At 66.8% G+C, this 57,080-nt stretch carries 53 protein-coding genes, 1 other RNA gene and 1 pseudogene (2 of these 55 only partly in view); 30 read left to right on the top strand and 25 right to left on the bottom strand.

Annotated elements, in window-relative coordinates:
* Positions 1-967: the 5' portion of a glycerate kinase family protein gene (locus EF834_RS08125; RefSeq protein ID WP_127946667.1), read on the bottom strand. It extends 197 nt beyond the left edge of the window; only the first 967 of its 1,164 coding nucleotides appear in the window; the start codon lies at positions 965-967; its stop codon lies beyond the left edge, outside the window.
* A gap of 107 nt (positions 968-1,074) precedes the next feature.
* Here EF834_RS08125 and EF834_RS08120 point away from each other — a divergent pair, with 107 nt between their 5' ends.
* The 4 genes from EF834_RS08120 (at position 1,075) to EF834_RS08110 (ending at position 4,452) form a co-directional block, all read left to right on the top strand.
* Positions 1,075-1,779, top strand: coding sequence for a DUF3043 domain-containing protein (locus tag EF834_RS08120; RefSeq protein ID WP_127946666.1), 705 nt, complete (start codon positions 1,075-1,077; stop codon positions 1,777-1,779).
* A gap of 100 nt (positions 1,780-1,879) precedes the next feature.
* Entirely contained in the window at positions 1,880-2,446 is a 567-nt protein-coding gene (locus EF834_RS18485) for a bifunctional adenosylcobinamide kinase/adenosylcobinamide-phosphate guanylyltransferase (RefSeq protein ID WP_268960957.1), read from the top strand.
* Positions 2,447-2,569: 123 nt separating this feature from the next.
* Entirely contained in the window at positions 2,570-3,688 is a 1,119-nt protein-coding gene (gene cobT, locus EF834_RS18480; RefSeq protein ID WP_235871040.1) for a nicotinate-nucleotide--dimethylbenzimidazole phosphoribosyltransferase, read from the top strand.
* A gap of 2 nt (positions 3,689-3,690) precedes the next feature.
* Complete coding sequence (locus tag EF834_RS08110; protein ID WP_127946665.1) at positions 3,691-4,452, top strand: adenosylcobinamide-GDP ribazoletransferase; 762 nt, start codon at positions 3,691-3,693, stop codon at positions 4,450-4,452.
* 42 nt (positions 4,453-4,494) lie between these two features.
* On the opposite strand, the gene EF834_RS08105 is transcribed toward EF834_RS08110, so the two are convergent.
* On the bottom strand, positions 4,495-5,631 hold the full coding sequence (locus tag EF834_RS08105; RefSeq protein ID WP_127946664.1) for a branched-chain amino acid aminotransferase: 1,137 nt from the start codon (positions 5,629-5,631) through the stop codon (positions 4,495-4,497).
* A 50-nt stretch (positions 5,632-5,681) separates the two neighbouring features.
* Entirely contained in the window at positions 5,682-6,782 is a 1,101-nt protein-coding gene (gene gcvT / locus EF834_RS08100; protein WP_127946663.1) for a glycine cleavage system aminomethyltransferase GcvT, read from the bottom strand.
* Positions 6,783-6,889: 107 nt separating this feature from the next.
* Here gcvT and EF834_RS08095 point away from each other — a divergent pair, with 107 nt between their 5' ends.
* Positions 6,890-8,416 carry a leucyl aminopeptidase gene (locus EF834_RS08095; protein ID WP_127946662.1) on the top strand — a complete coding sequence of 509 codons (1,527 nt, stop codon included), beginning with the start codon at positions 6,890-6,892 and terminating at the stop codon, positions 8,414-8,416.
* A gap of 74 nt (positions 8,417-8,490) precedes the next feature.
* Here EF834_RS08095 and EF834_RS08090 read toward each other — a convergent pair whose 3' ends face one another.
* Positions 8,491-8,832, bottom strand: coding sequence for an oxidoreductase (locus EF834_RS08090; protein ID WP_127946661.1), 342 nt, complete (start codon positions 8,830-8,832; stop codon positions 8,491-8,493).
* Between the two features lie 313 nt (positions 8,833-9,145).
* Here EF834_RS08090 and sucB point away from each other — a divergent pair, with 313 nt between their 5' ends.
* The 5 genes from sucB to EF834_RS08065 all read left to right on the top strand — a co-directional run bounded on the left by sucB (position 9,146) and on the right by EF834_RS08065 (position 14,662).
* Positions 9,146-10,894, top strand: a complete 1,749-nt coding sequence (gene sucB, locus EF834_RS08085; protein WP_127946660.1) for a 2-oxoglutarate dehydrogenase, E2 component, dihydrolipoamide succinyltransferase — start codon at positions 9,146-9,148, stop codon at positions 10,892-10,894.
* Positions 10,895-11,020: 126 nt separating this feature from the next.
* Positions 11,021-11,911 (top strand): TIGR01777 family oxidoreductase, encoded by an 891-nt coding sequence (locus tag EF834_RS08080; RefSeq protein ID WP_127946659.1) that lies wholly within the window; start codon positions 11,021-11,023, stop codon positions 11,909-11,911.
* 35 nt (positions 11,912-11,946) lie between these two features.
* The gene (gene lipB, locus EF834_RS08075; protein ID WP_127946658.1) at positions 11,947-12,780 is read left to right on the top strand and encodes a lipoyl(octanoyl) transferase LipB; all 834 of its coding nucleotides are present in this window, start codon (positions 11,947-11,949) and stop codon (positions 12,778-12,780) included.
* Between the two features lie 53 nt (positions 12,781-12,833).
* Positions 12,834-13,847, top strand: a complete 1,014-nt coding sequence (gene lipA, locus EF834_RS08070) for a lipoyl synthase (protein ID WP_127946657.1) — start codon at positions 12,834-12,836, stop codon at positions 13,845-13,847.
* A 59-nt stretch (positions 13,848-13,906) separates the two neighbouring features.
* Entirely contained in the window at positions 13,907-14,662 is a 756-nt protein-coding gene (locus EF834_RS08065; RefSeq protein ID WP_127946656.1) for a DUF4191 domain-containing protein, read from the top strand.
* Positions 14,663-14,755: 93 nt separating this feature from the next.
* Here EF834_RS08065 and EF834_RS08060 read toward each other — a convergent pair whose 3' ends face one another.
* Positions 14,756-15,232, bottom strand: a complete 477-nt coding sequence (locus EF834_RS08060) for an RDD family protein (protein ID WP_127946751.1) — start codon at positions 15,230-15,232, stop codon at positions 14,756-14,758.
* A 244-nt stretch (positions 15,233-15,476) separates the two neighbouring features.
* Between EF834_RS08060 and glnA (EF834_RS08055) the strand changes: the two genes are divergently transcribed.
* On the top strand, positions 15,477-16,913 hold the full coding sequence (gene glnA, locus EF834_RS08055; protein ID WP_127946655.1) for a type I glutamate--ammonia ligase: 1,437 nt from the start codon (positions 15,477-15,479) through the stop codon (positions 16,911-16,913).
* Between the two features lie 109 nt (positions 16,914-17,022).
* On the opposite strand, the gene EF834_RS08050 is transcribed toward glnA (EF834_RS08055), so the two are convergent.
* Together EF834_RS08050 and EF834_RS08045 are read right to left on the bottom strand one after the other, a co-directional pair.
* Entirely contained in the window at positions 17,023-17,553 is a 531-nt protein-coding gene (locus EF834_RS08050) for a C40 family peptidase (protein ID WP_127946654.1), read from the bottom strand.
* A gap of 440 nt (positions 17,554-17,993) precedes the next feature.
* Positions 17,994-18,296, bottom strand: coding sequence for a putative quinol monooxygenase (locus EF834_RS08045; protein WP_127946653.1), 303 nt, complete (start codon positions 18,294-18,296; stop codon positions 17,994-17,996).
* A gap of 224 nt (positions 18,297-18,520) precedes the next feature.
* Between EF834_RS08045 and EF834_RS08040 the strand changes: the two genes are divergently transcribed.
* Positions 18,521-19,207 carry a GntR family transcriptional regulator gene (locus EF834_RS08040; RefSeq protein WP_127946652.1) on the top strand — a complete coding sequence of 229 codons (687 nt, stop codon included), beginning with the start codon at positions 18,521-18,523 and terminating at the stop codon, positions 19,205-19,207.
* Between the two features lie 7 nt (positions 19,208-19,214).
* On the opposite strand, the gene EF834_RS08035 is transcribed toward EF834_RS08040, so the two are convergent.
* The 3 genes from EF834_RS08035 to EF834_RS08025 all read right to left on the bottom strand — a co-directional run bounded on the left by EF834_RS08035 (position 19,215) and on the right by EF834_RS08025 (position 25,278).
* Positions 19,215-22,232: a bifunctional [glutamine synthetase] adenylyltransferase/[glutamine synthetase]-adenylyl-L-tyrosine phosphorylase gene (locus tag EF834_RS08035; RefSeq protein WP_127946651.1), complete on the bottom strand. Its 3,018-nt coding sequence runs from the start codon at positions 22,230-22,232 to the stop codon at positions 19,215-19,217.
* A 93-nt stretch (positions 22,233-22,325) separates the two neighbouring features.
* Entirely contained in the window at positions 22,326-23,666 is a 1,341-nt protein-coding gene (gene glnA, locus EF834_RS08030; protein ID WP_127946650.1) for a type I glutamate--ammonia ligase, read from the bottom strand.
* Positions 23,667-23,733: 67 nt separating this feature from the next.
* The gene (locus EF834_RS08025) at positions 23,734-25,278 is read right to left on the bottom strand and encodes an alpha/beta hydrolase (RefSeq protein ID WP_127946649.1); all 1,545 of its coding nucleotides are present in this window, start codon (positions 25,276-25,278) and stop codon (positions 23,734-23,736) included.
* Positions 25,279-25,463: 185 nt separating this feature from the next.
* On the opposite strand from EF834_RS08025, the gene panB reads away from it, so the two are divergent.
* From panB to EF834_RS08005, 4 genes are all read left to right on the top strand, one after another.
* On the top strand, positions 25,464-26,312 hold the full coding sequence (panB, locus tag EF834_RS08020) for a 3-methyl-2-oxobutanoate hydroxymethyltransferase (protein WP_127946648.1): 849 nt from the start codon (positions 25,464-25,466) through the stop codon (positions 26,310-26,312).
* 148 nt (positions 26,313-26,460) lie between these two features.
* Entirely contained in the window at positions 26,461-26,907 is a 447-nt protein-coding gene (locus tag EF834_RS08015; protein WP_127946647.1) for a hypothetical protein, read from the top strand.
* Positions 26,908-26,910: 3 nt separating this feature from the next.
* On the top strand, positions 26,911-27,867 hold the full coding sequence (gene pip, locus EF834_RS08010) for a prolyl aminopeptidase (RefSeq protein WP_127946646.1): 957 nt from the start codon (positions 26,911-26,913) through the stop codon (positions 27,865-27,867).
* Between the two features lie 84 nt (positions 27,868-27,951).
* Positions 27,952-28,845: a CHAD domain-containing protein gene (locus EF834_RS08005; protein WP_127946645.1), complete on the top strand. Its 894-nt coding sequence runs from the start codon at positions 27,952-27,954 to the stop codon at positions 28,843-28,845.
* 18 nt (positions 28,846-28,863) lie between these two features.
* Here EF834_RS08005 and EF834_RS08000 read toward each other — a convergent pair whose 3' ends face one another.
* Both EF834_RS08000 and rnpB read right to left on the bottom strand, forming a co-directional pair.
* Positions 28,864-29,046, bottom strand: coding sequence for a hypothetical protein (locus EF834_RS08000; RefSeq protein WP_127946644.1), 183 nt, complete (start codon positions 29,044-29,046; stop codon positions 28,864-28,866).
* 369 nt (positions 29,047-29,415) lie between these two features.
* Positions 29,416-29,839: RNase P RNA component class A (rnpB, locus tag EF834_RS07995), an RNA gene on the bottom strand.
* 123 nt (positions 29,840-29,962) lie between these two features.
* Here rnpB and EF834_RS07990 point away from each other — a divergent pair.
* Positions 29,963-30,490 (top strand): DUF1697 domain-containing protein, encoded by a 528-nt coding sequence (locus tag EF834_RS07990; protein WP_127946643.1) that lies wholly within the window; start codon positions 29,963-29,965, stop codon positions 30,488-30,490.
* A gap of 23 nt (positions 30,491-30,513) precedes the next feature.
* Positions 30,514-31,794, top strand: coding sequence for an SLC13 family permease (locus EF834_RS07985; RefSeq protein ID WP_127946642.1), 1,281 nt, complete (start codon positions 30,514-30,516; stop codon positions 31,792-31,794).
* 31 nt (positions 31,795-31,825) lie between these two features.
* Here the strand turns inward: EF834_RS07985 and EF834_RS07980 are convergent, their stop codons facing one another.
* Entirely contained in the window at positions 31,826-33,229 is a 1,404-nt protein-coding gene (locus EF834_RS07980; RefSeq protein ID WP_127946641.1) for a dicarboxylate/amino acid:cation symporter, read from the bottom strand.
* A 369-nt stretch (positions 33,230-33,598) separates the two neighbouring features.
* Here EF834_RS07980 and EF834_RS07975 point away from each other — a divergent pair, with 369 nt between their 5' ends.
* Entirely contained in the window at positions 33,599-34,054 is a 456-nt protein-coding gene (locus tag EF834_RS07975) for a DUF4383 domain-containing protein (protein WP_127946640.1), read from the top strand.
* Here the strand turns inward: EF834_RS07975 and EF834_RS07970 are convergent.
* The 4 genes from EF834_RS07970 to cobC all read right to left on the bottom strand — a co-directional run bounded on the left by EF834_RS07970 (position 34,032) and on the right by cobC (position 38,265).
* The gene (locus EF834_RS07970) at positions 34,032-35,150 is read right to left on the bottom strand and encodes a bifunctional RNase H/acid phosphatase (protein ID WP_127946639.1); all 1,119 of its coding nucleotides are present in this window, start codon (positions 35,148-35,150) and stop codon (positions 34,032-34,034) included. The two genes, EF834_RS07975 and EF834_RS07970, sit on opposite strands and share 23 nt — an antisense overlap.
* Positions 35,147-35,884, bottom strand: coding sequence for a zinc ribbon domain-containing protein (locus EF834_RS07965; protein ID WP_127946638.1), 738 nt, complete (start codon positions 35,882-35,884; stop codon positions 35,147-35,149). Before EF834_RS07965 ends, EF834_RS07970 begins: the two co-directional genes overlap by 4 nt.
* A gap of 153 nt (positions 35,885-36,037) precedes the next feature.
* Complete coding sequence (locus tag EF834_RS07960) at positions 36,038-37,210, bottom strand: Nif3-like dinuclear metal center hexameric protein (protein ID WP_127946637.1); 1,173 nt, start codon at positions 37,208-37,210, stop codon at positions 36,038-36,040.
* Positions 37,207-38,265 carry an Rv2231c family pyridoxal phosphate-dependent protein CobC gene (cobC, locus tag EF834_RS07955; protein WP_127946636.1) on the bottom strand — a complete coding sequence of 353 codons (1,059 nt, stop codon included), beginning with the start codon at positions 38,263-38,265 and terminating at the stop codon, positions 37,207-37,209. Before cobC ends, EF834_RS07960 begins: the two co-directional genes overlap by 4 nt.
* A gap of 86 nt (positions 38,266-38,351) precedes the next feature.
* Here cobC and EF834_RS07950 point away from each other — a divergent pair, with 86 nt between their 5' ends.
* The 3 genes from EF834_RS07950 to EF834_RS07940 are packed head-to-tail and all read left to right on the top strand — an operon-like array spanning position 38,352 to position 40,540.
* The gene (locus EF834_RS07950; protein WP_235871039.1) at positions 38,352-39,053 is read left to right on the top strand and encodes an HAD hydrolase-like protein; all 702 of its coding nucleotides are present in this window, start codon (positions 38,352-38,354) and stop codon (positions 39,051-39,053) included.
* Between the two features lies 1 nt (position 39,054).
* Positions 39,055-39,516, top strand: a complete 462-nt coding sequence (locus tag EF834_RS07945; protein ID WP_127946635.1) for a low molecular weight protein-tyrosine-phosphatase — start codon at positions 39,055-39,057, stop codon at positions 39,514-39,516.
* A 28-nt stretch (positions 39,517-39,544) separates the two neighbouring features.
* Positions 39,545-40,540: an SURF1 family cytochrome oxidase biogenesis protein gene (locus EF834_RS07940; RefSeq protein ID WP_127946634.1), complete on the top strand. Its 996-nt coding sequence runs from the start codon at positions 39,545-39,547 to the stop codon at positions 40,538-40,540.
* Here EF834_RS07940 and EF834_RS07935 read toward each other — a convergent pair.
* The 3 genes from EF834_RS07935 to EF834_RS07925 form a co-directional block, all read right to left on the bottom strand.
* Positions 40,522-42,978 carry a plasma-membrane proton-efflux P-type ATPase gene (locus tag EF834_RS07935; RefSeq protein ID WP_127946633.1) on the bottom strand — a complete coding sequence of 819 codons (2,457 nt, stop codon included), beginning with the start codon at positions 42,976-42,978 and terminating at the stop codon, positions 40,522-40,524. The genes EF834_RS07940 and EF834_RS07935 overlap by 19 nt on opposite strands.
* Positions 42,979-43,126: 148 nt before the next feature.
* On the bottom strand, positions 43,127-44,128 hold the full coding sequence (locus tag EF834_RS07930) for a cobalamin biosynthesis protein (RefSeq protein ID WP_127946632.1): 1,002 nt from the start codon (positions 44,126-44,128) through the stop codon (positions 43,127-43,129).
* A 77-nt stretch (positions 44,129-44,205) separates the two neighbouring features.
* Complete coding sequence (locus EF834_RS07925) at positions 44,206-44,775, bottom strand: protein-tyrosine phosphatase family protein (protein ID WP_235871038.1); 570 nt, start codon at positions 44,773-44,775, stop codon at positions 44,206-44,208.
* A gap of 207 nt (positions 44,776-44,982) precedes the next feature.
* On the opposite strand from EF834_RS07925, the gene gntH reads away from it, so the two are divergent.
* The gene (gene gntH, locus EF834_RS07920) at positions 44,983-46,290 is read left to right on the top strand and encodes a guanitoxin biosynthesis MBL fold metallo-hydrolase GntH (RefSeq protein WP_127946631.1); all 1,308 of its coding nucleotides are present in this window, start codon (positions 44,983-44,985) and stop codon (positions 46,288-46,290) included.
* Positions 46,280-47,314: a CobW family GTP-binding protein gene (locus EF834_RS07915; protein WP_127946630.1), complete on the top strand. Its 1,035-nt coding sequence runs from the start codon at positions 46,280-46,282 to the stop codon at positions 47,312-47,314. Before gntH ends, EF834_RS07915 begins: the two co-directional genes overlap by 11 nt.
* A 59-nt stretch (positions 47,315-47,373) precedes the next feature.
* Here EF834_RS07915 and EF834_RS07910 read toward each other — a convergent pair whose 3' ends face one another.
* Together EF834_RS07910 and EF834_RS07905 are read right to left on the bottom strand one after the other, a co-directional pair.
* Complete coding sequence (locus EF834_RS07910; protein WP_127946629.1) at positions 47,374-48,264, bottom strand: haloalkane dehalogenase; 891 nt, start codon at positions 48,262-48,264, stop codon at positions 47,374-47,376.
* Between the two features lie 190 nt (positions 48,265-48,454).
* Positions 48,455-49,186 (bottom strand): flavodoxin family protein, encoded by a 732-nt coding sequence (locus EF834_RS07905; protein WP_127946628.1) that lies wholly within the window; start codon positions 49,184-49,186, stop codon positions 48,455-48,457.
* Between the two features lie 335 nt (positions 49,187-49,521).
* On the opposite strand from EF834_RS07905, the pseudogene EF834_RS18475 reads away from it, so the two are divergent.
* The 3 genes and pseudogenes from EF834_RS18475 to EF834_RS07895 form a co-directional block, all read left to right on the top strand.
* Positions 49,522-49,620, top strand: a pseudogene (locus tag EF834_RS18475) (IS5/IS1182 family transposase); the annotation flags it as partial.
* A 53-nt stretch (positions 49,621-49,673) separates the two neighbouring features.
* Complete coding sequence (locus EF834_RS07900; protein WP_127946627.1) at positions 49,674-50,819, top strand: GTP-binding protein; 1,146 nt, start codon at positions 49,674-49,676, stop codon at positions 50,817-50,819.
* A gap of 614 nt (positions 50,820-51,433) precedes the next feature.
* On the top strand, positions 51,434-51,901 hold the full coding sequence (locus tag EF834_RS07895) for a DUF2510 domain-containing protein (protein ID WP_127946626.1): 468 nt from the start codon (positions 51,434-51,436) through the stop codon (positions 51,899-51,901).
* On the opposite strand, the gene EF834_RS07890 is transcribed toward EF834_RS07895, so the two are convergent.
* Positions 51,902-53,047 carry a phage major capsid protein gene (locus EF834_RS07890; RefSeq protein WP_164874086.1) on the bottom strand — a complete coding sequence of 382 codons (1,146 nt, stop codon included), beginning with the start codon at positions 53,045-53,047 and terminating at the stop codon, positions 51,902-51,904. It abuts the gene before it with no gap.
* A gap of 442 nt (positions 53,048-53,489) precedes the next feature.
* Between EF834_RS07890 and EF834_RS07885 the strand changes: the two genes are divergently transcribed.
* A complete protein-coding gene (locus EF834_RS07885) occupies positions 53,490-53,702 on the top strand; it encodes a hypothetical protein (protein WP_164874085.1) in 213 nt (70 codons plus the stop codon).
* Positions 53,703-54,281: 579 nt separating this feature from the next.
* On the opposite strand, the gene EF834_RS07880 is transcribed toward EF834_RS07885, so the two are convergent.
* Both EF834_RS07880 and EF834_RS07875 read right to left on the bottom strand, forming a co-directional pair.
* On the bottom strand, positions 54,282-55,313 hold the full coding sequence (locus tag EF834_RS07880) for an AAA family ATPase (RefSeq protein ID WP_164874084.1): 1,032 nt from the start codon (positions 55,311-55,313) through the stop codon (positions 54,282-54,284).
* A gap of 491 nt (positions 55,314-55,804) precedes the next feature.
* Positions 55,805-56,023, bottom strand: coding sequence for a helix-turn-helix transcriptional regulator (locus EF834_RS07875; RefSeq protein WP_127946622.1), 219 nt, complete (start codon positions 56,021-56,023; stop codon positions 55,805-55,807).
* 111 nt (positions 56,024-56,134) lie between these two features.
* On the opposite strand from EF834_RS07875, the gene EF834_RS07870 reads away from it, so the two are divergent.
* Entirely contained in the window at positions 56,135-56,638 is a 504-nt protein-coding gene (locus EF834_RS07870) for a helix-turn-helix domain-containing protein (protein ID WP_206615204.1), read from the top strand.
* Positions 56,625-57,080, top strand: the start of a protein-coding gene (locus tag EF834_RS07865; RefSeq protein WP_127946621.1) for a site-specific integrase. The gene runs 672 nt beyond the window's last position; 456 of the gene's 1,128 nt are visible here — the first part of the coding sequence; it begins with the start codon at positions 56,625-56,627; the stop codon falls past the right edge of the window. Before EF834_RS07870 ends, EF834_RS07865 begins: the two co-directional genes overlap by 14 nt.

Genomic DNA, 57,080 nt, shown 5'->3' with positions numbered 1-57,080 from the left:
CGACGGCGATCTGACCGGCTATCACGACGGCCGGCACTCCGGCCGACGCCGCCGTCCGGGCGAGTGAGGTGACGAGCTTGCCGCGCAAGGACTGATGGTCGAACTTCCCCTCGCCGGTGAGCACGACGTCCGCGGCCGCCACCTGGTGGGCCTGGTCGGTGCACCGGGCGACGACCGCTGCTCCCGACTCCCTGACAGCGCCGAGTGCGAACAGTGCGGCACCGATCCCGCCGGCCGCGCCCGCACCGGGCAGATCGTCGACGTCACGGCCGCACGCTTCGCGGAGTTCGTCCGCCCATTCGGCGTTGCGTTGTTCGAGGATCCCGATCGTGGCATCGTCGGCGCCCTTCTGCGGTCCGAAGACCCGCGCGGCGCCGTGCTCGCCGAGCAGTGGGTGCTCGACGTCGGTGGCTGCGACGACGTCGATCCCGTCGAGCCGCTGCCGGGCGTGATCGAGACCGCCGAGCGCCGTCACCATGCCGCGTCCGCCGTCGGTGCAGCAGCTGCCGCCGAGTCCGACGACGATCCGCCGAGCCCCCGCATCGATTGCGGCGGCCACCAGTTGCCCCACGCCTCTGCTATGGGCGTGCAGTGCGGTCTCCGGGGTCGGCGGCCCGTCGAGCAGCGCAAGCCCGACGGCCTGTGCCGACTCGATGTACGCGACGCCGTCGGTGAGAACCCATCGGGCGTCGGTGGAACGATCCAGCGGTCCATCGACGTGCGCCGTGCGGACTCCGGTCGTCCGGGCACCAGCCGAATCGAGGCCAACCGAATCGAGACCAACCGAATCGAGACCACTGACGGTGCCGGCGATCACATCGACGAAGCCCGGACCCCCGTCGGACTGCGGCGCGAGGACGACGTCATCACCCGGGCGCGACGCCGACCAGCCGGCGGCCATCGCGGCGGCGGCCTGTACCGCAGTGAGGGTCTCGCCAAACGAGTCGGGGGCGATCAGCACGCGCATCAGCGCAGTGTATGGCGACCGCCCGACCTCGGCGTTTCATCGGTCGTCCTGAGGCGTCGGCCACAGTCACTTTCGCCAGGAGGACGGTCATCCAATAACCTGGTGACGTGAAGCTGCTACGCCGAGGCGACTCCGACAATTCCGATAAGCGTGACGCGGAGGTCGTCGAGTCGACCGCTGTGACGTCCGAGACGTCCGAGACGTCGGAGCCGTCCGAGACATCCGGGGCGGACGAGACCGCTGGAGCGTCGACGCCGGGCAAGGGCCGTCCCACCCCCAAGCGCCGCGAGGCCACGGCCAAGCGCCGCGGCCCGGTTGCGCCGGCACCGCTCACGGCCAAGGAGGCCCGCGCCCGCCGCAAGGCCACTCGCGGCAACAAGGAGGAGCGCAAAGCCGCCGCCGCCCGGCGTCGCGCGGAGTCGGCCGACCGTCGCGCCCGGATGCTCGCCGGCGAGGACAAGTACCTGCTCCCTCGGGACAAGGGCCCGGTCCGCGCGTTCGCACGCGATCTCGTCGACAGCCGCCGCAACCTGGTCGGGCTGTTCATGCCGCTCGCCCTGATCCTGATCATGGCACTGTTCCTGAATCCCGTGATCCAGAACTACGTCACCCTCGGCATGCTCGTCATGATGCTGTTCATGGCGGGCGAGGGCTACTTCCTCGGCCGAATGATCAACAACCGAGTCCGCGAACGCTTCCCGGACAGCACCGACGGTGGTTTCCGCCTCGGCTGGTACGCGTTCGTCCGGGCGTCGCAGATCCGAAAGATGCGCGCACCCAAGCCGCGCGTCGGCCCCGGCGACGCCGTCTGAAGCATCTGCGCTTCGGACCGGTCCTCGCACCCCGGATTCTCGCAGGACGGGTTCGCGCACTGCCGGGACCGGCCCGACACGGTTGGTAGCGTCTACCCTCGTGCCCTCCCCCGATTCGCTTTCCTCGCGCCGCACACTCGTGCTCGGCGGCGCCCGATCCGGGAAGTCGGCTCGGGCCGAGGGAATGCTCGCCGATCTCGACGAAGACGCCGCGGTCCGGTACGTGGCGACGGCTCGCCACGATCCGGGTGACGACGACTGGTCCGCTCGGATCGATCTGCACCGCCGCAGGCGACCGGCGTCGTGGGCGACGGTCGAGCTCGGCGCCGACGGGAGCCTCGTCGACATGCTCGCCGCACCCGGTCCCCACCCGCCGACGCTCGTCGACGACCTCGGCACGTGGCTGACCTGCGAACTCGACGACGCCTCGGCCTGGGAGGCCCCGCGCGGCGCGATCGCTGCACGCATCGATGCACTCGTCGCCGCGGTGTCCGGCTTCGACGGTCGGTTGCTGCTGGTCAGCCCCGAGGTCGGCATGGGCGTGATCCCCCAAACCCGATCGGGTCGACTGTTCCGCGACGAGATCGGCGCGCTCAATTCCCGCCTTGCCTCCGTGTGCGACGACGTGCTCCTCGTCGTCGCCGGTATCGCCTTGACGCTCAAGTGATCGAAGCCGACAGTTATCGAAGCCGACAGTTATCGAAGCCGACAGTTATCGAAGCTGACAGGATCGAAGCCGACAGTGGTCGAAGTTGATAATGAAAGGCCGCCGAGAATGAAAGGCCCAAGCGTGACAAGCGAATCCGTGATTCCGCCGGCTCCCGACTTCGAACCGCCCGCTCCGCCGGACCCCGAGATCCGAGCCCAGGCACAGACCCGACAGCTACAGCTGACCAAGCCGTCCGGTTCACTGGGCCGCCTCGAGGAGTTGTCCGTGTGGGTGGCCTCCTGCCAGGGCGTGTGCCCACCCCGGGTGTTCCAGCGACCCCGAGTGATCGTGTTCGCCGGCGACCACGGCATCGCGCAGGGCGGGGTATCGGCGTACCCACCCGAGGTGACCGCCCAGATGGTCGCGAACATTCGCGCCGGCGGGGCGGCGATCAACGTGCTCGCCGACAACGCCGGTGCCGGTGTGCGCGTGCTCGACATGGCGGTCGATGCGGACACCGATCCGTCGGTCTCGGCGTACAAGGTGCGCAGGTCGTCGGGGTCGATCGACCGCGAGGACGCGATGACCGACGAGGAAACCCTGCGCGCGATCGCGGCCGGCCGCGCGATTGCCGACGAGGAGGTCGACTCCGGTGCCGACCTGCTCATCGCCGGGGACATGGGCATCGGCAACACGACGCCTGCCGCGATCCTGATCGCCGCGATCACCGACACCGAACCGGTCGCGGCCGTCGGACGCGGCACAGGCATCGACGACGCCGGATGGATGCTGAAAACGGCCGCTATCCGCGACGGGCTGCGGCGTGCGCGCTCTTACACCCGCGACGCTGTCGGGTTGCTCCGGACCGTCTCGGGAGCCGACCTGGCCGCGATGGCCGGGTTCCTCGCGCAGGCTGCCGTCCGCCGCACTCCGGTGATCCTCGACGGTCTCGTCGTCACCGCCGCTGCGCTCATCGCCGAGGAAGTCGCCCCCGGTGCCCGCGAATGGTGGGTCGCCGGGCACCGCTCCACCGAACCGGCTCATACGATCGCCCTGCGGCACCTCGGTCTCGATCCGATCCTCGAATTGAACATGCGACTCGGCGAGGGCACAGGCGCGGTCACGGCCCTGCCGGTGCTCCAGGGCGCCGTGGCAACACTGGCGCACATGGCTACGTTCGCCCAGGCCGGCGTGAGTGAGAACACCGGCGTGGACGCCGGAGACAACACCGGCGTGGACGCCGGGACGGGATCGGACTGATCGTGCGGAGCACAGTCACCGGGTTGGCACTGGCCCTGTCCTGGTTGACGGTGCTGCCGGTTCGTGGCCCGCGCGACATCGGTCGCCCCGAGGGCCGGCGCGCAATCGCGGCGGCCCCTGTGGTGGGCGCGGTACTCGGGGCGATCGCGGTCGGCTTGCTCTGGCTGCTGCAGTGGGGCCGTCTCGAACCGGCACTCGCGGGTCTGCTGACCGTCGGGGCGCTGGCGCTCGTCACCCGCGGCATGCACATCGACGGTCTCGCCGACACCGCCGATGGCCTCGGTTGCTACGGGCCGCCGGAGCGGGCACGCCAGATCATGCACAGCGGCAGTGCCGGCCCATTCGGGGTGATCGCGCTGGTCGTGACGATCGGCGTCCAAGCTCTGGCCTTCGGAACACTGGCGGCCGACAGCTCCTGGTTCGCGGTGGCCGTCGCCCTCATCGCGGGGCGGGTCGCGGTCGTATTCGCTTGCCGCCGTGGGATTCCCGCGTCCAGTGAACACGGGTTCGGTGCGCTTGTGGCAGGTTCTCAGTCGTCGTGGGCTGCGGCGATGTGGGGCACGGCATTGGTCGTCGCCGCCGCGTGGGCGGTCCCGGACCGGTGGTGGCAGGGCCCCCTCGTGGTGGTCGTGGCCCTGGCCGGCGCCGTGCTACTGGTGCGGCACTGCGTCCGGCGCTTCGAAGGCATCAACGGCGACGTGCTCGGCGCCGCTGTCGAGTTCACGGTCGCGGCGACCGCTGTCGGGTTCCTGCTCGGAGGCTGACGGACGAACCGCCGGTTCCCCGACCATCGGCCGACTGGCCCGTCAGCCAACCCCTTGTCCGTCGTGCGCCGGCGAGCGGCGCAGCGTGGTCATCCAGCCGTGGGTGTCGGCGAAGGTGCCGCGCTGGATGCCGGTGAGAGTGTCGCGTAGTGCCATCGAGATCTTGCCGGGCTCGCCGTCGCCGATCGTGAACTCGCCCTCAGCTGATTTGACCCAGGCGACTGGGGTGATGACGGCTGCGGTGCCGCACGCGAACACCTCGGTGAGCTCCCCCGACAGAGCCTTCTCGGTCCACTCGTCGGTACTGATCCTGCGCTCCTCGACAGCGAAACCGGCATCGGTCGCGAGAGTCACCAGAGAGTCCCGGGTGATGCCCGGCAGCAGCGATCCGGACAGCGAAGGCGTCACCAGGCGAGCCTCGGGACCCGAGCCGAAGATGAAGAACAGGTTCATCGCACCCATCTCTTCGACATACTTGCGCTCGATCGCGTCGAGCCACACCACCTGGTCGCAGCCATGGTTCGCGGCCTCCGCCTGCGCGAGCAGGGACCCCGCATAGTTGCCGGCGAACTTAGCGGCTCCGGTGCCGCCCGGGGCGGCCCGCACGTACTCGCGCGACAGCCACACACTCACGGGCTTGACCCCGCGCGGGAAGTAGGCGCCAGCCGGAGACGCGATCAGCAGGTAGCGGTACTGCTTGGCCGGACGAATGCCCAGACCGACCTCGCTGGCGTACATGAAAGGACGCAAGTACAACGCGTCTTCGCTGCCGGCAGCGGGAACCCACGCCTCGTCCACCTCGAGCAGCGCTTCGATAGAACCCACGAACAGCTCGTCGGGCAGTTCCGGCATCGCCAGCCGGCGAGCCGAGTCGCGCATGCGCTCGGCGTTGGCGGTGACACGGAACGACCCGATACTGCCGTCCGGCTGACGGTACGCCTTGAGGCCCTCGAAGATCGCTTGCCCGTAGTGCAGCACCATCGCGGCAGGGTCCAGCTCGAGGGGGCCGTACGGCACAACCTCGGCGTCGTGCCAACCCCGACCCTCGGTGTACATGATCGAGACCATGTGATCGGTGAAGTACCGGCCGAACCCGGGCGACTCCAGAATCCCGCGCCGCGCCTCGTCGGTCGCGGGGGAAGGATGCTGGGTGAGCACGAATTCGAGGCCGTCTGTCATGAGCCGGAATCCTATCGAACGGAGATTCGCCGCTTGCCAGGTATGGAGCGTTACTTGGTGTGAACCGGCACGAACGGAGGGGTGACGACCTCGCACCGAAGGGTACGTCCACGCACGTCGACGGTGATCTCGTCGCCGGCCGACAGGTCTGCGGAGGTGTCGAGCAAGGCAAGCGCTATGCCGACCTTCAAAGTCGGCGAGAACGTGCCCGACGTCGTCTCCCCGATCGCGGCACCGTCACGCGAGACGGCCTGCCCCTCACGCAGCACCCCCCGGTCGAGGGCCTTGATCCCCCACAGACGTCGGGCCGGGCCGGCCTCCTTCTCGGCGACGAGCGCATCGCGGCCGAAGAACTGGGGTTTGGACCATCCGATCGCCCAGCCACACCGCGCCTGCAGCGGAGAGATTTCGAGCGACAGTTCGTGCCCGTGCAGCGGGTAACCCGCCTCGGTTCGCAGGGTGTCGCGGGCGCCCAGGCCCGCGACCTCACCGCCGTGGGCGCGGACGGCGTCGACCAACGCCCGGAAGAGCGCCTCACTGTCGGCCCAGCGCGGCAGCAGCTCGTAACCACGCTCACCGGTGTAGCCGCTGCGGCACACCCGGACCGGCACTCCGTTCCAGTCGGCGTCCACGAAGGCCATGTAGGCGATGTCGGTGGGCAGACCCAGCGCTGTGAGGACCTCGACGGACCGCGGACCCTGGACGGCGAACACGCCGAAGTCGCGGTGCTGATCGGTGATCTCGAGCCCCGACGGCGCGGCGGCCTGCAGACGTGCGACGACGTCGGCGGTGTTGGCCGCATTCGGCACGAGGAACACCTCGTCCTCGGCCACGTAGTAGGCGATCAGATCGTCGACGACGCCGCCCGCTTCGGTACAGCACAGCGTGTACTGGGCCCGGCCCGGGCCGATCTTGGCGAGATCGGCGGTGAGGGTCGCGTTGACGAAGTCTGCTGCGCCCGCACCCTTGACGAGTGCCTTGCCGAGGTGGCTGACGTCGAACACGCCCACCGACTCACGCACCGCGGTGTGCTCGGCGACGGTGCCGGCGTACGAAACCGGCATCTCCCACCCGCCGAACGGTGCAAATGTGGCGCCGAGGTCGACGTGGACGGAATGAATGGGGCCCCGAAGCAGCTGCGCGTCGCTCATGGGCGACAACGCTAGCCGACGCCGCCGGCGCCCCCGCACCGCATTCTGGGCACTAACATCGGATTTCGGTCATCACGTTTCCCTACTCCCACCGCCACATGCAGGAGATGCTCGTGCCCGCAACCGCTTTCCCCTCCCGCCTCTTGGGCCCCGAACTGGCACTCACCGGTTCGCTCGGCAAGCGGGTCGACGTTCTCGTGATCGGTCTGACTACCGGTTCCGACGGCCCCGAGGCGCTGGTCGGCGCCGGGGTGGACGAACAGGTTCTTGCGGATCTACTCGACGACCTGCAGTCGGTCGGCGCCACCGGCAAGGCCGAGGAACTCACCCGTATCCCGGCCCCCACCGAGTTGCCCGTATCGAGCGTGCTCGCTGTCGGACTCGGCGCCGCCGACCAGATCGACGCAGAGCAGATCCGCAAGTCCGCCGGTGTCGCAGCGCGTGCCCTTTCCGGTGTCGCCACAGCCGCGACCACGCTGTCCGATGCGGATCTCGGTGCCACGGCCGAGGGCTTCTACCTCGGCGCCTACGATTTCGGCGAGTTCAAGTCGAAGTCCGCGCCGGACGCCGACGGACAACCGCTCGCTCGTGTCGAACTGCTCGTCGAATCGCCCCGTGCAAAGGCATCCAAGGACGCGCTGGCAAGGTCGGCGGCGATCGCCGAGGCGGTCGCCACCGCCCGTGAACTCGTCAACACCCCGCCCAGCCACCTGTTCCCCGCCGAGTTCGCTGCCCGCGCGAAGGCCCTCGGCAACGCAGCCGGGTTGACAGTCAAGGTGCTCGACGAGAAGGAACTAACCAAGGCCGGGTACGGCGGCATCATCGGCGTCGGCCAGGGATCGTCGCGACCGCCGCGCCTGGTCCAGATGACGTACTCGGCCGGTAAGCGTCGCGGTGTCAAGAAGGTCGCCCTGGTCGGCAAGGGCATCACGTTCGACACCGGCGGCATCTCGATCAAGCCGGCCGCGGGCATGGAGAACATGACCTCCGACATGGGTGGTGCCGCCGCCGCCGTCGCGACGGTCGTGCTGGCCGCCAAGCTGGGCCTCCCGGTCGACGTCACCGCGTGGGTACCGATGGCGGAGAACATGCCCTCGGCGACGGCGCAACGCCCCGGTGACGTCCTCACCCAGTACGGCGGCACCACCGTCGAGGTCATCAACACCGATGCCGAGGGCCGCCTGATCCTCGCCGACGCGATGGTGCGGGCCTGCGAGGACGCGCCCGATTATCTGATCGACACGGCCACGCTCACGGGGGCGCAGGTGGTAGCGCTCGGTAATCGCACGCCTGGTGTCATGGGCACCGACGAGTTCCGGGACAGGGTTGCCGCGATCTCACAGGACGTCGGCGAGAACGCGTGGCCCATGCCCCTGCCTGCCGAGTTGCGCGCTGACCTGAAGTCTCGAGTCGCGGACCTGGCCAACGTCACGTCGCACCGCTCGGGCGGGATGCTCGCGGCAGCGATCTTCCTGAAGGAGTTCGTCGCAGACGGCGTGCAGTGGGCACACATCGACGTGGCTGGGCCCGCGTTCAATACCGGCGGGCCGTTCGGCTACACCGGCAAGGGCGGCACAGGTGTCCCGGTTCGGACCATGATCTCGGTTCTCGAGGACATCGCCGGCCACGGCTAGAGGCACTGTCGGCCACGGCTAGAGGCGGGAACGGCGGGCGGCGCGACGACTCGGGTCCGCTGCCCGCACCGTCGTCACTCGAACTCGCGGGCGCGGGCGCGCCTGCGCTCGATCCGCTGCCGAGCGTCGTAGTCGCGCATCCGCTGCGGGTAGCCGGTCTTGCGGACGTCGTAGACCGGGATATGCAGTTCCTGGCCTAGCCGTCTGGCACCGCGTTCCCCGCCGACCTTGCGACGCGTCCACTCCCCGTTTGCCGCAACGAGGACCACCGTCAGCTCGGTCACCGTGGTCTCTGGCTCGACATACGCCTCTACCCCGTAGCGCGAGCGAGCCCAGTCCGCGAGGTGACGCGCATCGGACATCTCGGACGAAACAGTTCGCGCTTTGGCGCGAGTGAACCGATCGAACAGCCCCACGTGACCTTCTCCTCCCTGCCACGCAGGCCAACTGCGGGGCGATCTGTCCGATTTTGCCAGTCTGCACCGTCGGCGGCGAGAAGTGCAGATGACACGCCCCGCGCAACACGCCGTTTGCGCATCAATGAAAGGATGGGCGGAGCGCTACGCGCGAGGGCTCCGGGGCGCAGCACACCACCGGTGTGAGGCACCTCGGAATCGTCGTATTGTCACCGCAACCGTGCATCTCGGGGCATCTCGAGCACAATGGTCTTCGACCACAAGTCGACAAAAACTCAACAACCTGAACACAACAGTCGAGGAGTCAAACGAAATGGCCTTCTCCGTCCAGATGCCAGCCCTTGGTGAGTCTGTCACCGAGGGAACTGTCACGCGGTGGCTCAAGCAGGAAGGGGACACGGTCGACGTAGACGAGCCGCTCCTCGAGGTCTCGACCGACAAGGTCGACACCGAGATCCCGTCCCCCTCCGCAGGCGTCCTGACGAAGATCGTCGCGCAGGAGGACGACGTCGTCCCAATTGGTGGAGAGCTGGCCGTGATCGGTGACGCCGGTGAGGCTCCCGCTCCCGCCGCTGCTGCTGCTCCTGCTCCTGCTCCTGCTCCTGCAGCACAGGCTCCCGCCGCTGCCGAGCCCTCCCCCGCGCCCGCCGCTGCAGCTCCGGCACCGACTCCCGCTCCCGCACCCACTCCTGCGCCCGCCGGTTCCGGGTCGAACACCTCGGTCACCATGCCGGAGCTCGGTGAGTCGGTCACGGAGGGCACCGTCACCCGCTGGCTCAAGGCCGTCGGCGACGAGGTCGCCGTGGACGAGCCGCTCCTCGAAGTCTCCACCGACAAGGTCGACACCGAGATCCCCTCACCCGTCGCCGGCGTGCTGGTCGAGATCACCGCGCAGGAGGACGACGTCGTCGGTGTGGGTGGCCAGCTCGCCGTCGTCGGTTCCGGCGCCCCGGCTGCTCCAGCTGCCCCGACGCCCGCGCCGGCCCCGGCTCCTGCGGCCGCCGCGCCCGCTGCTCCGGCCCCGGCCGCCCCCGCACCGGCACCAGCCGCCCCCGCACCGGCCGCCCCCGCCGCTCCTGCGGCTGCCGCCCCCGCCCCACCGGCCCCGGCGCCGTCGGGCAAGGCCACCCCCTACGTCACCCCACTGGTTCGTAAGCTCGCTGCGGACAACAACGTCGACCTCTCGACGGTCGAGGGCACCGGTGTCGGCGGCCGCATCCGCAAGCAGGACGTGCTCGCCGCGGCCGAGGCCGCGAAAGCCCCTGCACCCACGCCGGCTGCTGCTCCGGCCGCTCCGGCCCCGGCCGTCACCGCTGGTGTCCGTCCGGAGTTGGCGCTTCTGCGCGGCACCACGCAGAAGGCCAATCGGATCCGCCAAATCACCGCGGCCAAGACCCGCGAGTCGCTGCAGACCACGGCACAGCTGACCCAGACCTTCGAGGTCGACGTCACCAAGATCGCTGCGCTGCGCGCCCAGGCCAAGGCCGAGTTCGCCGAGCGCGAGGGCGTGAACCTCACGTTCCTGCCGTTCTTCGCAAAGGCTGTCGTCGAGGCGCTCAAGGTTCATCCGAACGTGAACGCGAGCTACGACGAGGACACCAAGGAGATCACCTACCACCCGGCCGAGCACCTGGGCATCGCCGTCGACACCGAGCAGGGTCTGCTCTCCCCGGTGATCCACAACGCTGGAGACCTGTCGCTGGCCGGCCTCGCCCGCGCGATCGCCGACATCGCGAAGCGCGCCCGCTCCGGGGGCCTCAAGCCGGACGAGTTGGCCGGTGGCACCTTCACCATCACAAACATCGGCAGCCAGGGCGCCCTGTTCGACACCCCGATCCTGGTTCCACCGCAGGCGGCGATGCTGGGTACCGGCGCGATCGTCAAGCGCCCGGTCGTCTTGCAGGACGAGAACGGCAACGAGTCCATCGGCGTCCGCTCGATGTGCTACCTGCCGCTGACCTATGACCACCGCCTGGTCGACGGCGCGGACGCCGGTCGCTTCCTGACGACGATCAAGCAGCGCCTCGAGGAGGCGGCGTTCGAGGCCGACCTCGGCCTGTAGGGCGCCGGGCCAAGAACTCGACGTGATACGCCACCGAGGGGCACCATCTCGCCAGGGATGGTGCCCCTCGGTGTGTTCGACAGCGGTGTGTTCGAGAGCGGTGTGTTCGAGAGCTAGGAGGACGCCATGCGTGTGATCGTCGCCGGATCGTCCGGCCTGATCGGGAAGACGCTCGTCGAGACCCTGCGCGACGATGGCCACGACGTCGCACGTCTGGTGCGACGCACACCTGTTGGCCGCGACGAGTTCGAGTGGAATCCGGAGTCGGGCATGCTCGACCCGGGCGCACTGCGCGGCGCCGACGCGGTAGTCAACCTGTGCGGCGCGGGCATCGGCGACAAGCGTTGGTCGGGGGCCTACAAGCAGGCCATCCGCGACAGTCGACTCACCACGACGGACGTGCTGGCGCACGCGGTGGTCGAGGCAGAGGTGCCGGTCCTCGTCAACGGCAGCGCCGTCGGGTACTACGGCGACACCAAGGACCGGATCGTCGACGAGCGCTCGCCGTCGGGCAGCGGATTCCTGGCGCAGGTGTGCCAGGACTGGGAGGACGCGACTACCCCGGCGTACGACGGCGGGGTCCGTACCGTGTCGATCCGCACCGCGACCGTACTGTCGCCACGCGGCGGGATGCTCGGCCGGTTGCGGCCGCTGTACTCGCTCGGGCTCGGTGGCCGACTCGGGAGCGGCCGCCAATACATGTCGTGGATCACCCTCGCCGACGAGGTGGCGGCGATCGAGTTCGTCCTGACCCACGGCGACGTCCAAGGGCCGGTGAACCTGTGCGCACCGGAACCCGTAACGAATGCACGGTTCAGTGCGGCCATGGGGCGCGCACTCCACCGCCCAGCACCGTGGATGGTGCCGGGATTCGCGGTTACCGCACTGATCGGTGAGTTCGGTCGGGAGGCAGTACTGACCGGCCAACGCGCCGTCCCGACCGCGCTCGAACAGGCTGGATTCTCGTTCCTGCACCCGACCATCGATGCCGCACTCGCATACGCACTCGAGCCGTGACGGACCATCGGGTCGGCGGGCGTAACGTCTATCCCATGCGCAGTACCACCGCGTCGGCCCGATCCAGTTCCCAGCCGATGTCCGTTGAAGTCCTCGGCCGCATCGACTACATGCAGGCCTGGCAGCACCAGCGAACGCTCGCCACGGCTCGCGCGGACGGCGTGGGACCGGATACGTTGCTCCTCCTCGAGCATCCCGCCGTCTACACGGCCGGACGCCGAACCGCTCCGGAGGATCGGCCAGTCGACGGCACCCCGGTCATCGACGTCGACCGTGGTGGCAAGATCACCTGGCACGGCCCGGGCCAGCTGGTCGGCTACCCCATCGTGAAGCTCGCCGAACCCGTCGACGTCGTCAGCTACGTGCGGCGGATCGAAGAGGCGCTGATCACTGTCTGCACCGACCTCGGTCTGACGTGCGGGCGGGTCGAGGGCCGCTCAGGTGTGTGGCTGCCCGCCGCATCGGTCGACGGCCGGCGGGTGCCCGAACGCAAGGTCGCCGCGATCGGTGTGCGAGTCCAGCGCGGAGTCACGCTCCACGGCTTCGCCCTGAACTGCAACGCGGCACTGAACGGTTTCGACAACATCGTTCCGTGCGGTATCCACGACGCCGGCGTGACGACCCTCTCGCGCGAACTCGGCCGCGATGTCACAGTCGGCGAGGTCACCCCCGCGGTCACCGAGGCGGTCATGGCAGCCCTGGACGGAAGCCTCCCGGTCACCTTCAAGGACATAGAGCGCACGACGCGCGACGACATAGAGCGCACGACGCGCGACGACATAGAGCGCACGACGCGCGACGACATAGAGCGGGTGACACACGACAGCGCACCTCAGGCGCCCGAGTTCACCACCACCCGGTTCGGCTGAACCGCCCTGCCCAGCCCCGAGTGCGAGATCCGGTCAGGCGTACGATCAACTTCGTGAGTGTCGCCCCAGACGGACGGAAGCTGCTCCGCATCGAGATCCGAAACGCGGAAACCCCGATCGAGCGCAAGCCCGAGTGGATCCGGACCCGCGCGAAGATGGGCCCGGAGTACACCGAGCTCAAGGGCTTGGTGAAAAGCGAAGGCTTGCACACCGTCTGCGAGGAAGCGGGCTGCCCCAACATCTACGAGTGTTGGGAGGACCGCGAGGCCACGTTCCTCATCGGTGGCGAACAGTGCACACGCCGTTGCGATTTCTGTCAGATCGATACCGGAAAGCCCGCCGAGCTGGATCGGGACGAACCCCGCCGTGTCGCGGAAAGCGTCAAGGCTATGGGCCTGCGGTACTCGACGATCACCGGCGTCGCCCGCGACGACCTGCCCGACGGCGGTGCGTGGCTGTACGCGGAGACGGTCCGGCAGATCCACGCGATGAATCCGGGTACAGGCGTCGAGAACCTGATCCCCGACTTCAACGGCAAGCCCGATCTACTGACCGAGGTGTTCGAGTCGCGTCCGGAGGTGCTCGCACACAACCTCGAGACGGTGCCGCGCATCTTCAGGCGGATCCGTCCCGCGTTCCGCTACGAGCGTTCGCTAGGCGTGATCAGCGCCGCCCGCGAGTCCGGCCTGGTCACCAAGTCCAACCTCATCCTCGGTTTGGGCGAGACCCCCGAGGAGGTGCACCAGGCAATGGTGGACCTGCACGAGGCCGGCTGCGACATCATCACCATCACGCAGTACCTGCGTCCGTCACCGCGGCACCATCCGGTCGAACGTTGGGTGAAGCCGGAGGAGTTCGTCGAGCATTCGAAGGCGGCCGAGGAGATCGGCTTCGCGGGCGTCATGGCGGGACCGCTGGTGCGCTCCTCGTACCGCGCCGGACGTCTCTACGCCCAGGCGATGGCCCACCACGGACGGCCGCTGCCGGCGGGACAGGCACACCTCGCCACGGACGGCACCGCTTCCCAGGAAGCCAGTTCGGTACTCGAGCGTCTCGCACGCGTCTGACGTGTACGTCCGCTCACCGCGCGCGTGTGGTGCGCGGTGCGGGACGTATCCTGTGAGGTATGGCGAACGGCAGTAAATCCGGAAAAGCGGGCAAAGCGAGTAAGGAAGCCAAGGCGGCGGCGAAGGCAGCCCGCAAGCAGGCGTCGAAGGAACGCCGGACTCAGCTCTGGCAGGCGTTCCAGATGCAGCGCAAGGAAGACAAGCTGCTGCTCCCGCTGATCATCGGCGCCGTTGTGCTGAGTGCGCTCTTGTTCTTCGTGGTCGGCCTGATCTTCGGTATCCAGTGGTTCCTGCTGCCGATCGGCATCCTCGTCGGCGTCCTATTCGGCTTCATCATCTTCGGGAGGCGGGTCCAGAAGACGGTGTACGGCAAGGCCGAGGGGCAGGCCGGTGCCGCGGCGTGGGCGCTCGACAACATGCAAGGCGCGTGGCGCGTCACCAATGCCGTCGCGGGCACCACGCAACTCGATGCGGTGCACCGCGTGATCGGTCGCCCCGGCGTGATCCTTATCGCCGAGGGCTCGCCGCAGCGTGTCAAGGGTCTGCTCGCACAGGAGAAGAAGAAGACTGCGCGACTGGTCGGCGACACCCCCATTTACGATTTCGTCGTCGGTAACGACGAGGGCCAGGTGCCGCTCTCACAGCTCACAAAGCGGCTGAACAAGCTGCCGCGCAACATCAACACCAAGCGCATGGACTCGATCGAGTCCCGGCTGGCGGCACTCGGCGGACGCGCCGGCGCCGCAACGCCGAAGGGCCCTCTGCCTCCGGGCGCCAAGATGAAGGGCATGCAGCGCACGATTCGCCGCCGCTGACACCTCCACTCACGGGTAATCGAATGTCACATCGGTTCGGTCCGGCAATTCGGTCCGGCCAACCGATGTGACATTCGTCGTTGATGTGTGTGCTCAGCGCATGCGGACGAGTGCCGTGCCAGTTGCACGATCGTGCATGCCGCGCCCGTCGACGTCGGTGATGACCGCAGGAACGATGAACACCATCAGCGCCTGACGGCCGAGCGCCCTCAGGAAACCGACCTTGGCCGGGGCGTCGACGCGAGCGACCTGCAGTCCCAACATGTACTGACCGGGCGTGAACGAGAACAGCGATACGCAGGCGACGCCGACCAGGAACCACAACATGAGGGTGTAGGTGCCGATCCGCGGGTTCTCGAGCGGCGCCTCACCGATCAGGAGCATCACGACACCCGCCGCGGTGAACCAGTCGACCGCCAGAGCCAGGACGCGCCGTCCGAGCGCGGCCAGCGAACCGGGTCCGTCCGCCGGCAAACCCAGTAGTTCACCCCGATAGGCTTGCGCTTCGGTCTGCCCCTTCGGCAGTGCAGCGGAGGGGCCAGAGAGCCAGGAACCGGTCATACGTGCCATGCCGTCCAGGATAGGCGGCGCCGCGACGAGCACCGCGCCCCAATCGGCATCGGTGCTGCGCGTCACACCTGTTCGGTACGGAAAGGGTCACATCGCCCGTTCGTGCGAATAACCAAGTCAACTCCGACGTGTAACACCCGCGAAACATAAGGTTGACTAACGGGCAACACCAGCTATCTAGCGTCGTGCCTCGACGAAACCGCCGCAACTCAACCGGCAGGTAACCGACTGAAGGAGCACCAACGTGGCTTTCTCCACGGCCGAAGAGGTCATCAAGTACATCGCCGACGAGAATGTCGAGTACGTCGACATCCGCTTCAGCGACCTGCCCGGCGTTCTGCAGCACTTCTCCATCCCGGCCACCGCATTCGGCAAGGAAATCTTCGACGACGGCCTGGCGTTCGACGGATCCTCGGTTCGCGGCTTCCAGTCGATCCACGAGTCGGACATGATGCTGCTTCCCGACGTCTCCACCGCGCAGCTCGACCCATTCCGTTCGGCGAAGACGCTGAACATCAACTTCTTTGTCCACGATCCGTTCACTCGTGAGGCTTACAGCCGCGACCCGCGCAACGTCGCACGCAAGGCGGAGGAGTACCTGAGGTCGACCGGCATCGCCGACACCGCCTACTTCGGTGCCGAGGCCGAGTTCTACATCTTCGACAACGTCTCGTACGACTCGGGCATGAACGGTGCGTTCTACAAGGTGGACGCGATCGCGGGCACCTGGAACACCGGAAACGAGCGCAACGCCGACGGCAGCGCCAACCTCGGGTACAAGGTCCGCCCGAAGGGTGGCTACTTCCCGGTCGCGCCGTACGACCACTACGTCGACCTGCGCGACGACATCTCCACCAAGCTCCAGCGGGCGGGCTTCGAGCTCGAGCGCGGCCATCACGAGGTCGGCACCGGCGGCCAGGCGGAGATCAACTACAAGTTCAACACGCTGCTCTCCGCGGCCGACGACCTGCAGCTGTTCAAGTACATCGTGAAGAACACCGCGTGGCAGCACGGCAAGTCCGTCACCTTCATGCCGAAGCCGCTGTTCGGTGACAATGGGTCGGGCATGCATGTCCACCAGTCGCTGTGGAAGGACGGCAAGCCGCTGTTCCACGACGAGGCCGGCTACGCGGGCCTGTCCGATACTGCTCGGTGGTACATCGGCGGCATCCTGCACCACGCGCCGTCGCTGCTGGCATTCACGAACCCGACGATCAACTCCTACCACCGCCTGGTGCCGGGCTTCGAAGCCCCGATCAACCTGGTCTACAGCCAGCGCAACCGCTCGGCGGCCGTGCGCATCCCGATCACGGGCAACAACCCGAAGGCCAAGCGCCTCGAGTTCCGCGCCCCGGACTCGTCCGGCAACCCGTACCTGAACTTCGCGGCGCAGATGATGGCGGGCCTGGATGGCATCAAGAACAAGATCGAGCCGATGGCTCCGGTCGACAAGGACCTCTACGAGCTCCCCCCGGAGGAGGCCCGCAACATCCCGCAGGCCCCCACCAGCCTGGCTGCGGTCATCGACCGGCTCGAGCAGGATCACGACTACCTCACCGAGGGTGGCGTGTTCACCACCGACCTCATCGAGACCTGGATCTCGCTCAAGCGTGAGCAGGAGATCGCGCCGGTGAACCTGCGTCCGCACCCCTACGAGTTCAACCTGTACTACGACTGCTGAGCCGTTCAGTAGATACGAACTACGGATAGGTTCGGACTACGGATTCGACGAAACGAGCCCGTCACCCCTGCAGGGTGACGGGCTCGTTTCGCGTCGAGGGACGCTTGGATCAGTAGCGGGTCGCCCCGTCGAAGGGCATCGAGTCCACCGGCGAGATCTTCACGACGTCGCCCGAGGTCGGGGCGTGGACAACCTGGCCGTCGCCGGCGTAGATGCCGATGTGGTTGGCCCCGTAGAACGAGACGACGTCACCCGGCTGCAGGTTGGCCTTGGACACCGGGGTGCCGCCGGCGATCTGGTCGTAGCTGACCCGGGGGACGGAGACGCCGGCCTGCTTGTGGGCCCACTGGACCAGTCCCGAGCAGTCGAACGAACTCGGACCCGTCGCGCCCCACACGTATGGGGAGCCGAGCTTGGACTTCGCGGCATTAGCGACAGCCTGCCCCTTCGAGTTCGGCTGGCCCACGGAGCCGCCCGAGTTCGGCTGGATCACGTTGGCGCCCCAGTTCAGAAAGTCGAAGGGCTGTGCCATCGCGGGGGCGACCGGGATCACCAGAGCGCCGGCGGTGACGGCACCTAGCACCAGTCCACGGGTGGTGCGGGTCAGTCGGGTCTTCTTCTGTGCGCGGTGCTTGGCCATTCGAGGTCCTCCGGGTCTTACATGCGGTCCGACACCTCCGTGGCATCGGTGATCGGGCACAACCCAGAGTTCCGTCGTTATCTAATCGAGACATCCGCATATCTACCGGGGTGGGTACCTAGTCAGGTATGGGGGGTATACCTACTGGAGCTCGACGATCCGTCGAAAAGTCAACCGAAAAAGCCGTCTGAGCCGGTAATTCGTGCAGCACTGCCCAAGAATTTCGAATCCCGACGAACTGCCAGGTTCGTGATACAGCCGACAGACACTCGCCAGGTAATCAGGGCATTGAATAACGTCAGGGCTCGAAAATCACGATGATCGGGCTCGAAAGATAACGGCTCGGCAACGGACATTTCGGGCGTCCGCACTGCGGAACCATGACACTGGGACGGGCGTCTACGCCCCTGGAGCGGCGGGGCAGCCGAAGGATTGGCCCGTCACTCGGGCAGCTTGCTCGCCAGTACGTCGACGTTCGTGATGGTGGGGTGACCGACGAACAATTCGTCGGCCCGTGCCATCAGCGCCTCCGCGACCCGTCCGGCGAGGTGCGCCTGCCGCCCCTTGTCGTCGGGGAATACATCGAATATGCCGAAGGTCGCGGGGCCGAAGCGAAGCGCGAACCAGGCTGTGGTGTCCGGTTCCTCCTGCACGAGCGCCAAGGCGCTCTCGAGGAACTCCGCGACCTCGGCCTCCTTGCCACGTTTGGCTTCCACTCGCACCAGCAGCGCTGCGCTGACCATCGAGCACCTCCCAAAGAGACCGATACCTCTCTTACTGTTCTCGGTGGCATCGACCGAGTCAACGTGCGTCGCCTCGGACCCGTGGAGCGCCATGACGAGTGCCCCTCGATGCAAGAACACAGCTACCGGGAAGCACAAACCGCTCGCGTATACGTGAGTATTCGACCGTAGGCGGTGGCATAATCGGCACGTCCGAACACGGGGCCGATAGAGATGGGACAACGATGACGCGCGAGGACGACCTGGCAGATCTGGGCGTGCTGCTGCCTTCGGGCACCTCAGGCCGCTCCGACCAGACGTCCAAGCAATACCTGCGACTGCGCGCCGACATCCTCGAAGGCAAGTTCCCACAAGGTGCGGCGTTGCACGAGACGCAGCTGAGCGAGACCTACGGTGCATCTCGCACGCCGATTCGAGAGGCCCTCAACTGGCTCGCCCACGACGGCTTGCTCGAACGTGCGGCGCGCGGTTTCCGGGTGCGCTCCGGAACCCCCGAAGACGTCATCGAAATCTATGCGGCACGGGTAGCACTGGAATCGGAGGCCGCTGGTGCGGCTGCACTTCGACACACCGACCTCGACATGGCCCGCCTCGAACGACTGCACGACACGTGCTGCCATACCAACGACGACACCGCTGCCCGCGTGGATAACTTCCGGTTCCACGAGGCACTCTGGCAGGCCGCCCACAACGCGACGATCACGACCCTGCTCGTACGCTTGACCACCCAGTTGCGGATCTACGACAGCGGCCCACCGTCGAACTACGGCGAACCGGAACTGCTCAATTCCGAGCACGAGCACATCCTCGACGCGTTGCGCGCCCGGGACGCGAAGGCCGCACGCGAACACATGCGAGCCCACCTCGAGCACAGCCGGGAGCAGCGGATCCGCCTCTTCGCGAGCGGGTGACCGTCAGTCACTCTCCCCCGAACACCCGCTGTACGACGGCCTTCGCCCGCCGGGTGACCCGCAGGTAGTTGTCGAGGAACTCGTTCGGGTCCCCGTCCAGCGAGCCCGCCACCTGCGCGACCGCCGAGAGCACCTTCCCCGGACCCGGCAGTTGGTCGGTCGGTTTGCCGCGGACGAGGACGAGGGCGTTGCGGGCCTTGGTTGCGGTGAGCCACGCGTCGCGCAGCAGTTTGATGTCGGTCTCGCTCAGCAGCTCCGCCGCGCCGATCGCATCGAGCGTCTGGAGAGTCGACGTGTTGTGAAGGGACGGGATCTCGTGGGCGTGCCGTAGTTGGATCAGCTGCACGGTCCACTCGATGTCGGCGAGGCCGCCACGGCCGAGCTTGGTGTGCGTGGCAGGATCCGCACCGCGCGGCAGCCGCTCGGAGTCGACGCGGGCCTTGATCCGCCTTATTTCGTGGACGGCTTGCTCTGACACCCCACCCTCGGGGTACCGAGTCTTGTCGATCATCTTCAGGAACCGCAGTCCGAGGTCGGCGTCGCCCGCGACGGTGTGTGCCCGCAACAGCGCCTGGACCTCCCAGGACTGCGCCCACTGCGCGTAGTACGCCTGGTACGAGGCCAGCGTCCGAACCAGCGGGCCACTACGTCCCTCGGGCCGCAGTCCGGTATCCACCACCAGCGGTGGATCGGTGCTGGGAGCCCCGAGCAACGTTCGCACTCGGTCGCCGATCAGGTTGGCCCACTTGACTGCCTGTGTTTCATCGACGCCGGGGCGTGGTTCGCATACGAACAGCACGTCCGCATCGGAGCCGTAGCCCAGTTCGCCGCCGCCGAGCCGGCCCATGCCGATCACCGCGAACGTGGCGGGCGCGGGTCCACCCATTTCCGCTTCGCTCGCCCGGATCACCGCGGCGAGCGCGGCGTTGAGCACGGCGGCCCAGACCGAGGACAGCGCCCGGCACACCTGCGGGACATCGAGCATGCCGAGGATGTCCGCGCTCGCGACGCGCGCCAATTCGTACCGGCGCAGGGAACGCGCCGCGCCGACCGCCCGGACCGGCTCGACGTAGCGCGCGGACGACGACAGGATGCCGCGCGCCACGTCTTCGGGGTGCGGCTCGAGCAGTCGCGGACCGGACGGGCCGTCCGCGAGAAGCCGTATGACGTCGGGTGCCTTGATCAACAGATCCGGAACGTACGCAGACGAACCGAGAACGGTCATGAGCCGCTGCGCCACCGACGCCTCGTCGCGCAGCAGCCGCAGGAACCAGGTGGCGTCGACGAGTGCATCCGACAGCCGACGGTACGCGAGCAGGCCGGCGTCGGGATCCGGCGTGTCCCCGAGCCATTCGAGCAGGGTAGGCAGCAGCAGCGCCTGGATGCGCCCCTTCCGGGACGCACCGCGGGTGAGCGCGGTGAGATGTCCGAGGGCGTTCTGGGGTGCCGAGTAGCCGAGTGCCGCCAACTGCCGGACGGCCGCGTCCGGACTGAGCCGCAGCGCCTCCTTGTCGATTCGGGCCACCGACTCGAGCAGCGGCCGGTAGAACAGCTTGGCGTGCAGGCGCCGCACCCGGTGCGAGTTCCGCTTGATCTCCGCGTCCAGCACGCCCAGGGCGTCGTGACGTCCGTTCGGACGCATGTGGGCCGCGCGGGCGAGCCACCGCAGCGCCTCCTCGTCCTCCGGTGGCGGCAACGTGTGCGTGCGCTTGAGCCTCTGGAGCTGGAGGCGGTGTTCGAGCAACCGCAGGAACTCGTACGACGCGGTGAGGTTGGCCGCGTCTTCGCGTCCGACGTAGCCGCCGGCCGCGAGTGCGGTCAGGGCGTCGATCGTGCTCATCACCCGCAGTGACGTGTCGGCACGGCCGTGAACCAGTTGGAGCAGCTGAACGGCGAACTCGACATCACGCAGGCTGCCGCGCCCCAGCTTGAGTTCGCGCTCGCGCAGTTCCGGCGGCACCGAGGCCTCGACGCGTCGCCGCATGGCCTGCACCTCGGGAACGAAGTCCTCACGCTCGGCCGCCGCCCACACCATCGGGCCCAATGCGTCTGTGTACTGTTGCCCCAGCTCGACGTCTCCGGTCATCGGACGGGCCTTCAGCAGTGCCTGGAACTCCCAGGTCTTGGCCCACCGCTCGTAGTAGGCGACGTGCGATTCGAGGGTGCGCACCAGTTCGCCGCGCTTGCCCTCCGGACGCAGGGCAGCGTCGACCTCGAAGAAGGCGGACGATCCGACGCGCATCATCTCGCCGGCGATGCGGCTTGCCACCGCGTTGGACGGTTCCGCGACGAACACGACGTCGACGTCGCTGACGTAGTTGAGCTCGCGGGCACCGCACTTTCCCATCGCGATCACCGCGATCCGCACCGGACACGGCTCGTCCGGGCACACCGCCGTGACAGCCACCGCCAGCGCGGCCGTGAGGGCGGCATCGGCCATGTCGGACAGCTGATGTCCCACAGTCTGGTAAGGGATCACAGGCTCGTTCTCGACGATGGCGGCGAGGTCGGCGGCGGCCAGGACCATCAACTGGTCGCGATAGCATTTGCGAAGTGCAGAAATAGCTTCGGGCCCCGTCAGGGTGGATCGGTAGAGCATCGGTGAGGCGTTCGGGCCCGTCTCGGGAACTGCCCCGACGCACGCGAGAAGACGTCTCGTCAGCTCCTCCTTGGAGGGCAACATCATGTCTCCGGCCAGCAGTTTCCACGACGACGGGTCCGCCACCAAGTGGTCACCGAAAGCGCTGGAGGCGCCGATCAATCCGAACAGCCTGCCACGCAATCGACGGTCCGAACGCAGTGCGGTGTCGAGCTCCGTCCACTCGTCGCCCAATCCCTCCTGCAGCCGCACAAGCGTACGCAGAGCGAGATCGGCATTCGGGGCTCGCGACAGCGCCCACAGAAGCTCGACCCCGTCGAGGTTGGACCACCCGAGCGCGTCGAGTTCCCCGGGCGCGGTCGGCTCGATCAACCCAAGTCGGCCGACGCCCGGCACGGCCGACCTGGCGTACGGCGGCCTCACCATCTCTTCTCAACCTGGACGTCGTCACGAATGTGTGGACCAGCCGGATGGGACACGGCGTTCACCTCTTCGGGATCGAGTTGATCAGTCGGCCCCTTACAGGCCGAGGTAGGCCTTCAGTTCGAAGGGAGTGACCTGGCTGCGGTAATCCGCCCACTCGCGCCGCTTGTTGCGGAGGAAGAAGTCGAACACGTGCTCGCCGAGCGCCTCGGCGACCAACTCGGACGTCTCCATCTCCCGTAGCGCTTCGGCGAGGCTTCCGGGCAGTGGTCGGTATCCCATCGCCCGGCGCTCGGCCTCGGTGAGCGACCACACGTCATCCTCCGCCTGGGGAGGCAGGTCGTAGCCCTTTTCGATGCCACGCAGACCGGCGGCGAGCAGGACCGCGAATGTCAGGTAGGGGTTACAGGCCGAATCGGGGCTGCGGATCTCGACGCGACGAGACGACGCCTTGTTCGGCGTGTACATCGGCACGCGGATCAACGCCGACCGGTTGGACGGTCCCCAGGTAGCTGCGGTCGGAGCCTCGCCGCCTTGGACCAGACGCTTGTAGGAGTTCACCCATTGGTTGGTGACGGCGCTGATCTCGCTTGCGTGCTCGAGGACTCCGGCGATGAAGGCCTTACCGGTCTCCGACAGTTGCATCGGATCGTCGGGGTTGTGGAACGCGTTGGTGTCACCCTCGAACAGGCTCATGTGCGTGTGCATCGCCGAGCCGGCCTGATCGCTGAACGGCTTCGGCATGAACGAGGCGCGCACGCCCTCCTCGATCGCGACCTCCTTGACGACGTAGCGGAACGTCATCACGTTGTCGGCCATCGACAGGGCGTCGGCGTAGCGGAGATCGATCTCCTGCTGGCCGGGCGCGGCCTCGTGGTGGCTGAACTCCACCGAGATGCCCATCGATTCGAGCGCGTCGATCGCGTGTCGACGGAAGCTCGGGGCCCGGTCATGGACCGCTTGATCGAAGTAACCGCCGCTGTCGGCGGGCACGGGCGGGTGACCGTCGATCGGACCGTTCTCGAGCAGGAAGAACTCGATCTCCGGATGCACATAACACGAGAAACCCAGATCGCTGGCCTTGTTCAGCTGGCGACGCAGGACGTTGCGGGGGTCCGCCCACGACGGCGTGCCGTCGGGCATCGCAATGTCGCAGAACATGCGCGCCGAGTGCTGGGCACCGTCCTTGTGTGCCCACGGCAGGATCTGGAACGTCGAGGCGTCCGGCATCGCGACGGTATCGGCCTCCGAAACACGCGAGAAGCCCTCGATCGCGGACCCGTCGAAGCCGATGCCCTCTTCGAAGGCGCCTTCCAGTTCCGCGGGCGCGATCGCCACCGACTTGAGGTAGCCGAGCACGTCGGTGAACCACAACCGAACGAACCGAATATCGCGCTCTTCGAGGGTGCGAAGCACGAACTCCTTTTGGCGATCCATGCCCGCGAGACTAGGCAAACTCCGTTAAATCTGTGTTACATCGCGGAATTTCGCCACGTGTCGCGTCTCAACAGGTCAAGTCGGGCTCGGGTGCGGCCAGTTCCACGAGATATGCGGTGATCGGATCGTCCACGCACGCGACCCCGTCGAAAGTCGCGGTGTGCTGGGCGCCCCGGTAAGAGATGAGCGCTGCCCCGAGTCGCTTGGCCAGGTCGACTCCCGCCTGGTACGGAGTCGCCGGATCCTCGGTGGTCGACACCACGACGACGGGAGGCAATCCCCACACTTCGATGTCGCTTGGTCCACCCGTCGGCGGTACCGCCCAGAACGCGCACGCATCCAGTGGGGCGTTTCCGGTGCCGCGGCCGTCGTCGAGGAACGGCGCCGCCTGGCGGTACCGGGTGTCCATCTCCCCGACGACGCCGCGATCGACCAGTGGGGGGTCGTCGACACAGCGGACTGCGTTGAAGGCGTCCTCGAGATTCGAGTAGCTGCCGTCATCCAGTCGACCCGCATACCGGTCTGCGAGCAGCAGGAGCGAATTCCCGCGCCCTTCGGTCAGCTCGGTCAGGCCGCCCCGCAGGGACGTCCACAAGCTCGGCGTGTACAGCGCCTGCAGCACGCCGGTGACCGCGTCCTCGTAGCTCAGACCCCGAGGATCCGTCGTCGCCGCCGGCTGCGTGACGAGCGGGTCGACCAGAGCCCGGAACCGTGTGTTCGCCGCCGCAGGATCAGTTCCCAGGGGGCAGTCCGGAGATTGCGTGCACTCGGTCGCGAACGCATCGAACGCCTGCTGGAAGCCTGCCCCCTGCAAGACCGTCTCATCGACGGGGCTCTGCTCACGATCGACCGCCCCGTCGAGGACCATCGCACGCACGTTCTCCGGAAAGGTCTCGGCGTATTCGGTGCCGATCCGGGTGCCGTAGGAGAACCCGAGATAGTTGAGCTCGGCGTCGCCGAGCACGGAGCGGATGACGTCCATGTCGCGCACGACGTCTCGCGTCCCGACGTGCGCCAGCAGCGACAGCCCGGACCGCTGCGCGCAGCGCTCCGCGTAGGTTCGGTTCTTCTCCTCGGTGCGGGCGATCCCCTCCGGGCTCATGTCGACGTCGGGATCGCTGCGCTCAGCGTCGATTTCCTGGGGCGTCAGGCATCGAACCTGTGGCGTGGACGCTCCGACACCGCGCGGGTCGAATCCGATGACGTCGAACCGCTGCGCGACCTCGGTTCCGTCGGCAATTGACGCCAGACTCAGACCCGAACCGCCGGGGCCACCTGGATTGACGAGCAGCGACCCGAGCCGGTCACCGGTCGCGGGCGAACGCGAGATCGCGATCTGCGCGGTGGCCCCGGCCGGGTTGCCGTAGTCGAGGGGCACGGTGACCCTGGCGCACTCGAGAGTCGGCTTCAGATCGTCCCCGTCCGTCGCGAAGCCGTCACACGACCCCCACTCGACCTGCTGGGCGTAGAACGACTCGAGTCCGGCTGGGATCACACCCGCCCCGCGCGACGATTCCGGTCCCTGCCGAGCCGTCCCTAGGGTGCATCCGACGACGAGCACGGCCACCGCGCCCATCGCGGTGGCCAAAAGCAATCGAGGTCTCGGCTGCATGTCTTCGATCGTGCCACGCCGAATCTCGACGAACACCGCGACAAACGCTCGGAACACGACCAACCAGTGTGATCAACGGCACCGAGGCCGCTCTTCGTCGCCCTACGACACGGTGGCAGACTGAACCCCATCATCACCCAACCCGGGGACCCGCCAGGCGGGCCTCGAGGCAGAAAGGGACAACGATGTCCGAGACCGCTCCATACGGTTCGACCGGCACCACCCCTACCGATGCGCCAAGGCGCAGGACCCGGATACATCACTTGCAGGCGATGAAGGCCGAGGGCACCCGCTGGGCGGAGTTGACGGCCTACGACTACTCCACCGCCCGCCTCTTCGAGGAGGCTGGGATCCCGGTGCTACTCGTCGGCGACTCGGCCGCGAACGTGGTGTACGGCTACGACACCACAGTGCCGGTCACGATCGACGAGATGATTCCCCTGGTCCGCGGCGTCGTGCGCGGCGCACCGCACGCCCTCGTGATCGCCGACCTGCCGTTCGGCAGCTATGAGGCGTCGCCGCAGCAGGCACTCGAGACTGCATTCCGCTTCATGAAGGAGGGGCAGGCCCACGCCGTGAAGCTCGAGGGCGGTGAACGGGTGGCCCCGCAGATCGCTGCCCTCACGGCCGCCGGGATTCCGGTCCAGGCCCACATCGGGTTCACCCCGCAGTCCGTGAACACCCTCGGCGGCTTCCGGGTCCAGGGCCGCGGTGACGGCGCCGAGCAGCTCATCGCCGACGCAATCGCGGTCCAGGAGGCCGGCGCGTTCTCGGTGGTGATGGAGATGGTTCCCGCCGAACTCGCCGGTCAGGTGACGCGCAAGCTCACCATTCCGACGGTCGGCATCGGCGCCGGCAGCGAGTGTGACGCCCAGGTGCTGGTGTGGCAGGACATGACCGGCTTCACCAGTGGCAAACCGCCGAAGTTCGTGAAGCAGTTCGGCGAGGTCGGCTCGGCCCTGCGCGCCGCGGCCGCAGCCTATGCCGCAGAGGTCGCCGCCGGTACGTTCCCGGCGGCCGAGCACAGCTTCTGACGCACCGGCTGCTGCGTCCCGGGCGAGGGACACCGGCCGAAGACACCCGGCGGGACGCCGGCCGAAGAAACAGGCCGGCGTCCCGAAACTTTGGCACACTCGACATTCCGGACCGCGAAGTCGGTCCCCGAGAGAACCGAGGTGCACGATGACCGCACGCCGAGGACGCCTCGCGGCCGCCATAGCCGCCACAGCTGCGCTCGCCGCACTCGTCGGCGGGTGCAGCAACGATCCGTCCCCGACACCCGGTAACGCGGCCCAGACCACAGAATCGACGTCTGCGGCAGCCCCGACGCCGGACGGCGGCGGGAGCAACTCGGCCTCCGGGGTCACCGACGCCCAAGCTGTACAGCTGTGCTCGGACATGGAGTCACAGTTGCAGAACTGGCGTACCTACCCGCCGACGCTCGGCAAGAGTGGGCTCAACACCGTCGTCATCTCCTGGGCCACCGCGAACGGCGTCGACCTGCTCGCGCTCGCCGGCGACCGCGAGCGAGTCGACACGATCACCTCCGCGCAGTGCCCGCAGGTACGCCAGGGCGCGCTCGACGCGCTCGAGATCCCGACGCTGGCGTCCGCTCTGATCGGATTCTGAGCCGTGCGGACGCTCTATCCGCCGATCTCGCCACACGAGAGGGGCTTCCTCGCGGTCGGCGACAACCAACGGGTGTACTGGGAGGTCAGCGGCAATCCCGGTGGCAAACCCGTCGTCTTCCTACACGGTGGCCCGGGCGGCGGCACCGACCCCGTGCATCGCCAGTTCTTCGACCCGGACGCCTATCGCATCACGCTTTTCGACCAACGCGGCTGTGGTCGCTCGACACCTCACGTCGCCGACGGTGCGGACTTGTCGGTGAACACCACCGATCACCTCATAGCCGACATCGAAGCACTCCGAAGGCATCTCGGTGTCGATCGCTGGCAGGTCTTCGGCGGGTCCTGGGGGTCGACGCTCGCACTCACGTACGCACAGCGATTCCCCGAGCGGGTCACCGAACTTGTGCTACGCGGGATCTTTCTGCTGCGCCGCAGCGAGATCGACTGGTACTACAACGGCGGGGCAGCTCACATGTTCCCCGAGCGTTGGGAGCAATTCCTGGCTCCGGTTCCATACGAGGAACGTTCGGGCGATCTCGTCGAGGCGTACCACCGTCTGCTGCACGCCGACGACCCCGATGTCGCGCTACGCGCAGCGATCGCATGGTCCGGCTGGGAGGGCACGACGAGTACGCTGCTTCCGAATCCCGAACGCGTCCAAGAGACCTCCGATCCGCGATTTGCGTTGGCGTTCGCACGGATCGAGAACCACTACTTTCGCAACGGCGGCTTCATCGACGAGGGAGAACTGCTACGCGAAGCAGGCGCGCTGGAGTCCCTTCCGGGCGTTATCGTGCAAGGTCGCTACGACGTGGTCTGTCCCGTGACGAGTGCATGGGAACTGCACCGAGCGTGGCCAGGGTCCGAACTGCACATCGTCGATGATGCCGGCCACGCCGCTGCCGAACCCGGCATCACCCACCATCTCGTAGCGGCCACGGATCGTTTCGGTGTTTGACGGCTTACATCGACGTCTGACGGCCTACATCGACGTCTGACGTCTTCCATCGACGCGCGCGATCCGTACTGGTAGACCAGAACTGTGGGAGCATCGACGCACGGCACCGCTGTCGCCGACGTCATTGTCCCGGCGACGCGGCAGCACTACGAGCGGCTCACGTCGCTCGTTGCCGACGTCCGTGTGTCCGCTCCGGACTCGGTGCACCAAATGCGCGTGTCCGCGCGGCGGCTTCGCAGCCTGCTCGGCTCCTTCCGGCGCGCCTTCCCACCCAAGGCGACTGCCACGGCCCGTGACGAACTGCGTTGGCTCGGATCAGTTCTCGGCGAGGCCCGGGACGCGGAAGTGCTCGCCGAGCACTTCTCGGAATTGATCGACACCCAGCCGGCCGATCTCGTGCTCGGCTCGGTGAACCAGAGGTTGGTCGGGACTCAAGAAGACCTGTACAGGGCCTCTCACGCGCACGCCGTCGAAGCGCTCGGCGGGGCGAGGTACGCCGCCCTGTGCGCGCTGCTCGACGAGGTCACGTCCGGCGCCCACCCGGTCCCGGCGGAGATGACGCTTCGTGGCGGGCTCGACAAGGCATACCGCCAGCTACGCAAGGCCGCACGGAAGGTGCTCGCGCACCCCCGGGACGAATCCCCGGACATCGGACCGGCGTTGCACCGGGTCCGCAAGCGTGCCAAGAAACTGCGCTACGCAGCCGAGGCCGTAGCGGGGACCGAACCGTCCGCGACAGACCTGGCCACCGCGGCCAAATCGCTCCAGACGGTGCTCGGCGACCATCAGGACGGCGTACTCGCCAGAAATTGGATCATCGACACCGCCGCACGGGCCCGAGACGACGGCGAGGACACCTTCACCTACGGACTCCTGTATGCGATCGAGGAACAACGGGCCGGCCGAGCCACCGCGGAACTGCCGGGTCATGTCCAAGCGATTCGCCGGGCGCACCGAGAGCTCGATTTCCGGAGCTGACACCGACGGGCAACAGGCTCAGTTGTTCCACTCGTCGTCGGCGTCGTCCGCGGCCTTGTTCCGTTCGGCCGCGATCTGCAGCGCACGTTCCGCGCTCGCCCTGTCCGGGTATGGACCCATCCGGTTGAAGACATCGCTGTCTTTGCCCTGGTGGACCGAGCCGTCGGAGAGGTCGAAGTACCACTGTTTGTCGTCGCGCATGTCCTCAGTCTGCCCGGTGACCGGCACAGCCACCACTGCATAGTGAACGCGAAGTGACTGTTGCGCTAACAAAAATATATAGATCTGTGATAAAGCGACTGCTGCTGATAACCTATGCATGTACGGCGCAATCTCGTCGACGCCTCCGCGTTACCGGAGCACCCCGTTACCAACATCTCGACGCGTCGCGTCAAAGATCGGAGTACCGCATGTCCAACCTCCTCTTCGAGACCCTGCTCCCGCACCTCGGACCCACGGCAGCCGAGTACTGGGCCAAGCTTCTCGTCGTGAACCCGATCGGCGGCCACTTCTAAGACGCAGACCACGAAGGCCCCGGGTTTCCGGGGCCTTCGTCGTATTCGGTTCGGGCGGACGAGTCGGCTTGTAAGCCGGATCCTGTCCCCGGCGCAAGCGCCGGGTGGCGACCATCCATCTGGGCACACCGTCACCGGGTACCTCGAGCGGTTCACCCGCAGGCTCGGACGAGCAGCCCTCGAACACCTGCGCAGCCGCACCGGTGTCCCGGAGGTCACCAGTGCGGCCTTCAACCTTGCTCCGGGCGGGGTTTACCGAGCCGCCCCAGTCACCTGGAACGCTGGTGCGCTCTTACCGCACCTTTTCACCCTCACCGACGCACGGCGTCGGCGGTCTGTTTTCTGTGGCACTGTCCCGCGGGTCACCCCGGGTTGCCGTTAGCAACCGCCCTGCTCTGTGGAGTCCGGACTTTCCTCGGCTCCGGGCCTGACAACTCGTGGATGTCGGTTCCCGTCGCCGCGGCCGCCCGGCCAACTCGTCCGCATGACAAGCCTACTGGGTGAAGCGCATCGGACCGAATCAACCGGCGGCCTTCCGCGTCTCGGTTTCGCCGGGAGAGAGTCGCGGAGAGACAGCCGCTCGAAAATAGTAGTTTCGTCGCATGACCCGGTACGTGGCGCTCCTGCGCGGCATCAATGTCGGTGACATCAACATCAAGATGGCCGACCTTCGAAGGGTCTTCGCCGAGCTCGGGTTCGACGACGTCAAGACGGTACTCGCTTCGGGCAACGTGCTGTTCACCTCGGACGCGGCGAACGTCACGGCACTGAAGTCCACCATCGAGGCCGCCCTGCGGGCGGCATTCGCCTACGAGGCCTGGGTATTCGTGCTGGACATCGACACCGTGGCCCAGATCGTCGAGGCGTACCCGTTCGATCCCGACCGCTTCGGCTGGCAGCCGTACGTGATGTTCGCGCCGCAATCGGATGTGCTTACCGAGTTACTTGCGCTGCAGGGCACCCTCGATCCGGCGATCGAGCGGATCGAGGGCGGCGACGGCGTCGTGTACTGGGAGGTCGAGCGTGGTCGGACTCTCGACAGCATCTTCGGCAAGAACATCGGCAAGCCGAAACTCAAGGCCGTGACCACCACCCGTAACCTCCGAACGCTGGTCAAACTGCTCGGCTAGACGCGGCGTGGCATCATTCGGCGGTGACGGTTGTCGCGGTGACGCTGGTGGCCGCCGTGTTGGTCTTCGCAATCGTGCGACCGCACGGCCTGCCGGAGATCGTGGTCGCCGGTCCCGCCGCCGCGATCGCGCTCGCGCTCGGCGTGGTGACACCCGGGCAGGCATGGGACGAGATCACCGAATTGGCGCCCACCGTCGGATTCCTGGCTGCGATCCTGGTGCTGGCTCATTTCATCGACGCGTTGGGTGTGTTCAGCTGGGTCGCGTCCGTGCTCACCCGGAGTGGAGGCGGCGATCCGCGCCGACTGCTCACGCTCGTGTTCGCCGTCGCCGCTGTCACCACCGCGGTTCTGAGCCTCGATGCGACGGTGGTGCTGCTGACGCCAGTCGTCATCCGCGCGGCTCGGGCGCTGCGGATGCAGGTGCGGCCGCACGCATACGCAACCGCGCACCTGTCGAATTCGGCATCGACGCTCCTGCCGGTGTCGAATTTGACGAATCTCATCGCCTTCTCCGCGACTGGGCTCACGTTCATCCACTTCACGGCGGTAATGGCGCTGCCGTGGCTGGTCACCGTGGCGATCGAACTCGCGGTCTTCCTGGTGTTCTTCCGCCGTGATCTGGCCGATCCAGTCACCGAACCCGTTCCTTCCGACACACCGCCGCCCGAAGTACCACATTCCGAAACACCGCTTTCCGAGACACCGGTTCAGCCGGCGCCGGTCCTGGCGCTCTCGGTTCTGGCGGCCACGCTGGTCGGGTTCGCACTCGGCGGCCTCGTCGGGATCGCTCCGGTCTGGATCGCGGCCGCAGGTGCCGCGGTGCTGGCGGTGCCGGCGCTGCGTGATGGCCTCACGACGCCGCGTCGCATCGTCTTCGCCGCAGACCTGTGGTTCTGCGCGTTCGTGCTCGCCCTGGGCGTCGTGGTGGCCGGTATTTCGGCCGGTCCGGTGGGTGATTGGCTCGGTGACCGGCTTCCCACCGAGGCGAGCCTGCTCGGCATGCTCTTGACAGCCGGGATTGCGGCGGTCGCGGCGAACCTGCTCAATAACCTCCCCGCGACCCTGCTGCTGCTGGCAGCGCTCGGGTCCGGCGCGCCGACCGGCCTGGTGCTGGCCCTACTTATCGGGGTCAATCTCGGACCGAACCTCACCTACATCGGGTCGCTCGCGATGATGCTGTGGCGGCGTGTCGCTACTGACGGTGGATGCCGCCCGGAGCTCGGCACGTTCACCAGGCTCGGGCTGGCAACCACCCCGCTGGCCATCATCGCGGCGACGACGACGCTGTGGCTCGTCCTGTGACGGTCAGGCTGTGGCTGTCACGCTGTGGCTGTCACACGGTGGCTGGGGCCGGGACCGGGACCGGCTCGAGCGCCTCGTCGGCGAACGGGTCGCCCTTCCGGGGAGCGTTGTAGAGCGACTCGTCGAGGATCTTCTCCCGCTTGGCCACGATGGTCGGCACGAGCGCCTGCCCGGTGACGTTGACGGCGGTGCGGCCCATGTCGACGATCGGCTCCACGGCGAGCAGCAGACCGACACCGGCGAGCGGCAGGCCGAGGGTGGACAGGGTCAAGGTGAGCATCACCGTCGCGCCGGTGGTGCCGGCCGTCGCGGCCGATCCGATGACTGATACCACGATGATCAGCAGGTAGTCGGTCAGACCCAGGGGCACACCGTAGAACTCGGCGACGAAGATCGCCGCGATCGCGGGATACACCGCGGCGCAGCCGTCCATCTTGGTCGTCGCTCCTAGTGGCACCGCGAACGACGCGTACTCGCGTGGCACACCGAGGTTCCGTTCGGTGACCCGTTCGGTCAGCGGCAAGGTGCCGATCGAGGAGCGGGAGACGAAGCCGAGTTGCGTTGCCGGCCACACCCCGGAGTAGAAGCTCTTCACCGAAAGTCCGTGCGCACGAACCAGAATCGGGTACACCAAGAGGAAGATTACGGCGAGACCGAGGTACACGGCGACGGTGAATACACCGAGCTGGCCGATGGCATCCCAGCCATAGGTGGCGACGGCCCTGGCGATCAAAGCCGCAGTGCCGATCGGAGCCAGGCGGATGATCCACCACAGCACCTTCTGGACGATCGCGAGAAGCGCTGCGTTGAAGTTCAGGAAGGGCTCTGCCTTCTCCCCTACCTTGAGCGCAGCGATACCGATCGCGATCGCCACCACGAGCAACTGCAGCACGTTGAAGCTCAGCGACGTGGTCGCCGTCAACGACGAGACACTGTCACCGGAGACCTCCGTCTGCGCCCCGAGGCCGAGGAAGTTCTGCGGCACGAGCCCGGTGAGGAATGCCCACCACGATCCGGAACTGCTGGGCTCTGTCGCGTTCGTTGCGTCGACCGTGGTGTGGGCACCGGGCTGGGTGATCAGGCCGATCGTGATGCCGACAAGCACGGCGATGAAGGCGGTGATCGCGAACCACAAGAGTGTCTGGACCGCCAGACGCGCCGCATTGGCGACGTTGCGTAGGTTCGCGATGGAACTGACGACAGCGGTGAAGATCAGCGGGATCACCGCGACGGTAAGCAGCGAGACGTAGCTGGAGCCGATCGTCGCGACGGTTCCGATGAGCCAATTCTCATTGCCGTCCGCAGCGTCGGGCATCGACCGGGCCACCAGACCGAGGATGACACCGAGGATCAGACCGGCGACGATCTGCGGACCGAAGGACTTTGCCCACTTGGGCAGGACACGCCGGGGCGCATCGAAGGTGGCGGCCGACATGGGGGCCTTTCGGGTAGAGGTGTGGAGAAGTCGGTACACGACGAACTACGCGCACGGGCGTGAGATGGGCGCGAGGAATACTCGAGAATTACGAACTCGAAGATTCCGGGCCAAACATTCAGGGCTCGAACATTCAGGGCCGCGCCCCGGACACCAGAGGTCGGGGCGTCAAACGTGACAGACCGCGCTGGCCTGTAGACAGTTGTCGACGTAGCGGCGACAGGTCAACAGGGCGTTCACAACCAACCAGGCTACGCCTGACGTCGACCGGGCGGCCAATCTGAAACCTCACGTGCTGAATCGGCGAAGAATGGGTACCCAGCCACCAGACAGCGTGGGCACTCAGCGTGCGGCACCGGAGGTGGGACGATGGACCGGCCCGAGGGCCTCGCCCGGACCACAACGCAACTTGTAACGACCGCCGTCGCGGCCGCAATTCTGTTGATCGGGTTTCTCGGTTTCGTCCCCGGCCTCACCTCCGAACTGGACGGCATCGCCTGGGCAGGACCCGGAACCGAGGCCGAACTGTTCGGATGGATGGATGTGTCGGTCCTGACCAACGTCGCGCGCATCACGGCCGGGATCGTGGGACTCGCCATGTCGCGCACGCTGGCCTCAGCCGAGATATTCCTCATCGGCGCCGGTCTGCTGGCCGTTCTTCTGGGCGTCTTCGGGCTGGTCATCGACGCCGACAGCGCATCGAACTTCATGCCGATCGACCGTGCGTCGAGCTGGCTCCATATCGTCGGTGGGGTCGCGCTGGTATTCCTCGGTGTCGGGCTACCTCGGCGGGACGACGGCCCTACAAGTGCGACGTATCGTTGACCAGCCGCACCGACGAGCCGCCGTCTGGATAGAACTCGGCGATGCTGAGCGACGCGGGATCCAGGTGCAGGCGATACAGCAGCGACGGCCCCACACCGAGTGCCAGCTGGAGCAGCGTCTTGATCGGTGTCACGTGAGTCACGACCAGGATGTTGGACCCCGTGTACGCGGCGGTCAGGTCATCGCGGACGGATTCGATCCGTGCCCGGACCTCGTCGAAGCTCTCTCCCCCGGGAGGCCGCACTGCAGTATCCGACAGCCACCGTCGATGCAGCTCGGGGTCGCGCTGGGCCGCCTCGCCGAACGTCAGGCCCTCCCACTTACCGAAGTCCGTCTCCGCCAGCCCGTCGTGGACCGTGACCGGCAACGCGAGCGCGCGGGCCGCCGCCTCGGCGGTTTCTCGCGCCCGTCCCAGCGGCGACGACACGACGGCCGCGATCGCGCCCGTTGCCGTAACCCGCTCGGCGACCGCCAGCGCCTGGGAACGACCCTGGGCTGTGAGCGGCGGGTTGCCTCGACCTGAGTAGCGGCGCTCGACCGAGAGTTCGGTTTGGCCGTGACGCAGCAGAAGCATGCGGGTCGGGGCGCCCACCGTACCCGTCCAGCCCGCAGCCGAAGTGGAGGCGGGCTGTGGGGCCGGGGTTTCTTCGGTTCCGTCCTCAGCCGCGAAACCCGACGTGATCGAGTCCGCACCGTCCATCGCCTCGTTTGCGAGACGGTCGGCGTGGGGGTTCTCGCTGCGCGGGATCCACGTGTAGGTCACCCGCGCAAACGATCCGGCCAACTCCCCTGCCCGCTGTGCCAGCGGAATCATGTCGGAGTGCTTGACCTTCCACCGCCCCGACATCTGCTCGACGACGAGCTTCGAGTCCATCCGCACGTCCACCTCGTGCGCTCCAAGGTCGCGAGCGGCGGTCAGACCCGCGATCAGCCCCCGGTACTCGGCGACGTTGTTGGTGGCCACACCGAGGAACTCGCGGCGTTCGGCGAGGACACGGCGATGGTCGGCGTCGAAGACCACCGCACCGTAGCCCGCCGGGCCCGGATTGCCCCGCGAACCGCCGTCGGCCTCGACCACGACTCGTTCATGGGTCACAGACCAGACTCCTTGGTTCGCACCATGATTGCGCCGCACTCGGGGCAGCGGACCACGACGTCCGCGGGTGTCGCGGCGATGCGCGCGATCTCGCCGCGGTCGATCTCGATCCGGCACGCGCCACAACGCCGTGCCTGCAACAGTGCCGCCCCGACACCTCGCCGCTCGAGCTGCTTCTCGTAGATCGCCAAAAGGTCCGCGGGGATCTGCCCGACCAGGGCCGTACGGTCGGCCTCGGACCGCTGGCATGCGCTCTCGAGGTCGGCGACCGCGTCGTCTCGACGGCGCTCGGCGTCGATCAACTCGTCCTCAGCCTTTGTCAGTCGGGCGCCGGCGTGATCGTGGTCGGCCTGCGACGCCTCCCGCCGTTCCATTACCTCTAGCAACTCGTCCTCGAGCACACTCTGGCGTCGCTCGAGGCTGCCGAGTTCGTGCTGCAACTCCGACAGCTGCTTCGGGGCCAGCGTGCCGCCCTCGAGCAGTTTGCGGTCACGCGCCTCACGCTGACGGACGGCGTCCACCTCACCCTCGAGCTTCTTGATGTCGCGATCCAGGTCATCGAGCACGATCTCCACGGCCACCGCCGCGTCCTTCCGAGAGAGTCGCTCGGCCTCGAGCCGTTCCACCTCCGCCTGCTCGGGCAGGGTCGAGCGACGGTGCGCGAGCTGTGCCAGCTCGGTGTCCGCACCGGCGAGCTGAAGAAGCTTGGACTGCACTGTGGGGTCGACGTTCACGCGTGGAAGCTCCTGCTGTGTTCTGCGGTGTTCTGGTTCTGCGGTGTTCTGGTATTTCAGGGTGTTCGGGCCTTCATGGTGCTCGAGCGACCCGAGATCAGAAGTCAACCGTACCCCCGAAAACACCCTCTACCGACCACATCGGCCGCCCCGTCAGTAACAGGCAACGGTCCACGGATCGGTCCGTAAACCCGTGACATGCACATCCCAACCGTCAACGTCCGCGAACCGGGCGTCGAGCACGTCCTTCGCCTGCGCGCACCACGGCTGCTCGCTGGCCCAGTGCGCGACGTCGACGAGCGCGGGACCTCCCTTGCGCAGGTGCTCGTCCGCCGGGTGGTGCCGCAGGTCGGCTGTGACGTAGACGTCGGCGCGGAGCTTGGTGACGGTGTCGAGGAGCGAGTCCCCGGACCCGCCACACACCGCGACCGTGCGGATGTTCCGTTCGGGATCCCCGGCCGCCCGCACACCCCATTCCGTTCGAGGCAGCGCCGCCGCGACCCGCGCGGTGAACTCCTGCAGAGTCTGGGGGTGCGGCAGCTCGCCGATGCGCCCGAGCCCGCGGCGACCGGGAAGATCGGCGGTCTCGAACACGTCGAACGCCGGCTCCTCGTACGGGTGTGCGGCGAGCAGCGCCCGCAGAATCGACGACCGCGCCGAGCGCGGCGCGATCACCTCGACCCGGTCCTCGACGACCACCTCGAGATCACCCACGGTGCCCCTCGCCGGACTCGCACCGGCCAGCGGACGGAACTGCCCCTCACTGGTCACCTTCCAACTGCACTCGCAATAGTGGCCGAGTTGACCGGCGCCGGCGTCGAACAGCGCCGCACGCACCCGGGTGGTTTCTGGGGACGGCACCATCACCACCCACTTGTCGGTCACCACGCCCGGAATCGGGACGAGCGGGCGGGTGTCGACCAAGCCGAGTGCCCCGGCGAGCGCATCGGACACACCTGGGTCGGCACGGTCGGCGTTGGTGTGGGCGGTGAACAGCGCGCAGCCGCCGCGGATCAGGCGGTGCAGCAGTGCCCCCTTGGGGGTGTGGGCGCCCACAGTGTCGACGCCACGCAGCAGCAGCGGGTGATGCACCACCAGCAGTTGCGCACCCGAATCGAGCGCCTCGTCGACGACAGCGGCGGTCGCGTCGACCGCAACCACGACCTCGCGGACCTCGTCCGCGGGGTCGCCGGCCACCAGGCCGACCGAATCCCACGGCTCGGCCAACGCCGGTGGGTACGCCGCATCGAGGACCCCGATCACGTCTGCCAGTGTCGGGGTCGGCGGGGTCGGGGTCGGGGTCGGGGTCGCCGGGGTCGGGGTCACAGCATCTCCCTCGTCAGCTCGCGCATAGCTTCGATCAACTGCTCGGTCAGTGTTCGCGGCCGGACCGCGATTCGCAGGAAGTCGGGGCCCAAGCCCGGAAAGGTATCGCAGCGGCGCACCGCGATGCCCCGCCAACGCAGGTGAGCCCGCATGCGTTCCCCGTCCGGCAGCCGCAACAGCAGGAACGGCGCCGCGGCGGGTGTGCGGACCTCGATCCCAGCTTCACGCAGCAACGCGACTGCGACGGCGCGATCCGTGCCGACCCGCCGCGCCTTCTCCTGCGCCTCAGCCACCGCCGCGGGCTCGCTACAGGCGGTGATCGCCTCGAGTTGCAGGCTCCCGACCGGCCAGTGCGCCCGGCCCCGCACCAGCCGTTCCAGGAGGTCGGGATGCCCGAGGGCGTACCCGCACCGGAGGCCAGCGAGCGCCCACGTCTTCGTCAGACTCCGCAGCACCAGCACGTCGGGCAGCGAGCGACCCGCGACCGATTCGGTCTCCCCGGGCACCGCATCCATGAACGCCTCGTCGACCACCAGGATGCGGCCCGGCCGCCGCAGCGCGAGCACGTCGGCGACCGGGTGCAGCACCGAGGTCGGGTTGGTTGGGTTGCCGAGCACGACGAGGTCGGCGGAGTCGGGTACCGCGGACGGGTCGAGACGGAACGGCGCGTCGAGCGTCACGCGCGTCACCGCGACCCCAGCTTCCCGTAGTGCCAATTCCGGCTCGGTGAACGACGGATGAATCAACGCGGCCTCACGCACACCGAGTCGGGGCAGCATCGCGAACCCCTCGGCGCCTCCGGCGAGCGGTAACACCTCCGCAGGTGTCCTGCCGTGACGGACAGCGACCTGCTCCCGCGCTCGCCTGCCGGCGTCGGCGCTGGGATAGGGGCCCAGGCCCGCGACGGCGTCGGCGAGCCTGCGCCGCAACCACTCCGGCGGTCCGTCACCCTGCACATTGACCGCGAAATCGAGCAGACCGGGAGCGACCTCGGCGTCACCGTGGTGCCGCAAGCGCGCAAGGGCGTCCGCCGTCGATCCCGATCCGGATTCCATAGCCGTCGAGCCTACGGTGCGCGCAGGTGAATGCCGGGACGCGTCCCCGGCGCCGGTGGTCCGAATGGTGACAGCACAATAGAGCGGTGACATCCCCCGCGGCATCCTTCTCATCCTCCTCGTCGGACCCCCTGGCCCCGGTGATGCTGTTCGACCTGGACGGCACCCTCACAGACTCCGCGCTCGGCATCCACAACGGCTTCCGACACGCCCTCGCTGCCGTCGGCGGCCCGGAACCCACCGCCGAGATGCTGGCGACGGTCATTGGTCCGCCACTCTTGGACTCGATGCGTGCGATGGGGTTGGACGAGAAGGGCACGGCGGCGGCGCTGGCCGCGTACTTAGAGCGGTACGACGCGGTCGGCTGGTCCGAGAACGAGGTCTACAACGGCATCGAGCCGATGTTGGCGACGGTACAAGCTGCCGGCGTCACGCTCGCCGTCGCGACGTCGAAGACTGAGAAGTTCGCGATCCGCATCCTCGAACACTTCGGTCTCGCCCCCTACTTCGAGGTGATCGGCGGGGCCACCGCCGACGGTTCGCGACGCGCCAAGGCCGATGTCATTGCGCACGTGCTCCGCGGGCTCGGGGTACCGGCGACCGGTGGCACAGCTGCTGATGTCGTGATGATCGGCGACCGGGAGCACGACGTCCTCGGCGCGGCGCGCTGGGGCATCCCGACTGTGTTCGTCGAGTGGGGCTACGGCTCCGCGGAGGAGGCACGCGAAGCCCGTTGGTCCGCGCCGACCGTGGCGGACCTGGGAAGAATTCTCATGCAGGCGGGCTGACATGACGGCGATTCACATCACATTCGTGTGCACCGGAAACATCTGCCGCTCGCCGATGGCGGAGCGGATCTTCGCCGACCATGTGTCTCGCGAGGGCCTGGGCGATCAGGTTCGGGTCACCAGTGCCGGCACCCACGGCTATCACGTCGGTGCCGGCGCAGACCCGCGGACCGACCGAGTGCTCGAGGCCGCCGGCTACTCGATCGGACACCGCGCCGCGCAAGTCGGCGACGATCATCTGTCTGCTGACCTGGTCGTTCCTCTCGATCGCGGCCACGACCGGATCCTGGCCCAGCTAGGCGTACCCAGCGACCGATGTCGGCTGCTGCGTAGCTTCGACCCAGGGGCGGACGGAGACTCGGTCCCGGATCCCTACTACGGCGACATGGCCGATTTCGAACTCGTCCGCGATCAGATCGAGGCCGCGGTGCCCGGCCTGCTTGCCTGGGTGCGGCAGAACTGATCTGCCGCCAGCCAGTACGGTAGGAGCCGTGGGAAGGCTGAAGTTTCTATTGCGGCCGGGCTGGCTCGCGTTGGCAGCCGTCGTGGCCGGTTTCGCCTTCATGTGCTTCACGGTGCTGGCGCCGTGGCAGCTAGGCAAGAACACCCAGACGTCCGAGCGCAACAGCCTGCTCGAACAGTCCATCGACGCCGACGCTGTCCCGATCGACTCGCTGGTCAGCGGGACGGGCCCGACGCCGGGTGACGAGTGGCGCAAGGTCACCGCAACGGGTACGTACATCCCCGACAGCGACCTGCTCGTGCGGCTACGTTCGATCGAGGAGAAGCCGGCATTCGAGGTGCTGACGCCGCTGCGCTTGACCGACGGGCAGACCATGCTCGTCAACCGCGGCTATGTGCGCCCGGCCGAGGGCTCCCAGCCCCCGCCTATCCCCGCGCCCCCGGACGGCCAGGTGACCCTCGAGGGCCGGATCCGTATGTCCGAGGGCACGGTTCCCGGCAAGGATCCGATCACCGAGTCCGGGACCAGGCAGGTGTACTACATCGACTCCGATCAGATCGGCCAGTTCATCGGTACCGACCTCGTCAGCGGATACCTGCAACTGGACGACGGCCAGCCGGGCGGGCTGGGCACGATCCCTCTGCCGCAACTCGACGCGGGACCGTACCTGTCGTACGGCCTGCAGTGGCTCGCGTTCGGGATCATGGCACCGCTGGGCCTGGCCTACTTCATCCGCGCCGAGCTGCGGGAGCGCCGAAAGGCGCGGGCAACCACCGCGGCGGCGGCCGCACCGCCCCCAGCAACTGACTCAGCAGCGGACTCGTCTGCGATGGCCCCGGACCATGCCGATACAGAGGCCACGGAGAATGGCACAGTGGCCATGGAGAATTCCGCGAAAACAGACGGTGGCGACGACTTCCAGCTGCCGACCCGTCGGAAGTGGCGTGGGAAGTCCGCTGCGCCGGTCGCTCAGCTCACCGAGTCCGAGGCGAGATTGGCTGACCGCTACGGCAAACGACGCTGAGCGGCGTCGGCGCGGCCGCATACCTCCCCGCCGAAGAGGTGCAGTCGGCGCACGGCGAGGAGTTTGACCCGATCCTCCACCAGGAACCACGCGAGCGCGTACACCCACACCGCCACGGCCCATCCCCATCCGAGCGGAGTCATCAGCAGGCCGTGGACCGCGATGAGCGTGGCGATCACCTGGGTTCCGATTACCGCGAAGGCTAGGACCGGGGCGGGGCGGGGCCGCGACCAGAACGGACCGCGGGTACGTGTGACGAAGATTGTCAGGTGCCCCGACACCGACAGCTTCAGGTAGATGAGGGAGCGAATGACCTCCTCGTCGACTCCGATTACCCCGTGCGCGAAGGCGAAGAGAAGAAACGTCTCCGCCACCCCTAGCACCCCGATCGTGGTGGCAAGGATCAGGACACTGCGCATGTCCCAGGCTGCCGGTCTGGCCGCGGCGCGCACGCGGTCGTACGCGATGGCGAGGATCGCGCCGTCGTTGAGCAGGGCAAGGAACACGATCATCACCGCGGTGACCGGGTAGAAGTTCATCACCACGATCGCGAGACAGATGAGCAGCAGGACCCTGATCGTCTCGGCGATCCGATAGGTGGCGTAGCTCGTCATTCGGCTGAAGATCTCGCGAGCCTGTCGAACCGCCCGAACGATCACCGACAGCCCCGGCGCGAGCAGCACGATATCGGCTGCGGCCCGGGACGCGTCTGTGGCTCCGGACACCGCAATGCCGGCATCTGCCTGTTGGAGGGCGGGGGCGTCGTTGACGCCGTCGCCCGTCATCCCGACGATGTGTCCCCGAAACTGCAGGGACCGCACGATCAGGTGCTTGTGTTCGGGGACGACCTGCGCGAAACCGTCCACCGACTCGACGGTGTCGGCAAGCGCTGCATCGTCGGGCCCTAGCGCGGTGAGGACCTCTGCCGGACGGATGTCCTCCCCCAGTCCGATCCGGCGGGCGACCTCCCGCCCGATCGCGACCTGGTCACCGGTGACCATCTTCACGTCGATGCCCAGCGCACGGGCTTCGGTGATCGTCGACGCCGAGTCGCTGCGTGGCGGATCGGCGAGGGCAAGGACACCCACGACGCACCATTGACCGTCTGCCGGTACCCGCCGGGCTACCGCGAGTGAGCGATAGCCTTGATCGGCGAAGTCGTCGACGACGCCGGCCAGCCGCGCGGCTGCCGGGTCGTGTGCGCACAGGGACCCGATCACCTGCGGCGCCCCCTTGGTGGCGCTCACCGATGTTCCCTCTGCGAGGGTTACGGTCGCCTCCGAGCGCTTGACGACGGGATCGAACGGAACGAACTCGTCAACGTGATAGCCGACCGGTGGCGGGCTCGCCGCAAGCACCGCGCGGTCGATCGCGTCGCTGCCCTCGGATAGCGAAGCGAGCGCCGCCGTTTCGAACAACTGGTCCCGCGTCCCCGAGGGTGGGAGCCAGCACTCGGCCACAGCGAGCGCGTTCTCGGTGAGCGTCCCGGTCTTGTCGGAGCACAGCACATCCATCCCACCGAGTTCTTCGACCGCGGGCAGGTGGGTGACCACTGCCTTCTCCCGGGCGAGCCGCCGCGCGCCGATGGCCATGGTCACCGTCAGCACCGCCGGCAGGGCGACGGGAACCGCGGCGATCGTGACAACGAGCGCGAACGCGAGCGTCTCGAGTGCCGGGTTGCCACGAAGCAGTGAAACCACCGTCGTCAGTATCACCAACGCCAGTGCCAGAACGATCAGGTAGTTTCCGATTCGCAGAACTGCTCGCTGAAAGTGGCTGACTGTTCCCGCGGTCGCGACGAGCTCCGCGGTCCTGCCGAAGAGGGAACTCCGCCCAGTGGCGTAGACGAGGGCATCGGACACCCCACGCACGACAACCGACCCCGACGGCACGACGTCGCCGCGGCCACGGAGTACCGGAAGCGACTCTCCGGTGAGGGTCGACTGATCGACCTCGACCGAGGTGTCGTCCAGGATTCGCGCATCGGCGGGTACGACGTCGCCGAGTTGGATCCGGATGACGTCTCCGGGAACCAGGTCACTTACAGCGATGTTGGACCATTCCCCGTCCCGCCGTACCAATGCGTTGCGGGCGAGTCGGTCCTTCAGGGCGGCGATCGCCCCGGCGGCCTGATGCTCCTCGAAGAAGGCCACCACCCCATTCATCAGCAAGAGCACCGCAATGATCGCGGCGTCGGCCCAGTGACCGACCAGCAGGGACAGCACCAGAGCTGCCTCGATCATCCAGGGAATCGGGGCCCAGAAGTACCCGAGGAACTCGAGAACCGGGTTGCGGCGGGCCTCCGGAAGCGCGTTGGGTCCGACCTCGGCCAGACGCCGTCGAGCCTCGACGCCGTCCAGCCCGTAGCGAGCGCTGCCAAGTTCCGACAACGCCGTCTCCAACGGCATGGACGCGAGCTCGTCGACCGTGCTCACCATCGATCCTCTCGACACACGTGAGCGCCGGCCCGGCCGGACGCTCCGCGTCCAGGCTACGAGGCTTCCCGGCTACGAGGCACCAAGGCCGTGGATCCTCGAAACCGCGGCTCCTCGAACGCGAAAATCGCTGTCCGACAGGCCTGTTTCTTCAATCCGACCGGCAGCGATTCCCGCTGCGTCCGAAGCCCCAGGCGAGAACAGCCGCACCGATGGCCGCGGCCGTCTGGACGGCCGTGGACAATCGCACCGCCCGTTCCAGATCGGCGAGCGCCGGTTCGCGCCCTGATCCCAGCGCCGGGCGTAGCTCCACACCGTGCGCATACTCCGTCCGACCCCCCAACTGCACTCCGAGCGCACCGGCCGCCGCGGCCTCGGCCACCCCGGCGTTGGGGCTGGGATGGTTGGACGCGTCTGTCCACCACGCCCGAAGGGCCGCGCGGGGCGAGCCTGCGACGAGGGGCGCGGCAGCGACGGTCAGCGCGCCGGCGATTCGGGCCGGGACAAGGTTGACGACATCGTCCCAACGAGCCGCAGCCCAGCCGAATCGTCGGTACTTGGGCGACCGGTACCCGATCATCGCGTCGAGGGTATTCGAGGCGCGGTATGCGACCAGGCCGGGAACGCCCGCCACAGCTCCCCAGAACAAGGCGCCGACCGTGGCGTCGGAGGTGTTTTCGGCCACCGATTCCAGGCTCGCGCGGGCGAGTCCGTCGGCGTCGAGGACGCTCGGATCACGACCGCACAGCGACGGCAACAGAGCCCGCGCCGCAGCGAGATCATCGGCTTCGAGATGCCGCGCCATCGTGCGGCCGGTACTCGCGAGTGAGGCACCACCGAGGACCGTCCAGGTGGCCACCGTGGTCATCATTGCCTCCCCGACCCAACCGGCTCGAGCGCCGACACGCTCTGCCAAGACACCGGCCGCCGCGGTGGAGCCGACGAGAACAGCAGCGTGTGCAGTCCCCCACAGCCGGCTGTCGGCGAAGGTACGGTTCTCCAAAGCCATTGCGGTGAACCCGAATCCGGCCACCGGATGCCAGCGTCTCGGATCACCGAACGCGCGGTCGGCAGCGTAGCCGAGCAGAAGACCAGCCGCCCGCGACCAGGGGCGGGAACGCCGGGCGGGAACTCTAGGGCCTGACCGAGACACGACACCATTTCTATCAATCCGGATTTCTGTCGACTCGGGGGTGGCCTGCGATCGCCGGCACCTCCGGGATCGGGCGACTACTGGGCGTCGTCGGGATCCGACGCAGGGTCTGACGCGGGAAGCGCTGAGCCCTCGGTCGGCACCTTCCCGGTCAGGAGCCACGTCTCGAACGCCTCGTTGCACAGGCAGGCTGCAGATCGCCGCGCCCGCAGCAGGGCGATCGCGCCGGGCGGGTCCGCCTCACCCGACAACACCAGCGCCCGGGCGGCTACGAGGCTCGAGCGGTTGAGCCCCACTTGGCAGTGGACGAGGACCGTGCCTGTCCGCCGGCAGGAGTTCACCCAGGCCGCGAGCGCATCGACCTGATCGAACCCCTGCTCGCAGCTGTCGTACATCCGGACGTACATCTCGGAACCGATGGCGTGAGACACCTCGTACTGCTCCCAGGGATACAGCGATACCAGGTGGGTGACGAACTCCGGCAACACCAAACCGTTGCGGCAGCCTCCCTGCCACAGGTTAGGGGCGATCTCGCTGATGACCGGGACGTCGAAGGGGATGTGACCATGCGCGGTGATGCCGACCAGGTGCTGACGCATCGGGTCGATCTCGATGTCGATTGCTGTCGGGTCGAGTTCGTCGTTCACACTCGATGTCCGTTCGGATTGCGGCCTGCGATTCCAGTATCTCTGCTATTCGGCCCATAACCACAGGGTTTTGCCTTGACGTTTTTGCCTTGACCCAGGTCGACAACCGTGACGAACAACGTCAGGTCTCCCGGAGCGGCCCCGCACGCCTGAGGCGTTGGCGATAATGACCTCAACCACGGCTAGCGACGCTCACTTGGAGGAGCGATGACCCAGCCAGACAATCCCTACGGTGCCCGCCCCGGCGGCGGAGTCAGTCTTCCCGACTATTACCGGCCGATGACCTCGATCAACAACCGGAACTTCTACTCCCCGGGGACCGAGATCCTGCCCGAGGGCGAGATGCGCATCAGCATCTTGGGCAGCACCCCGTGGCCGCCGACTCGCAGCCAGGCCGGCACGTGCATCCTGGTCGAGTGCGGCAACGGCCAGCCCCAGCCACGACGGTTCTTCTTCGATATGGGCAACGGAAGCGTGAAGAACGCATTGGCCATGCAGGTGCCACCGATCTTCATCAATGACATCTTCATCAGTCACCTGCATGGCGATCACTACGCCGATCTGCCGTACATGTACCCGTTCACGGCATGGGCAGGACGGTGGCAGCCGTTGCGCCTGTACGGCCCGTCGGGGGCGACGCCCGAGTTGGGGATCAAGCACATGGCCAAGCACATGCGGGAGATGATGCGCTGGCACGAGGAGAACTTCCTGCACGCGACGATCTCGGCCGGCTACGAAATGGACGTCACCGAGTTCGACTGGAGGGAAGAGAACGGTGTCTGCTACGACCAGGACGGCATCGTAGTACGGCACTGGCCGCGTTCCCACGTCAAGGACGGAGCCTCCGCCTACCGCCTCGACTGGGAAGATGCCGGGCTCTCGGTGGTGTGGACCGGCGACGGTCGTCCCGACGAGAAAACCGAGAAATATGCCGCCGGTTGCGACGTATTCATCACCGAGGGACAGATCGACACACCGTCGCTGATGTCGTTGAAGTTCGGCGTCCCGGAGGAGTTGGCCAAGTACACGATCGATTCGTGGCACACCATGTACTACGCCGCGGGTTATCTGATGAACAAGGTCCAACCGCGGATGGGAATGATCGTCCACTATGAGGCCGGCGGAGCGGCACTGGACGCTGAGTCGGTTGCCGAGGTCCGAGCGAACTACGAGGGACTGTTCCAGTTCGGCGGGCCCGACATCCAGGTTGTCAACGTGACCAAGGACCGGATCTGGTCCAGGGAGGCTGCGATACCGGACGGCGCCGCGATCGCACCGCTCGACCCCCGGTGGCTGCTGCCCTCGCCGCTGCCGTCCGAACTGGAACTGCCGCGTCCGGAACTGCCTCGCGAGGAGCAACAGCAAGCATTCCTGCGGGAGATGGAAATCGATCCGCACAAGTACTACCCGCCTGACGCCGACCGCGAACCCGTCCAGAGCTGGCCGGCCGACGGCTTCAAGATCGATCCACGCGAAATGCTACGGGCTCGTGGAATCGATCCCGATGAGTCCTGACACGTCGTCGGCCCCGGGACCGGATACGGCCGCCAGGGTCGATTCCGGCAGCGTCGTCTCCGGCGCGACTCCGCTGACGATAATCACCGGGTTCTTGGGTGCGGGGAAAACCACGCTGTTGAACCGGCTCCTGGGCGGCGATCATGGTCTGCGCGCCGCGGTCTTGGTCAACGACTTCGGATCGATCAACATCGACGCCGACCTTGTGGTCGGCGTCGCAGACGACATGATCAGCCTGGCCAACGGCTGCGTCTGTTGTGAGATCCGCGACGACCTGCTCGGGGCGGTCGAGCGTCTCGTCAATTGTGCGACACCCCCGGAGCACATCATTCTGGAAGCCAGTGGCGTGGCCGACCCGGCCAGCATCTGGGCGACGTTCGCCGGCTCGCAGCGACCCGACTGGGTTCGGCTGGACGGAGTCACTTGTGTGGTGGACACAGAGCAGATCTTCGAACACCTCGACGAGGCCCCCGACTTGTTGATGCTCAAAGCGCGCCAGATCGGTTTCGCGGACCTGGTTGTACTCAACAAGGTCGACCTGGCCGGACCCGCAACCGCGGCATGGGTGCGGCAGTGGATCAACACGATGATGGATCGCGTTCGGACAGTGGAGGCCGTCCGAGCCGATGTCCCGCTGGAGATCCTGCTCGGGATCCGATGCGAGGGACGGGAGCCAAGCTTCGAACAACCCCACAGCCTCGAACAACCGCAGCCGCAACTCAGCCATAGGGAACAGTTTCAAACGTGGACCTTTCGGACCGATCGCTTGTTCGACCCACGATCACTTCAAGAGATGATCCGCCGCGACTTGCCCGGCGAGGTCTACCGTTGCAAGGGCTTTGTGCGCGTTGCCGGCGATACCCCGCAACCCATGCTGCTGCAGTCCGTCGGGCGACGGTCGGAACTCGTCCCCTCAGCCACGAAAGCAACCGCGACCCATAGCGAGATCGTGGCGATAGGAACGTCCGCTTTGGACACGCAGCGTCTGCACCGGCTATTCGAACATTGCCTCGTTGCGACCTGACGTTCAGGCGGGTTCTCCTGCCATTTCGGCCGCTGACGATGCCGGAACCGCTTCGTGGGCTACCGCATCCAAGCGATAAGCGCTTCGGCGAGGACGCCCCCGCGATCCTCCTGCACGAAATGGCCACCGCCCTCGATGGTCCGGTGCGGTTGCCCGGCGGCACCGGCAATCTTGCCGATCAGGGCCCGTTCGCCTCCTGCGGTGATGGGATCCTTGTCGGAGAACAGGCACAGAAACGGCTTGTCGAATTTCGCCAACGTGGCCCATGCCGCCCGATTGTCCGGGGTGGCGACGTTGTCCTCGTCCTGCGGAATGAGGTCGGGGAACGCCCGGGCACCGGCCTTGTAGGAGGCGTCGGGAAACGGGGCCTCGTAAGCTGCGGTCACCTCCGGGGTCAGCGGTTCCGTGCACCCACCGGAGATCAGATTGCCGATCGGCAGGTCGGGGGTGCTCGCGACGAAGTTGCGGAAAATCTGCCACGCCTCCGGAAGTTTCCGGGTCCCGTCCGGAAGCCCGGTGTTGGATGCGCAGACGCGGGCGAAACGCTCAGGATGCTCACCGACCAGTCGCAGACCGATCAGCCCTCCCCAGTCCTGGCAGAACATTGTGATGTCGTGCAGGTCCAGGGCATCGAACAGGAACGATCGCATCCATTCGACGTGCCGCGCGTAGGTGTAGTCGGATACCTCGGTGGGCTTGTCGCTGCGTCCGAACCCGATCAGGTCCGGGGCGATCACGCGCATGCCGGCGTCGACGAGGACGGGGATCATGCGCCGGTACAGATACGACCAGCTCGGTTCTCCGTGCAGCAGGAGCACCACCGGACCGTCCTTCGGTCCCTCGTCGATATAGCCCATTCGCAGGCCGTCCGATGTCTCTGCATAGTGGGGGCTCCACGGAAACCCCGGTAGGTCCGTGAAGCATTCGTCAGGTGTTCTCACTGTGTCCACCCCCACGACCCTAGCCGCGAACGAACGTCTGCGACACGGGAGACGAGGGCGGAAAAGGGACTCGCGGACTCACGACCGTAGACCGGCATGAACGTTCGGTAGGGACAACAGGTTTCGATTCACCTACCCACTCCCGATGGGTGCGGGGCCCGGAAGACTCACCAGTGGAACGGCGGTTGGCCGTGTTGTCTCAGCGATAATCCGGGTTCGCGAAGTCGGGCCGGCAACCGGCATCCCATTCCGATCGCTGATTTCCGAATGCTGGGAAGCCTCCCGCCTTCTTCAACATCGCGGCGGTGTGCATCAGGTTGTAGGTCATGAAGGTCATGTTGCGATTGGTGAAGTCGTTTTCGGGACCACCGGACCCCTCGTCGAGGTACGACGGGCCAGGCCCGGCCTCACCGATCCACCCGGCGTCCGCCTGCGGCGGGATTACGTATCCGAGATGCTGGAGGCTGTAGAGAATGTTCATAGCGCAGTGCTTGACGCCGTCCTCGTTGCCGGTGATCAGACACCCGCCCGCTCGGCCGTAGTAGGCGTACTGACCCCGATCGTTGAGAATTGACGAGCAACCGTAGAGCCGTTCGATCACCAGCTTGGTGACGGAGGCGTTGTCGCCCAGCCAGATCGGCCCAGCCAGTACCAGGATGTCGGCGTCCAATACGCGTCGGAAAAGTTGCGGCCACTCGTCGCTCGACCATCCGTGCTCGGTCATGTCCGGGTAGACGCCAGTCGCTATGTCGTGATCGACAGCACGGATCTGATCGACCGTGACGCCTTCGTTTTCCATCACACGAACGCTGCGATCGATGAGTCCCTGGGTATTACTCACTTCCGGAGATCGCTTCAACGTGCAGTTGACGTACAGGGCACGCAGGCCGCTGAAGCGCGGTGCGTCGTCTCTCGGCGATGAATCGGCCATCGGCTTCTCCCACGAAGAGGGTCTGGAGTCTGCAAGAATCCTGGAGCCCAGGATATGCCGCAGCAGGTCGTCGCGGGCCGAAAATCCTCCCACGGCTGGGCAGGGAACCACTGCTAACCGGAACTGACTTTCGATGTGCCTGTGTACCAACTGCTTTGCGGGTTCGTCTAACGTACGTGCGCTGCCCTCGTCAGGCGTACCGGCTTCTTGTCCCGCGCATCGGAAGCGCTGCGCAACAAGCGCAGCACCTTGGTGCCCCGCCATACCCCGGGGGTCGACAGGCTTGCGCAGAGGCTGGTCCCGGATACGTTGAGGGACAGCGTGAAACAGGTGCCCCCTCGTTCGCGCCCAGACAACAAGGCGGCGGGACCGCGCCAGTCGACGAGCGGGCAGTGTTCACAGCCGTGGTGTTCGTGTTGACGACGGCGCCTGCGGATTGGCAGGGCACCGCGGTTGCCCAGTTATCGATAATGGTTATCATTAATGGATGACTGCCTCCGTGCCAAATCGATTGCCCGTGACCGTGCTCTCCGGATTTCTCGGAGCCGGGAAGACGACGCTGCTCAACCACATCCTCGCCAACCGGGAGGGGCGGCGGGTCGCGGTGATCGTGAACGATATGAGCGAGGTGAATATCGATGCTGCGCTCGTGGCCGGGCAGGGGCACTTGGATCGCACGCAGGAGAAGCTCGTCGAACTGACCAATGGCTGTATCTGCTGCACGTTGCGCGAGGACCTGATCGAAGCTGTCGGGCGCTTGGCCCGGGAGGGGCGTTTCGATCAGTTGGTGATCGAATCCACCGGCATCTCCGAGCCGATGCCCGTCGCGGCATCCTTTGAATGGGAGTTCGAGGACGGGTTTTCGCTCGGCGAGCTGGCCCGGCTGGACACCATGGTGACCGTCGTGGATGCCTCCACCTTCCTGACGGAGATCGCCGAGGGCGAGTCGCTGGCTGCTCGGGATCTGCAGGCCGGCGAAGGTGACGAGCGTGGAATCGCCGACCTACTGTCCGATCAGGTGGAATTCGCCGATGTCTTGCTGATCAACAAAACCGATCTGGTGAGCGAGTCGCTAGCCGGCGCGGTGGAGGCCATGGTGCGCCGGATGAACCCCCGGGCCGAGGTCATCCGCACCCGGAACGGAGTCGTCGAACTGGACATGGTGCTGGATACCGGTCGATACGATCCGGTGGATGCCGCGACCGCCGAGGGCTGGCAGGACGAGCTGACCGGGACTCATACTCCGGAAACCGAAGAGTACGGCATCAGTAGTCTCACCTTCACCGCTGATCGGCCGTTCCACCCGCAGCGTCTAGCAGATGTGCTGAGCGGATTGCGGAGGGTGTTGCGCAGCAAGGGATTCTGCTGGATCGCCAGCCGACCCGAACTTGCGGCGATCTGGTCGCAGGCCGGCCCGAACCTGACCTTCGAGCCGGCCGGGTGGTGGTCCTCGCTCGACATGCCGCCCGGCCAGGAAGTGGTGTTCATCGGGGTGAAGCTGGACCGGGATCAGCTGCGGGCACAGCTGGAGAGCGCGCTGCTGACCGATGCCGAGCGTGCCGAAGGCGCGAAAGCCTGGACCAGCTATGCCGACCCGTTCCCTGAGTGGGGTGCTCTTCACGAACACGCCTGATCGAGTCGGCGGTCCCCCCACCAAGCGAGTCGAGTGAGTCCGCCAACGCAGCCCGCAGGTGCACCAGGCCGTTGTCGAGAGAACCCGGAAGCCCAATCCAGCTGGGTTTCGTGGGTGGGCGCGGAGGGTTTCGAACTCTCAGCCACCGCCAGGTCAGACCGTCAAAATACCATCTACCTGCATAAACGCATCACAACAGATCACGCTAGATCATGCGAATACGTGGGCAAGTGTGGGCAAAGTGTGGGCACGGCATCCAACCGCGGCAAACTAGCCTGAACGACCCGTCTTCAGTGACCCGATGGCAGTCCACAGCCTCACACCCCGATCCGGCGAGGACGCGGCCGTCCCAACCAGGACCAGGTGTCGGGACGGCCGCGAGTAGCTACGCGGCCGTCGTCTCGACCACGACCACGCCGGACGGACGCTGAATCTGGGTAGCTGCCCGCAGCTCGGCACCCGCACGAATCTCAAGACTCTCGCTGGCAGCGCCTGAACCTGAGTCCGGTGATCGACCGACTCCTGGCAGGAGAACGGCCACGCAACGAGTCAGTGGCTCGGCATCAGCACCCCTGGCACGAACCCGAGGTTGGCCCTCCTGATTTGATGCACTCATGACTTTTTTGCCGCCCGCTGGCTGGTATCCCGATCCCTCCGGCAAGCACCCCAAGCGGTACTGGGACGGCACCCGGTGGAGCAACCGCACGCGCTCCCGCCCACAGCGGCGAAACGAGAAGTTCTTCAAGGTACACGACGAGAGCCCGTCTTCGAACATTGAGAAGGCTCTTGGCTCTCTAGCACTCGCTGGGATGTTCCTCATCCCTATACTGCTGTTCCTCCCCGACCTCACGGCCGGACCGTTCGCCTGTGGCAGTGTGTCCAACGGCTTTGACACGCCTTTCGCCAACACCCAGTTGTGCGCGGATGCATGGGAGAGGCGCATTCAATGGATGGGCGTGTCCTTCTTGGCCGGGACGGGCTTCTGGATCCTCGGCGGTCTTCACGCATTATTGAGGAAGTACTCGCCGTGGAAGAAGCAGGCTGAGAGCGGCGAGGGCACGCTGCCCGAATTTCGCGAGTAGCTACGCCGCGGCAGTCTCGACCACGACCACCCCGGACGGACGCTGAATCTGGGTAGCTGCCCGCAGCTCGGCACGCGCGCGAATCTCGTTCTTCTCGAAGCTGTTGCCGACGTTCTCGGACCACCGGACAGCGATACCCGCGTCGACGCGCAGCGCCACCGATCCGGACGACACCAGCACGCCGCGCCCATCCTCGAGACCAGCCGAGACCGCCACAGGGACACCGTGAAGGCGCCGCGCCGCACGATCCACCGGAGAGTCCACCAGCTCGAGCGCACCGGAGCCGCTAGTACGCGCCAGCTCGATCGCTTCCCAGTCGGCAGGACTGAAGCAGAACCCGGACGGTTCGAGCCCCTGCGCCTCGAGCTGGGTAATCGCCTTACGCGCCGAAGTGATCGCATCAACCGCGAACGCCTGTTCCCGGATGCCCTCAGTGCCGAGGATGCCGCGCAGGTTCGGCGCCATACCGTCACCGCTGAGAATCTGCTTCTCGAGCGCCTGGGCGAGACCATGCACCAGCTCGTCCCGCACGAACATCTCAAGGCTGGGGAAGTCCGTGAGCAGGTAGTTGTCTATCGGCTCGGACAGGTGAGCGATGACCTGAAGGTCGCCGGCCTCACGGGACAACCCAACCCGCGAGGTGGGTTTGACCGCGCCGACCGTGACCGGAGCCGCTAGGTACTCCCGCGTTGTCTGTCGCAGGTACTCGAACCGCGCCGAGGAATTGAGCACGGCGGGAACGAGATCAAGCAGGCCCGCCACAGGCCGACCTTCTGGCACAGGCGTGGTCTCGACCTGCACCGGAGCCACCGACTCACCGGCAGGGGCGAGAGCCTTACGCCCGAACTCAGGGCCGCTGAGCATCCCGTGAGCTAGCCGCGAGGCGAGCGCATCACCCTTGAGCCGCAGATATCCCCGCTTTCCAGCGCCGCCCCAGGGTTCCGGGTCGTCAGGGTCACCGCCCGCCTTCATATCGGCCAGCGCCTGCCGGACCTTCTCGTCCGCCTCTATGCGCGACTTGAGTTCCGGAATCCCGACAGCGAGTTCCTGCGCTTCCGCGAGTTCGTCGGCGCTGTATTCGCCCGACTGCGCCGCCAGTTCCGCCGCCCGCTGTTGCTTCGCCTTGAGCACCTCGAGGAGTCCCACAGTGGTTTCCGCCTTCTGTCCTGGTCCTTTGCCGTCCGTGACAGATTCGCCGACCACAGGATCCCGTTCAACACCAAACAAAACCCGGGCGCCGGCCGACCGCGTAGTGGAGCGCCGAACGTCGAGCGTGTAGTACCGGGCGACGCTCTGCCGCGGGATCGAGGAGACGGACACAAACCCCTTGCCGAAGATGGCGAGGTCCGGGTTAGATAGCGGGGTAGTCAGACAAGCCTGACACCGGTTCCAGCTCAAGCATCTCAGAAGCGCACCGATGAGGCGGAGAGTCGGACTGGGTTCGGTGTCGACGGCTTCTAAGGGGTGTGGGGTGTTCGACGAAACGGAGTTTCGACGGCGACTGCGGGAGGAATCCCCTTGTGCTGAGCCACTGTACGACGCCCTGCAGGACATTCTCCCGCCCGGTGTCGTAAGTATGGTACGGACCTTGGTACGCGACGGATTCCCTGAGACCGCGGTCTACGACATGCTCCGACACGCGGCACGCCTGCATCTCCCGATCCCGGTCGCCCTCCACGACCTACTACGCGAGGAGTTCCTGTCCGGGGACTACTACCCGGAGTACGAGGCCGAAATGAAGGGGTATTTCGACCAAATGCCCGCTCTAAAATCTCCAGTTGTCGGCGGGCCGACCGAGTAGCCCCTCGTCGCCCCGTCCGTTCCCGATTCGACTCCGGAATTATCCTGAGCAGCATTAACCGAATCTCGTCAGACCCCGGCATACCGTCCGCGCCCCTCATCGACGACCCCCAAACCGTCCGATATGCACGACGCCTGCATAGGACCGCAGATCACCGACCGACCCGTACCAGCCGCTATCCGCCCACACCTCGCCAGCCGGAACATCGACAACCGCCACCGCGCCGTCATCCTCGAAAGCACTCACGTTCTCGCCCACTACCTCGCCTTTCTCTCGATTGCTGAACTCATCCCCGCGCGCGATGGGTACCCCCCGATCGGAGGGAGAGGACCAGCCCCACCCCGGTCGGGGCCGCGGGCTCGGTTCTCTGTGATGGGAAAGCCCCTACTCATACGGTTCCCTTCTGTTCGATGGCAAGGCAGCGCGGAGCGGTGCCGCGGCAGCCTTCCCGCGCTGTCGCGCCAGTAGTCGCGCCGTATCTCCGCTGTGGCGCGACTGTCCAGTCGCGCCACGTGGCGCGACTGCATTTCCCCTGGTAAAGCCCAGTTGCGCCAGTGGCGCCACACGTAGAAGCACCGGCTACTCATGGCGCGACTGAGGTAGCGACCAGTGCGAGACCCGCGGGAAGCCCTCGTTCGTGTACACCACGCCGACCTTCTTCGCCGCGCGTTGCAAGGTCCGTAGCGATATGTCTGCCTTCGCCGCGGCAGCCTTCACCTCCTTCGCCGTCGCCTTCCCCGCTTCGGTCAGGAAGTCTTCGAGCCATGCCTGGCCGGTCGACCGGGGCGCGTCGCCACCTCCTTCGGCGTCCTCTGCCGCGTCGGCGTAGAAGTCGCGGGCGTTCGCGTTGGCGTCGCCGATCCATTCGAGGCACGGGACCGTGCCGTCGCTCGCGTCGGTTGGATCGAATACCTGGACGGATCGGATCTGGAACTTGGACGCCGGGACACCGGCCGTGAGGTTCGACTTTTCCGGCCCGATCACTAGTACCCCGTCCTCGTCGGGGTCCGGTTGTGCGAGCACGGTCATGCGCGCCTTCTTCCGAATCTCCCCGGTGAGCCCGTAGGCGTTGCGGACGTTGCTCCCCTTCTCGCGGTTCGTATGGCCCGTGAGCAGCACAGCAACTCCGGTACGCGTTGCAAGCTCTTTCCACGGATGCAGCACTTTCCGCGCGTTCTGAGGATCCTTGACCGGTTGCCCACCGGGGAGTGTGTCGGCCCACGCGTCAACGATCACCAGCGCCGCGTCCGTGGAGGCGTCCGCGACGACATCCATGTGCAGAGGGAACGTCGGCGTGCCGGATCCGTCTCTGTCCTCGCAGATCACCCGCACGTGTGCCAGATCCGCGCCAGCGACCTCGAGCCGCGGCCGCGCGACGGTAGCCCAGTCATCCTCAGTGAGCACCAGGACGACGGTCTGAGGATTGCGTGCGGGAATCCCGAACGCGGGGAACGGTTTACCCGTGGTGATCACCGCTGTAAGCCAAACCAGGAACAGCGATTTTCCGATGCCTTCAGGCCCGACCATGTACGAGACTGACGCAGAGGGGAGCCGATGCGCCGCCAGCCAATCAACTTGGCGAGCTTCCGCCAGCTCTAGCGCGTTCCACACGCGAGGACGCCGCCAGCCGGCCGTTTCATGTTCTGCCCTGTCCGTTTCTTGTTCTGCCGCGCCCACGAACGGGATCGGTCCGTCCTGGTCGACCCAAACCGCGTCAGGGTAGTCACGCCCAACTGGTAGAGCGTTCACCACTATGAAACCTCCGCAGTTGTTGCCAGTCGCTCGAGCACGGCCCGTTCTTCCGCGCAGGTCGCGTACCGTCGCGCTCCGCGAAGTTCGTCGACGTCGAACAATCCGCGCAGGTCCGCCCGTGCGAGGTGTACCGCCGCGGACAATGTCGCGAGCCCCGACACCCGCGAGGCACGGCACTGGTGCTGGGCAGGGTCAGCACACCCGCATTCGAGCGGAGTTAGACGCTGTCCGGCCCGTGCTCTACGCTCGTGGCCGGTTTCGATCCACCGATCAATCAACCGAATCAGCCTTCCAAGGCGTTGTTTGACGCCCGGCCCCATCCGCACGTGGGCCGGGCGTCGCCCTTCCCATCACTTCGCCGTCGCCGCGTCGTCGGTCCGCTGACAGCTGTGCGCGTCAACCCAGGCGTAGACATCCGCCCAGTCGTAGAACACGCGTTTACCGAGCTTCTTGTAGCGCGGGCCAATGCCCCTGTACCGCTCCTGCGCAAGGGTCGCTTCCGTCGTGCGCCGGTACTCCGCGACCTCTGCCGCCGTGGCCAACGGTGGCCGCTTCGCAACGTCGCCCATCTCTTCATTCCTTCCGTCCGGATATCCGGCCAATGTGGCCCTGTGATGCCAATTCCTATAGAAGCACAGCGATGCACTGTTGGCCACACCAAGGGACATAGAATCCGGAACATGCCAATTCGACGCGTCGAACTCGACACCACCGGCCATACCGTCCGCGAGAACGTGAAGCGGCTCCGCAGGACTCAGCGCCTCACGCTCCGCGACCTGGCCGAGCGCATGGACGCAGCCGGTCGCAGGATCGCGCACACCTCGCTAAGCGATATCGAGAACGGATCTCGCCGAATCGACGTTGACGACCTGCTGGCGCTGGCCATCGCTCTGGACGTCAGCCCCGCGACCCTCCTCATGCCAGTCGCCGAGGGTGGTGAGGCTGAGGTGGAAGCGACCGGCGTCGGTACCGCCACCGCCCGCCAGCTCTGGCTGTGGATTGTTGCCGAGAGTGCAGGCCGCCCAGGCTGGCCCGTGATCGACCTTGATTGGATGATGCGGGCCCGCCCGGAGTGGAAGTTTGAGGAAGAGACCGCGGACACGCCGGAGAACGAACGCAAGATGATCAATACTCTTTTGGAGTTCTTCGAGCGCAGGAATGACCGGCGACATGGCGACGATTGAGAGCTACGAGACAAAGGCCGGCAAGCGCTACCGCGTCCGATACCGCACGCCCGACCGAAAGCAGACCGACAAGCGCGGGTTTCGAACCAAGCGTGACGCAGAGGCATTCGCCGCGACTACCGAGGTTTCGAAGCTCCGCGGCGAATACATCTCGCCAGCTGACGCCCGTACGACGATCGACGAACTCGGACCCGACTGGCTCGGTCGTCAAACGCACCTGAAACCAAGCGCCTATCGGCCCATCGAGGTCGCCTGGCGGCTCCGCGTACAGCCCCGATGGGGCGGCGTCCGCCTCTCGGACATCAAGACAAGCGCAGTCCAGCAATGGGTTTCGGATCTCCGACGTGGCGCCGACGGCGAGAAGCCCGTCGGTGCAACCGTGGTCATTCGGACGTACCAAGTTCTCGGGTCGATCCTCGACGACGCCGTACGCGATCGCCTC

The sequence above is a fragment of the Rhodococcus spongiicola genome (assembly GCF_004011835.1).
Lineage (GTDB): Bacteria > Actinomycetota > Actinomycetes > Mycobacteriales > Mycobacteriaceae > Prescottella > Prescottella spongiicola.
The sequence above is the reverse complement of the archived record's forward strand: the minus strand, read 5'-3'. Positions and strand labels throughout refer to the sequence as shown.

What these genes read in the sequence shown, in the direction of transcription:
- glnA (WP_127946650.1), bottom strand. Translation starts at nt 23,666, where the DNA reads ATGGATCGCCAAAAGGAGTTCGTGCTTCGCACCCTCGAAGAGCGCGAT.
- cobC (WP_127946636.1), bottom strand. Translation starts at nt 38,265, where the DNA reads ATGGAATCCGGATCGGGATCGACGGCGGACGCCCTTGCGCGCTTGCGG.
- panB (WP_127946648.1), top strand. Translation starts at nt 25,464, where the DNA reads ATGTCCGAGACCGCTCCATACGGTTCGACCGGCACCACCCCTACCGAT.
- EF834_RS08040 (WP_127946652.1), top strand. Translation starts at nt 18,521, where the DNA reads ATGACGCGCGAGGACGACCTGGCAGATCTGGGCGTGCTGCTGCCTTCG.
- EF834_RS08095 (WP_127946662.1), top strand. Translation starts at nt 6,890, where the DNA reads ATGCTCGTGCCCGCAACCGCTTTCCCCTCCCGCCTCTTGGGCCCCGAA.
- EF834_RS08045 (WP_127946653.1), bottom strand. Translation starts at nt 18,296, where the DNA reads ATGGTCAGCGCAGCGCTGCTGGTGCGAGTGGAAGCCAAACGTGGCAAG.
- gntH (WP_127946631.1), top strand. Translation starts at nt 44,983, where the DNA reads ATGACCCAGCCAGACAATCCCTACGGTGCCCGCCCCGGCGGCGGAGTC.
- EF834_RS07905 (WP_127946628.1), bottom strand. Translation starts at nt 49,186, where the DNA reads ATGGCCGATTCATCGCCGAGAGACGACGCACCGCGCTTCAGCGGCCTG.
- EF834_RS07895 (WP_127946626.1), top strand. Translation starts at nt 51,434, where the DNA reads ATGACTTTTTTGCCGCCCGCTGGCTGGTATCCCGATCCCTCCGGCAAG.
- EF834_RS07980 (WP_127946641.1), bottom strand. Translation starts at nt 33,229, where the DNA reads ATGTCGGCCGCCACCTTCGATGCGCCCCGGCGTGTCCTGCCCAAGTGG.
- EF834_RS07900 (WP_127946627.1), top strand. Translation starts at nt 49,674, where the DNA reads ATGACTGCCTCCGTGCCAAATCGATTGCCCGTGACCGTGCTCTCCGGA.
- EF834_RS08015 (WP_127946647.1), top strand. Translation starts at nt 26,461, where the DNA reads ATGACCGCACGCCGAGGACGCCTCGCGGCCGCCATAGCCGCCACAGCT.
- EF834_RS08080 (WP_127946659.1), top strand. Translation starts at nt 11,021, where the DNA reads ATGCGTGTGATCGTCGCCGGATCGTCCGGCCTGATCGGGAAGACGCTC.
- lipB (WP_127946658.1), top strand. Translation starts at nt 11,947, where the DNA reads ATGCGCAGTACCACCGCGTCGGCCCGATCCAGTTCCCAGCCGATGTCC.
- EF834_RS07945 (WP_127946635.1), top strand. Translation starts at nt 39,055, where the DNA reads ATGACGGCGATTCACATCACATTCGTGTGCACCGGAAACATCTGCCGC.
- gcvT (WP_127946663.1), bottom strand. Translation starts at nt 6,782, where the DNA reads ATGAGCGACGCGCAGCTGCTTCGGGGCCCCATTCATTCCGTCCACGTC.
- EF834_RS07935 (WP_127946633.1), bottom strand. Translation starts at nt 42,978, where the DNA reads ATGGTGAGCACGGTCGACGAGCTCGCGTCCATGCCGTTGGAGACGGCG.
- EF834_RS08060 (WP_127946751.1), bottom strand. Translation starts at nt 15,232, where the DNA reads ATGGCACGTATGACCGGTTCCTGGCTCTCTGGCCCCTCCGCTGCACTG.
- EF834_RS07870 (WP_206615204.1), top strand. Translation starts at nt 56,135, where the DNA reads ATGCCAATTCGACGCGTCGAACTCGACACCACCGGCCATACCGTCCGC.
- EF834_RS07990 (WP_127946643.1), top strand. Translation starts at nt 29,963, where the DNA reads ATGACCCGGTACGTGGCGCTCCTGCGCGGCATCAATGTCGGTGACATC.
- EF834_RS08000 (WP_127946644.1), bottom strand. Translation starts at nt 29,046, where the DNA reads ATGCGCGACGACAAACAGTGGTACTTCGACCTCTCCGACGGCTCGGTC.
- EF834_RS08050 (WP_127946654.1), bottom strand. Translation starts at nt 17,553, where the DNA reads ATGGCCAAGCACCGCGCACAGAAGAAGACCCGACTGACCCGCACCACC.
- EF834_RS07915 (WP_127946630.1), top strand. Translation starts at nt 46,280, where the DNA reads ATGAGTCCTGACACGTCGTCGGCCCCGGGACCGGATACGGCCGCCAGG.
- EF834_RS07975 (WP_127946640.1), top strand. Translation starts at nt 33,599, where the DNA reads ATGGACCGGCCCGAGGGCCTCGCCCGGACCACAACGCAACTTGTAACG.
- EF834_RS08025 (WP_127946649.1), bottom strand. Translation starts at nt 25,278, where the DNA reads ATGCAGCCGAGACCTCGATTGCTTTTGGCCACCGCGATGGGCGCGGTG.
- EF834_RS08105 (WP_127946664.1), bottom strand. Translation starts at nt 5,631, where the DNA reads ATGACAGACGGCCTCGAATTCGTGCTCACCCAGCATCCTTCCCCCGCG.
- EF834_RS08035 (WP_127946651.1), bottom strand. Translation starts at nt 22,232, where the DNA reads ATGGTGAGGCCGCCGTACGCCAGGTCGGCCGTGCCGGGCGTCGGCCGA.
- EF834_RS07875 (WP_127946622.1), bottom strand. Translation starts at nt 56,023, where the DNA reads ATGGGCGACGTTGCGAAGCGGCCACCGTTGGCCACGGCGGCAGAGGTC.
- sucB (WP_127946660.1), top strand. Translation starts at nt 9,146, where the DNA reads ATGGCCTTCTCCGTCCAGATGCCAGCCCTTGGTGAGTCTGTCACCGAG.
- EF834_RS08065 (WP_127946656.1), top strand. Translation starts at nt 13,907, where the DNA reads ATGGCGAACGGCAGTAAATCCGGAAAAGCGGGCAAAGCGAGTAAGGAA.